The organism is Streptomyces sp. NPDC034085, from assembly GCF_055575555.1.
In genome coordinates this window covers 111,497-169,167 of the sequence record NZ_JBVISL010000014.1, presented here as the reverse complement: position 1 = coordinate 169,167, position 57,671 = coordinate 111,497, and the positions used below count along the sequence as shown (strand labels likewise).

Genomic DNA, 57,671 nt, shown 5'->3' with positions numbered 1-57,671 from the left:
ATGCGGTTCATGATCGCGCCGGTGTCCTCCAGGCCGAGGACGGTGGAGCCGGAGAGCTGGCCGACGGCTCGGCGGATCTCCTCGTCGGTGAGGCCTTCGGAGGCGACGGTGTCGAGCTCCTGGCGGCAGATCCGCAGCACGTCGTGGACCTGGCTGGGCCGGCAGCCGGCGTAGACCCCGAAGAGGCCGGTGTCGGCGAAGCCGGAGGTGTACGAGTACACGCTGTAGGCCAGGCCGCGCTTCTCGCGGACCTCCTGGAAGAGCCGCGAGGACATGCCGCCGCCCAGGGCGGTGTTCAGCACGCCCAGGGCCCAGCGGCGGTCGTCGGTGCGGGACAGGCCGGGCATGCCGAGGACCACGTGGGCCTGCTCGGTCTTGCGGCTGACCAGGTCGACGCGGCCCGCGGTGCGGATCCGCTTGGCGCCGGTGCGCGGGCCGACCGGCTGGGCGTCGGTGTGCCCCAGCGCGCCGGCCTTCTCGAAGGCCGCGCGGACCTGGCGTACGACCTTGTTGTGGTCGACGTTGCCGGCGGCGGCCACGACCAGGCGGGTCGGGTCGTAGTGCTTCTTCCAGAAGCGGCGGATCCGGTCGGCGCCGAGGGCGTTGATGGTGTCGACGGTGCCGAGGACGGGGCGGCCGAGCGGCGAGTCCCCGTACATGGTCTGGGCGAACAGGTCGTGGACCATGTCGCCCGGGTCGTCCTCGGTCATCGCGATCTCTTCGAGGATGACCCCGCGCTCGGCGTCGACGTCCTCCTCGCGGATCAGCGAACCGGTGAGCATGTCGCAGACGACGTCGATGGCCAGCGGCAGGTCGGTGTCGAGGACCCGGGCGTAGTAGCAGGTGTACTCCTTCGCCGTGAAGGCGTTCATCTCGCCGCCGACCGCGTCGATCGCGGAGGAGATGTCGAGGGCGGTGCGCTGCGCGGTGCCCTTGAAGAGGAGGTGCTCCAGGTAGTGGGTGGCGCCGTTGAGAGCGGGCGTCTCGTCGCGCGAGCCCACGTTGGCCCAGATGCCGAAGGTGGCGGAACGGACGGAGGGCAGCGTCTCGGTGACGACGCGCAGTCCGCCGGGCAGGACCGTGCGCCGGACGGTGCCGATGCCGCTGCGGCCCTTGAGGAGTGTTTGGGTACGGGCGACGGCCCGCCCCTCGGAGGAGGGGCGGGCCGTCACACGGGAACTACGCGACGTCACTTGTCGGAGTCGTCCTTGTCAGCCTCAGCGGCCTCTTCACCCTCGATCACGGGGACCAGGGAGAGCTTGCCGCGCTGGTCGATCTCGGCGATCTCGACCTGCACCTTGGCGCCGACCGCGAGCACGTCCTCGACGTTCTCCACGCGCTTGCCGCCGGCGAGCTTGCGGATCTGCGAGATGTGCAGCAGGCCGTCCTTGCCGGGCATGAGGGAGACGAAGGCACCGAAGGTGGTGGTCTTGACGACCGTGCCCAGGTACCGCTCGCCGACCTCCGGCATGGTCGGGTTGGCGATCGCGTTGATCGTGGCGCGGGCGGCCTCGGCGGCCGGGCCGTCGGCGGCACCGATGTAGATGGTGCCGTCGTCCTCGATCGTGATCTCGGCGCCGGTGTCCTCCTGGATCTGGTTGATCATCTTGCCCTTGGGGCCGATGACCTCTCCGATCTTGTCCACGGGGATCTTGACGGTGATGATCCGCGGGGCGTTCGGGGACATCTCGTCCGGCGTGTCGATCGCTTCCATCATCACGTCGAGGATGTGGAGGCGGGCGTCGCGGGCCTGGGTCAGGGCCGCGGCCAGGACGGAGGCCGGGATGCCGTCCAGCTTGGTGTCGAGCTGGAGGGCGGTGACGAACTCCTTGGTGCCGGCGACCTTGAAGTCCATGTCGCCGAAGGCGTCCTCCGCACCGAGGATGTCGGTGAGGGCGACGTAGTGGGTCTTGCCGTCGATCTCCTGGGAGATCAGGCCCATGGCGATGCCGGCGACCGGGGCCTTGAGGGGCACACCGGCGTTCAGCAGCGACATGGTGGAGGCGCAGACCGAGCCCATGGACGTCGAGCCGTTGGAGCCGAGGGCCTCGGACACCTGGCGGATCGCGTAGGGGAACTCCTCGCGCGTCGGCAGGACCGGCACGATCGCGCGCTCGGCGAGCGCGCCGTGGCCGATCTCGCGGCGCTTGGGGGAGCCCACGCGGCCGGTCTCGCCGACGGAGTACGGCGGGAAGTTGTAGTTGTGCATGTAGCGCTTGCGGGTCACCGGGGAGAGGGTGTCCAGCTGCTGCTCCATGCGGAGCATGTTGAGGGTGGTGACGCCCAGGATCTGGGTCTCGCCACGCTCGAAGAGCGCCGAGCCGTGCACGCGCGGGATGGCCTCGACCTCGGCGGCGAGGGTACGGATGTCCGTGAGCCCGCGGCCGTCGATGCGGACCTTGTCCTTGATGACGCGCTCGCGCACCAGGGCCTTGGTCAGGCTGCGGTAGGCGGCGGAGATCTCCTTCTCGCGGCCCTCGAAGGCCGGGAGGAGCTTCTCGGCGGCGATCTCCTTGACGCGGTCCAGCTCGGCCTCGCGGTCCTGCTTGCCCGCGATGGTCAGCGCCTGGGTGAGCTCGCCCTTGACGGCGGCCGCGAGGGCCTCGTACACGTCGTCCTGGTAGTCCAGGAAGACCGGGAACTCGCCCTCGGGCTTGGCGGCCTTCGCGGCCAGGTCGGCCTGGGCCTTGCAGAGGACCTTGATGAACGGCTTCGCGGCGTCGAGACCCGCGGCGACGACCTCCTCGGTCGGCGCCTCGGCGCCGCCCTTGACGAGGGCGATGGTCTTCTCGGTGGCCTCGGCCTCGACCATCATGATCGCGACGTCGCCGTCCTCCAGGGCGCGGCCCGCGACGACCATGTCGAAGACGGCGTCCTCGAGCTCGGTGTGCGTCGGGAAGGCCACCCACTGGCCGCGGATCAGCGCGACGCGGACGCCGCCGATCGGGCCGGAGAAGGGCAGGCCGGCCAGCTGGGTGGACGCGGACGCGGCGTTGATCGCGATGACGTCGTACAGGTGGTCGGGGTTGAGCGCCATGATCGTGGCGACGACCTGGATCTCGTTGCGCAGGCCCTTCTTGAAGGACGGGCGCAGCGGGCGGTCGATCAGGCGGCAGGTGAGGATCGCGTCCTCGGAGGGGCGGCCCTCGCGGCGGAAGAAGGAGCCGGGGATCTTGCCGGCCGCGTACTGGCGCTCCTCGACGTCCACCGTCAGGGGGAAGAAGTCGAGCTGGTCCTTGGGCTTCTTCGACGCGGTGGTCGCGGAGAGCACCATCGTGTCGTCGTCCAGGTAGGCAACGGCGGAGCCGGCGGCCTGGCGGGCCAGACGGCCCGTCTCGAAGCGGATGGTGCGGGTGCCGAAGGAACCGTTGTCAATGACGGCCTCGGCGTAGTGGGTCTCGTTCTCCACTAGCGATATCTCCATTTTCGTCGTCTCCGTCCGTCACCCGTGTGGTGGCGGACGGTTGCGGAGAAGCGCTCCTGGCGTGCGGGCCGGTCTTCGATCGAAGCACCCGGTTCTGAGCCCCGTCGCGGGGCTTTCCGGATGCCACTACCGAGGACCGGCGGCGTAGGGAGGGCGCTCCTCCTCTTCAGTTGTGCGCTGTGTCCCAGACTACAAAGCGTCCGGTACGTCGCGCACGTACAGCAAAGGGAGCGGCCCCATCGGTGTGGGAACCGCTCCCTTCACAGCGTCTTTACTTGGCGCCGGCCGCACCGCGACGGATGCCGAGGCGCTCGACCAGCGTACGGAAGCGCTGGATGTCCTTCTTGGCCAGGTACTGCAGCAGGCGGCGGCGCTGGCCGACCAGGATCAGCAGACCACGACGGGAGTGGTGGTCGTGCTTGTGGGTCTTGAGGTGCTCGGTCAGGTCCGAGATGCGGCGGGACAGCATCGCGACCTGGACCTCGGGGGAGCCGGTGTCGCCCTCCTTGGCACCAAACTCTGCGATGAGCTGCTTCTTCGTTGCGGCGTCGAGCGGCACGCGTACTCCTCGTAATAGGTCTTCGTTGCCACCGAGTGCCCCAGGTCGAATTCTCTGGGGAGCTTCCGTTACTCGGGAGGCGGGGTCCGCTGGGCGCAGTCTCCAGAGGTCTCCGGGGACGCGTACACAAACGGCCGTCACACAGCGTACCAGGCTGTCGGGTCGGGCCGTCTCAGCTGGTGAGAGAGCGGGCGCGGCCGTAGACGTCCAGCACGGCGAGGGCCAGCGGGACCAGGCTGAGCAGTACTGCGGCCTCGGTGAGGTCGAGCAGCCTTCCCCAGAAGGGTGACAGGCCCTTGCGGGGGATGACAAGCGCAATTCCGACGAGGAGGGCGGCTCCGGCGGCGACGGCAGCCGAGAGCCACACCGTGCGCAGGTCCAGGCCGCCGCGGTCGTGGTAGCGGGTGAGCTCGAACACGAGAGCGGCGGGCGGGTGCAGCGCCAGGCCCAGGATCAGCAGCCCCACGGCGGCCAGGCCCGCGGCCAGGGCGCACACCACCTGGGAGGTGTAGCGGAAGAGGCGGGCCCGCAGCAGCATCGCCAGCCCCGCGGCGAGGGCCAGCAGCCGGGCCCAGGTGCTGCCGGAGAAGCCGAGGACGGCGGCGGACGCGACGGTGACGGCGGCGCAGCCTCCGACCAGGCCGAGGAGCATCTCGTGGCCCCGCCGGGCCTGGGCGGCGATGGTCTCGGCGTCGAGCGGTGCCGCCTGCTGGTCGGCGCCGCCCTGGTCGGCGTACGGATCGGCGTCGTGGCGGTCGGGGGCCTCGTAGTCGGGCGCGGCGCTCTGCGGGGCGGCGTACCCGATGGGCAGCCGGGCGAAGCGGGCGGACAGGCCGGGCAGGAAGGCGACGAGCCCGATCGCGGCGGGGGCGCACACGGCGGCGGTGGCCGTGGCGGAGGCGTCGGCGGCGATGGCGCCGAAGGTGGCCAGGGTCCCGGTGGCGGCGAGGAAGGTGGCGGCGACGAAGGGGGCGTCCCCGTGCGGGGTGAGCGCGACCAGCGCGACGGAGGCGACCAGGACGCAGGCGCAGCCGAGCAGGAACTGCAGGCGCCCCGGTCCCTGGCCGGCGCCGGCGGCGACGATGCCCGAGCCGGCGATCAGCAGGTGCGGCAGCGCGCCGAGGCCGAGGGCGACGGCGGAGCCCCGGTCGCGGTAGACGCGGGCGCGGACCCCGGCGGCGGCGGTGAGCAGCAGGCCGACGGCCCCGGCGATGACGCCGGGGAGGCCGTGCATGTCGTGGCGGACCGGGTCGGCGTACCAGAGGACGAAGCCGAGCAGGACGAGCAGCAGGGCGGCGCCGGCCAGGCCCGCCCCGCGGAGCATGTCGTCGCTCCAGCGGTGGCGGTCGCGCACGACGGCCGAGGCGACGGCGTCGGAGACGTCGTCGAAGACGGCGGGCGGCAGGGACTCGGCGAAGGGGCGCAGGCTGAGCACCTCGCCGTCGAGGACCTGCTGGGCGGCGAGGGTGCGGGCGCCGTCGAGGACGGCGCCGGAGCGGCGGACGAGGTGGAAGCCGGTGGGGGCTCCGACGGGCTGGGTCTGGCCGGTGAGGCGCAGCAGTTCGGGGTAGACGTCGGCGACGGCGATGTCCTCGGGGAGGGCGACGTCGATGCGGCTGTCGGGGGCCACGACGGTGACCCTGCAGAAACCGGTCGCCTCGGCCGTACTCACCTGTGTGACCCCCCTGGTTGGCGCCGCCCCGCCGCGGCGGCGGCCGATTCGCGGATGCGCATGATGCGGGCGTCACCCTACCCGGCGGCTGCCCGGGCGCCGGCAAGTAGGATCACCGTCGCGCCGGGCGCGGGGTGCGGGAGTGCCCCTCCGGGCCCGGGAGTTGGGGGCGCCGGCCGCGTCGTCCCGTCCGTTTTCGAGGGATTGATGCTCCGGTGAGCCAGATCGTCGTCAAGCGCCCGCCCCGGTCGCTGCCGCCCGAAGTCCCCTCCGAGGACCTGAGGCTGGAGGCGCCGCCGGAACTCCCCCGGGGGCAGCAGGAGGGCATGCTGATGCAGCTCCTGCCGATGCTGGGCATGGGTTCGTCGGTCGTCTTCTTCTTCATGCCGGGCACGGCCCCGTTCATGCGGGTCATGGGCGTGCTGATGCTGGCGTCCACGGTGGGCATGGTCATCGCGCAGCTGGTGCGCTACCGGCGCGGTACGCAGGGGCAAATGGCCGACGTGCGGCGCGACTACCTCAAGTACCTCGCGCAGACGCGCCGTCAGGTGCGCCGCACCGCGCGGGCGCAGCGTGACGCGCAGCTGTACCTGCACCCCGCGCCGGACCAGTTGTGGTCGGTGGTGGCGGAGGGCTCGCGCCTGTGGGAGCGGCGGGTCGGCGACGCGGACTTCGGGCAGGCCCGGCTGGGGCTGGGCGCGCAGCGGCTCGCGACCGCGCTGGTGGCTCCGGACACGGCCCCGGTGGACGAGCTGGAGCCGCTGACGGCGGGCGCGATGCAGCGCTTCCTGAAGGTGCACTCCTCGCTGGACGGGCTGCCGGTGGCGGTGTCGTTGCGGGCGTTCTACCACGTGACGGTCTCGGGGGAGGCGGAGTCGGCGCGCGGTGCGGCGCGGGCGATGGTGGCGCAGCTGGTGACGCTGCACTCCCCCGAGGACCTGGTGGTGGCGGTGGTGGCCGCGCGGGGGGCGGTGCCGTCGTGGGACTGGGTGAAGTGGCTGCCGCACGTGCAGGTGCCGGGGCAGGTCGACGGGGCCGGTACGAAGCGGCTGTTCGGCGACGACCTGGGTGAGCTGGAGGGGCTGCTGGGGTCCCGGCTGGAGGGGCGGCCGCGGTTCAGCCGCGAGGTGTCGCCGGTGCTGGACCAGCCGCACCTGGTGGTGGTCCTCGACGGGGGCCTGGTGCCGCCCGACTCGGTGTTCGCGGCGGCCGAGGGGTTGCAGGGCGTGACCATCGTGGAGGTGGTCGCGGGCGAGCTGGACGAGCGGCGCGGCGGTCTGTCGGTCGTGGTGCGGCCGGGCCGGCTGCGGCTGGAGTCGGGGGCGGGGGTCGCGTACGAGGGCGTGCCGGACACGCTGTCGCTGCCCGCGGCGGAGGCCCTGGCCCGGCAGCTGGCGCCGCTGCGCACCGGCGGCGGGGACGATGACGAGCCGCTGCTGGCGAACCTGGACTTCACGGACCTGCTGAACCTGGGCGACGCGGCCTCGGTGGACGTCTCCCGCACGTGGCGGCCGCGTTCGGCCGGTGAGCGGCTGCGCGTGCCGATCGGTGTGGGCGAGGACGGCGCGCCGGTGATGCTGGACCTGAAGGAGGCCGCGCAGGAGGGGATGGGCCCGCACGGGCTGTGCGTGGGCGCGACCGGTTCGGGCAAGTCGGAGCTGCTGCGCACGCTGGTGCTGGGGCTGGCGGTGACGCACACCTCGGAGACGCTGAACTTCGTCCTCGCGGACTTCAAGGGCGGTGCCACCTTCACCGGCATGGGGCAGATGCCGCACGTCGCAGCCGTGATCACCAACCTGGCGGACGACCTGACGCTGGTCGACCGGATGGGCGACTCGATCCGCGGCGAGCTCCAGCGCCGTCAGGAGCTGCTGCGCTCGGCGGGCAACTACGCGAACGTCCACGACTACGAGAAGGCCCGTGCGGCCGGCGCCCCGCTGGAGCCGCTGGCCTCCCTGGTGCTGGTCATCGACGAGTTCAGCGAGCTGCTGACCGCGAAGCCCGACTTCATCGACATGTTCATCCAGATCGGCCGCATCGGGCGCTCGCTGGGCGTGCACCTGCTGCTGGCCTCCCAGCGGCTGGAGGAGGGCAAGCTACGCGGGCTGGACACGTACCTCTCCTACCGGATCGGTCTGCGGACGTTCTCGGCGGCGGAGTCGCGGACGGCGATCGGCGTGCCGGACGCGTACCACCTGCCGTCGGTGCCCGGTTCGGGCTATCTGAAGTTCGGCACGGACGAGATGACCCGGTTCAAGGCGGCGTACGTCTCGGGCGCCTACCGCTCGGGCGGGCAGGACCTGTCGGTGGGGCCGTTCCCGGTGGAGCGGCGGCCCGCGCTGTTCACGGCGGCTCCGGTCCCGGTGGTGTACGCGGCTCCGGACCCGGCCCACCCGGCGGAGGAGCGGTCGGAGCGGACGGACGACGCGCTCGCGGACACGGTGCTCGACGTGATCGTCGGGCGGCTGGAGGGGCAGGGGGTGCCGGCGCACCAGGTGTGGCTGCCGCCGCTGGACCAGGCCCCGTCCCTGGACCAGCTGCTGCCGGCGCTGGCGCCGTCGGCGGAGCGGGGGCTGCACGCGGAGGGGTACACGCGGCCGGGCGGGCTCGTGGTGCCGCTCGGCCTGATCGACAAGCCCTTCGAGCAGCGGCGCGAGGTGCTGTACCGGGACTTCTCCGGGGCGGCGGGCCACATGATGGTCGTCGGCGGTCCGCAGTCGGGCAAGTCGACGCTGATGCGGACGCTGATCTCCTCGTTCGCGCTGACGCACACCCCGCGCGAGGTGCAGTTTTACGGGCTGGACTTCGGCGGCGGCGCGCTGTCCTCGGTGGCGGAGCTGCCGCACGTGGGCGGGATCGCCTCCCGGCTGGATCCGGAGCGGGTGCGGCGCACGGTCGCGGAGGTGGCGGGGATCCTGGCCCGCCGCGAGGAGTTCTTCCGGGCCGAGGGCATCGATTCCATCGGCACCTACCGGCGCCGGCGGGCGGCGGGCGAGCTGCCCGGCGAGGCGTGGGGCGACGTGTTCCTGGTCGTCGACGGCTGGGGCGGGTTCCGCGGCGAGTACGAGGGCCTGGAGCCGGTGGTGACGGACATCGCGGCCCGGGGACTGGGCTACGGCATCCACGTGGTGATCACGGCGGCCCGGTACATGGAGGTGCGGGCGGCCCTGAAGGACCAGCTGCTGAGCCGGCTGGAGCTGCGGCTCGGCGACGTCATGGACTCCGAGTTCGACCGCCGGGTCGCGGCGAACGTGCCCACGGGGATGCCGGGGCGCGGGCAGGTGCCGGAGAAGCTGCACTTCCTGGGGGCGCTGCCGCGGATCGACGGCTGGCACGAGGCGGAGAGCCTCTCGCAGGCCACCGGGGACTTCGTGGCGGCCGTGCGGGCGGGCTGGGCCGGTCCCTCGGCTCCCGGGGTGCGGCTGCTGCCGCGGCTGCTGCACGCGGACCAGCTGCCCAAGGGCGGGGAGTTCCCCGAGCGGGGGATCGCCATCGGGATCGACGAGACGGCCCTGGAGCCGGTCTTCGTCGACTTCGAGAGCGACCCCTTCTTCCTGGTGTTCGGCGAGAGCGAGTCGGGCAAGACGAACCTGCTGCGGCTGATCGCCCGGCAGATCGCCCAGCGCTACCGGCCCGACCAGGCGAAGCTGGTGGTCGGCGACTACCGGCGGGGGCTGCTGGGGGCGCTGCCGGAGGAGTACCTGCTGGAGTACGCGCCGATGGCGAGCTCCCTGCAGATGCACATGGAGGCGCTCGTCGGGGTGTTCTCGCGCAGGCAGCCGCCGACGGACGTCACCCCGCAGCAGCTGCGGGACCGCAGCTGGTGGTCGGGGCCGGACGTCTTCATCGTGATCGACGACTACGACCTGGTCGCCACGAGCCAGGGCAACCCGCTGGCGCAGCTGGTGGAGTTCCTGCCCTTCGCCCGGGACACCGGGGTCCGCTTCGTCATCGCCCGCAGTTCGGCGGGTGCCTCGCGGGCGATGTACGAGCCCTTCATGCAGCGGATCAAGGAGCTGGGCGCGCAGGGCGTGGTGCTGTCGGGCGACCCCTCCGAGGGCGATCTGCTGGGCACCGTCCGCTCCCGTCCGATGCCGCCGGGCCGCGGCTACCACGTCTCGCGCCGGCGCGGCACCTCGCTGGTGCAGCTGGGCCGCATGCCGCGGCCGTAGGGAGTGCGCGGGCGGGGTCGCGCGGCCATCGGGGGAAAGGGGTCCCCCGGCGGCCGCGTTCCCCCGATAATCGGCAGCGAAGACCGAGCAGGACCGCACGACCGACGGGAAGGGCCGCGCATGGGCACCCAGCAGGAGAAGGACGAGCTGTACGCGCTCGACATCAGCGACGTCGAGTGGCAGGGGCCTCCCGGGACCAGCCCGGACGAGGAGCGGGTCGAGATCGCCAAGCTGCCCGAGGGCGCGGTGGCGATGCGGTCCTCACTGGACCGCGACACGGTGCTGCGCTACACGGCGGCCGAGTGGGAGGCCTTCGTCCTCGGGGCACGGGACGGCGAGTTCGACCTCACCTGAGCGGGCCGGCGGCACGGCATGCGAAGGGGGCGCGCCCTGGCCGGGCGCGCCCCCTTCGCATGCCGTGCGTACGCAGCGCCGTACGGGCTCAGAAGGCCTCGGTGAACAGGCGGGAGGCCTTCACGTCGGTGGCGCGGTAGTCGCCCTTGCCGCGCTCGATGAGCTGGGCGACGGACTCCAGCTGCTTCTGCATGTGGTCCGCGCGGCCGTGGTACTTCCTCTGGAGGTCGAGGTAGGCGATGTGAGCCTCGCCGTCCCAGGTGTCGGTGACGACCTTCACGGCCGCCTCCATCTCCTCCAGGTCCTTGAGGATGTTCCTGGAGACGACGCGGATGCGGTCCGCCATCTGCTGGACGCTCTCGTACCGTACCCGGGTGTGGCCGTCTTCGTTGCCTGCCATGTCCTTCTCCTTCGGGCTGGGGTGTGCTGGGGCGGGGCGGGCGTCAGAGGCTCTCGAGGCCCGAGCGGACGCCGCCGGTTCCCGCCGCGGCACCGGCACCGGCGTTGATCGTCTTGAACGCCGCGCGGACGTCCTCGTCCTGCGCGTTGGTCAGGTTCTTCGTCTGCGCGACGGCGTCGTGCAGGACGGTGAGCAGCCGGCGGATCTCGTCGTGGTCGAGGTTGAGGTCCGACTGGGCCTTCTGGAAGCCGCCGGCGCCCACACCGGTCCAGCCCGCGTGCGCGGTGGCGAGGATGTCGGCCAGCTCACGGGCCTGGGCGGTCACGGCGTTGGCCGTCTCGGAGATCTTGTTGGCCGCCTTGACGACCGGATCGTCCGCAAGTCCGAAATTGTTCGTCATCCGAAGCTCCTCACTTCTCAATTCCCCGGCAGAACCGGCGGATTGCATGGCGGAGCGGATGCCGGGGGCGCGAACTCGCGCCACACGCACCGGACTTCCCCCTCCGCTTCACACGGATCGCCGATCACAGTCGTGAAGCCTGCGGTCACTCTAGTCAGTTCGGCCGACCCGCCCAACACCGGCCGCCCGGTTCCGCGGCCGGACCGTGCCGTTCACTGCAAACGGCCGCGGCGGGCGCGCGCGTCGCGCACGACGGTGGCGGTCCCCGCGATGACGGCGATGAGGACGCCCGCGATCCCGAGGGCGTAGGTGCCGAGCCGCTCCTGCCGCTCCCGTGCGGTCTCCGACAGCTGGAGGGCGGCCGCCCGGGGCGCGGCCGCCGGGGGCGGCCCCGGGTCCGGGACGGGGGGCCGGGGGGTGCCGGCGTCCTGGGTGACGGCCCGCACCGGGTCCACGACGCCCCAGCCGACGTAGTCGTCGCGGCCGTTGACCGAACGCTCGGCGGTGTTCTGGATCTGCCAGACCACCTCCTGCGGGGTCCACTGCGGGTGCTCGGCGCGCAGCAGGGCCGCGACCCCGGCGACGTAGGGGGCGGAGAAGCTGGTGCCGTTGTCGACGCACTGGCCGAAGCCGGGGACGGTGGAGACCATGTCGACGCCGGGGGCGGCGACCCCGATGAAGTCGCCGGGCTGGGAGAAGGCCGCCCGTTCGTTGTTGCGGTCGGAGGAGGCCACGGCGAGGACCCCGGGGAAGGCCGCCGGGTAGGTCTTTCGCTTCTGGCCGCTCAGCCCGTCGTTGCCCGCCGAGGCGATGACCACGGCGTTGGCGGCCAGGGCCCGCTGGACGGCCTTGGCCAGCTCGGAGTCCGCGGTCAGCGGGGCGTCGGTGTCCTGGGAGACGTTGATGACCTGGGCGCCCTTGGCGACGGCGTGGTCGATGGCCTGGGCGAGGGTGGCCGCGTTGCCGTTGCCCTGACCGTCGTTCTGCCGGATGGGGATGACGGTGGCCTCGGGGGCGAGGCCGACGAAGCCGGTGCCCTGCTGGGGCCGGGCCGCGATCAGTCCGGCGACCTTGGTGCCGTGCCCGGCGGTGTCGTTGGTGCCGTCGCCGCCCTTGGGGTCGAGGAAGTCCCGGCCCGCGCCCGTGTCGAGGGCGCCGGCGAGCTGCGGGTTGGCGCGGTCCACGCCGGTGTCGATGACCGCGACCCGGACCCCTTGGCCCCTGGTCCGCGCCCACAGGGCGTCGAGCATGACCCGCTGGAGGGCCCAGGGCCGGTCGGCGATCTGCTTCTTCATGGGGAAGGTGCACTCGCCCGCCCCGTCCAGGGCGAGGGCGTACGGGAACTGCGGTGCGGGCGCCGTGCCGCCGAGGGCCGTCAGGGCGAAGGCGGTGGCCGCCACGGCGGCGCGGGAGAGCTGCGACATGGCCGGTGTCCTCACGAACCCTGGGGCTGACGGGCCGAGTTGGTGTCCAGCCGGGGTCCCTTGGACAGGAACTCCGACCAGGCGATCGGCACCATGGCGGGGACGACGTTGCCGTAGCCGAGCCGCACCTGGGCCTGGCTGGGCTCGGGCCGGCCGTCGCCCGCGCCCGGCGCCTGCGGGGCCGCCCCGATGCCCGACCGCGCGGCGTCGCTGTCGCCGTTGGCCTGGACGGCGTACCGCAGGCCGGTGTCGGTGACCAGGAACAGGGCGCCGCCCGCCGAGGTCTGCCGGCCCTGCACCTGGGTGTAGAGCAGGCCCGTGCCGGGGGTGACGTACGAGCTGGTGCCGCTGGCGGTGATGTCGACGGGGAAACCGGTGCCGGCCCAGGTGCTCAGCGTCTGGTTGCCCTGGCCGTCGACGGAACGCAGGACGTTGCACACGGTGTCGCGCCGTTCGCCGCCCTGCACGGCGCCGGGCGTGTCCGCGACCCGGTTGACCTGGCTGGCGCGCCGGCGGGGCCACTTGGCGTCGTCCTTGAAGGGGGCGCCCGGGTTCAGGGACTGCAGGTCGGTCTCGCGGGCCTTGCCGTGCATGTTGAGGCTGTCGGTCGCGGGCGAGGAGATCAGCAGCCACGCCACGAACTCGGAGACCTGTGCGACGCGGTCGGGCAGGACGACGTAGTGCTGGGTGCCGGAGCCGGTCTGCGCGGTCAGCACCATGCCGACCTTGGCGTCGGCGCCGCCCAGGCCCGGGACGGCGGCGTCCGCGCCGGGCGTGCCGGGCAGCTGCGGGAAGGCCAGGTCGTCGCCGGAGTTGAGGGTGGCCAGCCACTCCCCGGTCACCGGCTGCGGCGTCGCGCCGGTGCCGACCAGGGCCGTGGTGAGGGTCCCGGAGTCGGGCCGGCCGTCGGGGAACCTGTACTTGGTGCCGGCCGCGTCGACCAGGTAGCGCTCCTTGGCGCCGCCGGTGTTCTGCACGTACAGCACCTGGGTGCCGGTCGTGCGGTGGCCGTCGTCCAGCAGGCCCGCCTCGCGGTCGGCGAGGACGAAGGCGGCGGTCTGCACGCCGCGGTTGTTGCCGCCGGGCCGCTGGCAGACGGCCCAGCGCTTGGCCCTGCCGGCCTCCGCCGCGGCGGGGAGCCGGTCGGGGGCGTAGGGGATGCCGATGATGGGGCCGCGCGGCGGCTTGCCCGCGTCCAGCACCTTGTCCTCGACCTGGACGACCTTGGACGTGCGCGGGTCGAGCAGCAGCCGCGCCGACGCCAGGTTGAGCACGGGGTGCAGGCGGGTCTGGTCCTTGCCGTTCACCTTGGTGGTCAGCACCACGTACCGGGTCGTCGACTGCTTGCCGACGATGACCATCGCGCCGGGCTTGTCCCACCCCTTGGGCGCCTGCGGTTTGAACATGCCCCAGGCGCCGAAGCCCGCGACCACCAGCGCGCCGATCACCACACCGGGCAGGACCGCGCGCAGCGGGCGGGGAGCGCCCTCTTCAGTACCCGTGGCGGAGGGCTGGAGGAACGCGGCCACGGTGCGCCGCTTCGCAAAGGTGTACGCGTTGAGCTCATCACGTCGGGATGCCATGACCGCCTGCTTCTCCCCGCACGGCCCGGTCGGTGGGGCCGCTCACCGGGCCTTGGTTGTCGGACCGGGGACCTACTATGCCTCTTGACGGAGGGTCGGCAGGGGGCGGGTAGGCTGGGGCGGCCGCTCAGCGCCGTCCAGGCCGGGGTGTTCAGGGCTGGTTGGGGTGGATTGGGAAGGTTCCCGGGGGCGGGCGGCGGCTGCCGCGCCGTGCCGGAACCCGTCGGATCCGCCCCCGGGATGGGGAGGTGCGCGAGTGAGTGCCAGCGTGACGGAGCCGCGGACTGCCGCGGCCGCACCCGCGCGCGGCGGGGTCACGCCGCATCCGCGACCGAGCCCTGGCCGCTTCGGACCGTTCCGATTGCAACAGCTCGTCCTCCTCCAGCTGGCGGCCGCCGCGCTGCTCGTGGCCTGGGTGGTGGAACCGCTGCTGCTGGTGCCCGCCGGCGTCCTGGCGGCGGCCCTGGCGCTGCTCGCCCTCGTACGCCGCCACCAGCGTTCCCTGCCCGAATGGATCGGCGGCGCGCTCGCACTGCGCGCCCGGCGGCGCAGGGCCGCCTCCTTCACGGTGCCCGCCGGGACCGAGCCCGGGCTGGCGCCGCTGGTCGAGGCCGATCCGGCGCTGCGGACCTCGACCTTCGGCGACCGCGAGCGGCGCCCGGTGGGGCTGGTCGGCGACGGGACCTTCCTGACGGCCGTGGTGCAGGTGGACACGGACGCCACCGCACTGCGGCCCGACCGCACGGAGCGGCCGCTGCCGCTGTCCCTGATCCGGGACGTCCTCGACGTGGACGGGATCCGGCTGGAGTCGGCGCAGCTGGTCCAGCACACGCAGCCCGCGCCCGCTCCGCACCTGCCGGCCCGGTCGATGGCGACGCTCAACTACGCCCCGCTCCAGGCCCGCACGGGCACCCCGGCGGTCCGGCTGACGTGGATCGCGCTCAAGCTCGACCCGGAGCTGTGCCCCGAGGCGGTCGCCGCGCGCGGCGGCGGCCTGGCGGGGGCGCAGCGCTGCGTGGTGCGGGCGGCCGACCAGCTGGCGAGCCGGCTGACCGGGGCCGGGTTCCGGGCCACCGTGCTGACGGAGCAGGAGCTGACGGGCGCGCTGGCGACCTCCTCGTGCGCGAACCCGATGGCGATCACGCAGGCGGGCCGTTCGGCGAGTACCGGCCGGCGCACCGAGGAGACCCCGAGGACCTGGCGCTGCGACGACCGGCGCCACACCACGTACTGGATAGGCCGCTGGCCGCAGCTGGGCGGGGCCGGGGCGGCCCTGCCCCAGTTCGTGGCGCTGCTCACCTCGCTGCCGGCGCTGGCCACGAACTTCAGCCTCACGATGGCCCCGGCCGCGCGCCAGGGCGTGACGCTGACCGGACACGTACGGGTCACCGGGCGCAGCGACGAGGAGCTGGTGGCGGCCCGGCGGGAACTGGAACGGACGGCGCGGGGCGTGAAGACCGGGCTGGTACGGCTCGACCGGGAACAGGTGCCGGGGCTGCTGGCCTCGCTGCCGCTGGGAGGGGCGCGATGAGCGGCAGGATACGGGGCGGGGTGCGGGGCGGTTTCGGGCTGATCGGCCCCCGCCGGGAGCGGCACGTGGTCCCGGCGGCGGATCTGGACGCGCTGGCGCTGCCCGTCGGGGACGACGGGGTCGTCATCGGCGTGGACGCCGAGGGGCGGCCGGCGGTGCTCGGCGTCAACCGGCCGACCCCGTACGAGGTCACGCTGATCGGCGGCCTGTGGACGGCCCAGGTGCTGGCCCTGCGCACGGCCGCGACGGGGGCCCGGGTCGCGGTGGAGACCGGGCGGGCGTCCGTGTGGGCCGGGCTGGCCCGGGCGGCCGGCGGCGGGCAGCAGTGCGTGACCCTGCACGAGGTGGGCCGGGTCCCGCCGCAGGGCGCCTCGGCGGGCAGCCCGGTGCTGGTGGTCCGGGACTGCGGGATGCGGCCGCCGCGCGGACGGGTGGTGGCGGGGCCCTGGCAGTCGGTGCTGACCCTGCTGCCGTACCTGAGCCCGGCCGCGCCCCGGCTGCTGGCGAACTCGGCGCTGGCCGGGGTGCAGCGGGTGTCCCCGGACGAGGCGGAGCGGATCGGCGCGCTGATGCGGCTGCCGAGGGCTGCGGTGGAGTCGCTGCCGACCCTGGGGGACGGGGTGACGCTGTGGTGCACGCCGCGGGACCGGAAGTTCGTGATGACCCAGGGCACGGAAACGGAGACCGGGCTGCTGGGGGCGGCGCGGCGCATCGACTGAGGCACCGGTGCGCGGTGACGGTTGCTCAGGGCGGGAGCGGCCTGTAGGCAGGAGTACGGGGGCGCGACCTCGGGGGCTTTCGGTCGCCGGGCGCGATTAGGCTGAGCGCGGGCGCGGCGTCGAGTTGGGCGCCCGACCGGTGTTCGACAGACCAGGAGGACCAGTGAGCGGCGATCGGAACGAGAGGCGCGGCGGGACGTGGGACGTCCCGACGGACGATCAGTCCGACGCGGAGCCCGATGTGACGGGCGAGTTCACCATCGACTACACCCCGCCGGCCTGGTACACCCAGGGCTCGTCCGCGCCGGCCGCGCCGGTGGCGGGGGTGCCCGGGCTGCCGGAAGGCGGCGGCTTCGAACCGCACCGCCCGGCGGACGTGGTCTCGCCGCCGACGATGCGGATCGCTCCGGCGTCGCCGCGCCCGGCCGCGCCGTCCCCCTCCTCCGACGCCCCGTCCGCCGTCCCGGCGCAGGCGGGCGCCCCCGCGGCACCGGCGTCCGGGGGCCAGGAAGCCGGGGGCCCGGGCCAGGCGTCCGGAGCGGCGGCACCGTTCCCGGCTGCGGCCGGAGCGGCGGCTGCGGCCGGCGAGGCGGGGTCCGCGGCACCGGTGCCCGGCCAGCGGGAGGCGGGCGCCGGCGAGGCGTCCCAGGGGCCGGCGCCGCTCCCGGCGCTGCCCGCGAGCACCCCCGCGGCCTTCCCGGCGGCGCCCGCGCAGACCGGGCCGGCGGCCCCGTTCGCGGTGCCCGCCGTGGCCCCCATCGCCGCACCCGCCCCCTTCGCCGAGACCGAGGAAGCGTCCCCCGGCCCCGACGCCCCCGCGCAGGCCGGGCCGGCCGCCCCATTCCCGGTGCCCGCCGTGGCCCCCATCGCCGCACCCGCCCCCTTCGCCGAGACCGAGGGAACATCCCCCGGCCCCGACGCGCCCGCGCAGGCGGAGCCGGCCGCCCCGTTCCCGGTGCCCGCCGTGGCCCCCGCCGCCGAGGCCGAGGGAGCGTCCTCCGGCCCCGCCGGGCAGGACGAGCCGGCTCCCGCTCCGGTGGACGCCGTACCGCCGGCGTTCTCGGCGGCCGCCGAGGAGGCGCCGCCTGCCGCCACGCGGACGCCCACCCCGGCCGGGGGAACTCCGGTCGGGGGACCCGGGGGTGAACTGCCGCCGCTGCCGCCCGCGTTCGGCGCCCCGGGCGCACCCCAGGGCTACGGCTTCCCGCCGCCCGCCCAGGAGCCGCAGCAGCAGCCGCAGCCGGGGTACCCGGCACCGCAGCCCCCGCAGGGATACGGGTTCCCGCCCGCCCCGGAACCGCAGCAGGCCCAGACCCAGGCACCGCAGCCCCCGCAGGGCTACGGCTTCCCGCCCGCGCCCCCGCAGCAGCAGGCCCAGGCACCGCAGCCCCCTCAGGGCTACGCGTTCCCGCCTCAGCAGGCGCAGCAGCACGCACCGCAGGGCTACCCGCCCCCGCAGCCGCAGGCACCCGCGCAGGGGCCGTACCCGCAGCAGCCCCACCCCGGCCAGGGCCCCGGCGCCCCCCTCGGCTACACCGCCGCCGTGGAGCTGTCCTCCGACCGCCTCATCCGCGCCAAGCAGAAGCCGAAGCCCACCCGTTCCGGCTTCCGCTTCGGCGGCAAGGCGGCCGAGGCCGACCGCCAGCGCAAGCTGGAGCTCATCCGCACGCCGGTGATGTCCTGTTACCGGATCGCGGTCATCAGCCTCAAGGGTGGCGTCGGCAAGACCACGACCACCACCGCCCTCGGCGCCACCCTCGCCACCGAGCGCCAGGACAAGATCCTGGCCATCGACGCGAACCCCGACGCCGGCACCCTCGGCCGCCGCGTCCGCCGCGAGACCGGCGCGACGATCCGGGACCTGGTCCAGGCGATCCCGTACCTGCACTCGTACATGGACATCCGGCGGTTCACCTCGCAGGCCCCCTCCGGCCTGGAGATCATCGCCAACGACGTGGACCCGGCGGTCTCCACGACCTTCAACGACGAGGACTACCGCCGCGTCATAGAGACGCTCGGCCGCCAGTACCCGATCATCCTGACCGACTCGGGCACCGGGCTCCTGTACTCCGCCATGCGCGGGGTCCTGGACCTGGCCGACCAGCTGATCATCATCTCCACCCCGTCCGTGGACGGCGCGAGCAGCGCGAGCACCACGCTCGACTGGCTCTCCGCCCACGGCTACGCCGATCTCGTCTCGCGCTCGATCACCGTCATCTCCGGGGTGCGCGAGACCGCCAAGATGATCAAGGTCGAGGACATCGTGCAGCACTTCGAGACCCGCTGCCGCGGGGTCGTCGTGGTGCCGTTCGACGAGCACCTCGCGGCCGGTGCCGAGGTGGACCTCGACCTGATGCGGCCCAAGACCCGGGAGGCGTACTTCAACCTGTCCGCCCTGGTCGCCGAGGACTTCGTACGCGCCCAGCAGCAGGCCGCGCAGGTCCACTGGGGCGCGCCCCAGATGCCCCCGCAGCCGCAGCACCCCCAGCAGCCGCCGCAGGGACAGCCCCAGGGCCCGTACGGGCAGCAGCCCCAGGCCGCCCAGCCCCAGGCCGCCCAGCCGCCGTACGGGCAGCAGCCCTACCCGCAGCCGGGCCAGCCCTGGCAGCAGCCCCCGGCCCTCCAGCCGCCGCAGTACCCCGGCGAATCCCCGCGCGACCCGCGCCTCGGCTGACGGACTGACGGCCTGACGGGCCGGCACACGGCAGGCACGGGGAAGGGCCCGTACCGTCCCAGGACGGTACGGGCCCTTCCCCCGTCGAACGCGGCGGAGCGGCGCGGCGGTCAGCGCCGCGCGGCGTCGAAGGAGTCCGTGAGGACCCGCGCCCGCTTCACGTCGTCCGCGATGGCCTCCAGCAGCCCGTCGAGCGACTCGAACCTCGCCATCCCCCGCACGTACGCGAGGAAGTCGACGCACACCTGCTTCCCGTACAGGTCCAGGCCGACGCGGTCGATCGCGTACGCCTCCACGGTGCGCTCGGTGGCATCGAACTGCACGTTCGTACCGACCGAGATCGCCGCCGGCATCCGCTCGCCGTCGGCCGTCAGCCAGCCCGCGTAGACCCCGTCGGCCGGGATCGCGGTGTGCGGCGGCGTCTCGACGTTGGCCGTCGGGTAGCCGAGCTCGCGCCCGCGCTGCGCACCGCGCACCACGACGCCCTCGACCCGGTGCGGACGGCCCAGGATCTCGGCGGCGCCCTCCATGTCCCCCTCGGCGACCAGCCGGCGCGCCAGGGTCGAGGAGAACGGCACGCCGCCGCCCGCCTCGCCGCGCTCCACCAGGTCCACCACGTCCACCTCGTAGTCGTAGGTGGAGCCCAGCTCGCGCAGGAAGTCGACGTTCCCGGCGGCCCGGTGGCCGAAACGGAAGTTCGGGCCCTCGATGACGGCGCGCGCGTGCAGCTTGTCGACCAGCACCTTGACGATGAAGTCGGCCGGGGACAGCTGCGAGAACTCCGCCGTGAAGGGCAGGATCAGCAGCGCGTCGACGCCGAGACCGGCCATCAGTTCGGCACGGCGGTCGTAGGGGGCCAGGATCGGCGGGTGGCTGCCGGGCCGCACGACCTCGCTCGGGTGCGGGCTGAAGGTGACGACGACCGCCGGGACGCCCAGCTCGTGGGCCTTCGCCACGGCCCGGCCGATGATCAGCTGGTGTCCCCGGTGCACGCCGTCGTAGGAGCCGATGGTGACGACGCTGCGTCCCCAGTCCTGGGGGATGTCCTCCAAGCCACGCCAGCGCTGCACTGTGACCGCTCCTCGCCCGAACCCGTGTGGTCCCTGTACCGGATTGCCGATTGCAGGTCTAAGACTGCCATGCCGTCGGCCGGGGCCCCGCATCGGCTCTGGCCGGAATCGTTCCCCGCCTCACGTAATGTCCGGCGCGGCTCTACGAAGAGTCTCCACGGTACGCCGGGCGCCCGGCCCGAGCAGCGCCGCCGCCTCCGTCGCCGCGTCCGTCAGCCAGCGGGACACCAGCGCCCCGAACACCGGATCGGCCCGGGCCAGCTCCACCGTGCGGTGCTCGAACACCGCCGGGCCGCCCGGTGCCCGCAGCAGCTGCCGCCCGGTGCGCCGCAGCAGCTCGCGGGTACGGACCTCCGGGCGCCGGCCGCTCCCGGCCGCCAGCCCCGCCAGGAACGCGCCGAGCACCGCCGGATCGGCCTCCTCGCGCAGCAGGACGTCGGCCAGTTCGGCGCGCAGCGGGTACGAGGACTCCGCTCCGGGCGCGGCCAGTACGCCGGCCACCGCGGCCCGTACGGGCGGCGGGGCGGTCCGCAGCAGGCCCAGGACCAGCGGGCGCAGCACCGGCCCGGCCGCCGGCCCCTGGTCCAGGCGCCGGTCGACGAAGGCGGCGGCGTGCGGGGCGTCCTCGGGGTGGCGGGCGAGGTGGTCCCGTACGAGGTCGCCGGCGCGGCGGGCCAGGCCCGGGGTGGTGAGCGCGGCCAGGGCGCGGATCACCTCGCCGTCGCTCCGCTCCCGCAGCGCCTCGAACACGGCGTCCGGCTCGGGCAGTACGGGCAGCGCCGCGACCAGCGCGCGGGCGGGGAGCCGGGAGCCGCCGGCGGGGGCGCGGAAGCAGGCGAGGGCGTCGGGCAGGTAGCGGGCCCGGGCCTGGGGGTCGCGCAGCAGCACCGCGAGGGCGCTGCCGTGCAGGGCGGCGTCGCCGGGCCGGTCGAGGAGGGCCTCGGCGGCGCGGCGCAGCAGCTCCCGGTCGGCGGCGGCCCGCACGTGCGGGGCGGTGGCGAGACCGTACGCGGCGGCGGCCACCCGGCGCTCGGGCCGCTCGTCGCGGGCCCAGCGGTCGACTGCCCTGGACAGCGCGGACGGCTCGTCCTCCGCGAGGACGGCGAGCAGTTCGTCGGCTCGGGGGTGCGCGGCGCCGACGAGGGCCTCGGTGAGGTCGTCCGGCGCGAGGCCGCGGTGGGTGTGGAGCAGCGCCTGCGCCGCGGTGGCCACGGTGGCTCCGGGGCGGCCGCGCAGCCTGCGTTCGTCGGTGAACCAGGCGCAGAGCAGGGGCAACACCAGCTGCGGGGCGCGGGCCAGCCGGCGGGCGGCGGCCTCCAGGTAGCGGTGGTCGCAGGGCAGCAGTCGGCGCAGCAGGTCGAGGCGGTCGGACTCGGCCAGCCGGAGCCGGTTCCAGAACCAGCCGCCGAACTCGCCCGGGGCGGCCCGCGCCACGTGCTCGGCGAGGGAGCGCAGGACGGGCAGGTGGGGGGTGGCGTCGGGAGCGCCGAGCAGGACCCCGCGCACCAGCCGCGAGGCCCACCAGACCCGGTCGGCGTGCGCGCCGGCCGGGGCGGACTGGGGGGAAGCGCCCGGCGGGGCCCCTCGGGCCAAGGCGTTCAGGGTGGCCACCAGGGCGGCCAGGGTCTCGTGGAGTTCGGTGGCAGGCAGCCTGCGCAGGGCTTCCACGACGGGTCCGATGCGGTGCCGGGGTACGGGCGGGCCGGATGCGGCGGGGCCGCGGTGCACGAGGTCGTCGAGGGCGCCCGGTACGTCGAGGTGGCCGCCCTGGAGCCAGTCTGAGAGCTCCTCGTGCGCGAAGCGGTAGCCGGGGCCCGCCGGGACCAGCAGGCCCTCGGTGAGGACGGCGGAGGCCCAGCCGGTGCGCCAGGGGAACAGCTCCTCGAAGGCGGCCCGGTCCAGCTGGCCCTGCCCGGGGCCCAGGCACCGCCGGGCGGCCTCGTGCACCCGCCCGGCCACCCGCGCCGCCAGCCGCCGCACCCCGGGGCCGTGCACCGCGGCCCCGGGCCCGCGCCCGGCGCCGGCGGCCGCGATGCGGACGGCGATGCGCAGGGCCACCAGGTCCAGGTGCGCCGCGAAGACCTCGTCACGGCCCGGGCGGCCCTCCGTCACCTCGGCCGCGCGGATCCCCGCGAGCAGGCGCAGGGTGAGCGGGTGCCGCGCGTCGGCCTTGTGCACCGCGTCGTCCGGGATGCCCAGGCGGGCCCGGACGGTCCGCGCCTCCTCGGGGGTCAGGTCCCCGACGGGCAGCGCGGGCGGCATCCGCCGGGCGGCGCGGGCCGGGGTGTGCAGCAGCTCCGGCGGGTACAGGCCGCCGGCCCGCTCCCAGTACTCGGGCCGGGCGGCGACCACCAGCCGGGCCCCGGTGCGGCGCAGCCAGCCGGCGGTGGCCTCGGTCCACGGCTCCAGGCGGTGGGCGAGCTGCGGCGGCATCTCCTCGGGGGCGTCCAGCACCACCAGCAGCGCCCGTCCGGCGGCGTCCGCGAGCCGTGCCACGCGCTCACCGGTCCCGTCCGCCGCGTCCGCCACCCCCGACGGCGCACACCCGGGCGGGACGGCCCCCGTCCGGCCGGCACCCGCCGCGCCCCCGGGCCCCCCGACCGGTCCGGCGGCAGCACCCCCGACCCGCTCGGCACCAACGCCCCCGACCCGGCAGGCCCCAGAACCGCCGGCCCGGTCTCCCGGACCCGCCGCCCGACCGGCACCGGGATCCCCGGCCCGACGGGCAGCCCGGTCGGCGCCCGAGCCCGAAGCCCGCTCGGCGCCCGTGCCCGCGCCCGCGCCCGCGGTGATGATCCGGGCCGCCGCTGCCAGGGCCCGGGTCACGGCGTCGGCCAGGGAGGTGTCGCCGCCGCGCAGGTCGGCCCCGCGCAGCCAGAGCGTCGGCGCGGGGCGGGGTCCGCGCGCCCGGTCGGCGGCCAGGGCGGCGAGGGCGGTGGTGCGCCCGGTGCCGGGTTCCCCGATCAGCCCGAGCACGAGGCCCGCGCCCGCGGTGAAGTCGGCCAGGCCGGCGGCGAGCGCGGGGCGCGGTACGGGTTCCGGCACGGGCTCGGCGGCGGCGGCCGGGGGGAACGCGGAGCCGACGGTGGTGGCGGTCAGCTCCAGGGCTCCGGCCAGGTTGAGGTCGGCGCCGTATCCCGGCACCGTGGCGCAGTTGCGCTCCAGCAGCGCGGCGAGGGGGCCGTCGGGTGCTTGCGCGGCGGCCGCGCGCAGGGCCACGGCGAAGCTGCCGGAGCGGTGTTCCGCTGCGAGAGCAGGGCCCAGTACCGCGAGCACCGCTCCGGTCCCCGCGTCGAGGACCGGCCCCCCGCAGGCCTCGCCGCCGAGCCGCAGCGCGTCCCGGCCGTCCGTGCCGATGGCCAGCTCGACGGTGGCGGGCAGTGCGTGGAAGCAGCCGGTCGCGGTGTAGGCGACCTCCGCTCCCGCCCCGAGCACCCGCGCCTGTCGCCAGCCCCGCGCGGGCAGGCGTACGTACGTCCCCGGAGGGATCACCTCGCGCATCGCCACGGGCAGCGGCCGCACACCGAGTCCGTCGCTGCGTACGAGGGCCAGCCCGAGCTCCGGCAGGGCGGTCACGTCGTCGGCGCCGGCCAGCCAGGTGCGCTCCCCCGGTGCGCGCAGCACCACCCGCGCCAGTCCGTCGACGGCCTCGTGGCTGGTGACCACCGTGCCGCGGTCGTCGGCCACGAAGCCGCTCCCGCGCACCCGCCCGGCCACGTCCCGGATCACCACCAGTTCCGCACCGCCCGCCAAGGCACCGCCCGCGAAGGCACCGCCCGCCAAGGCGCCCCCAGCGAAGGCCCCGCCCCCGGAATCACCGCCCGCGAACGCACCGGAGCCGGCGCCCCTCGTCCCGCCCGTGACCTCGTCCGTCATCACCGCACCACTCCCCCGCCACGGGACCCGTGTGCACGACGGTAGGCAAGTGAAGATCAGCGCGAAAAGCACGGAGGCGAAAGCGCCCCCCAACGCTCCCCGCATTCACTCCGAGCGCCTGCTCGGACGGGTGAATCCGGGGCTCCGCGTGGATAAAGACCTATCCGAGGGGGGTCGTGGAGCGGTGAGCAGCAGTCCGTGTGCGCTCACCGCTCCACGTCAAAGGCAGGGCCCGCTCAGACGAAGACCGCGAGGGACTTCGCCTTGCCGCCCTTGCTCTCCACGAGCCCGAGCAGCTGCCCCTGGGGCCCGTACACGGCGACGGTCCGGCCGTCCCGGTACTCGTCGGGCATCTCGATCCGCACGCCGTTGGCGAGCAGCGAGGCCCGCCGGGCGTCCAGGTCCCACCGCGCGAAGGCGGCGGCGGCCGCCTCGCCGATCGGCATGACGGTCAGCTCCTCCTGGAGCTGGTCCAGCGTGCGCGCCTTGTCCAGCTTGTACGGGCCGACCCGGGTGCGCCGCAGCGCCGTGAGGTGGCCGCCCACGCCGAGGTCGGCGCCCAGGTCGCGGGCGAGGGCGCGGATGTACGTACCGCTGGAGCAGACGACGGAGACGACGAGGTCGACGACCTTGGTGCCGTCCTCGGCCTCGCCTTCGCGCATGTCGTACACCTGGAACGACGAGATGGTCACCGGCCGGGCCGGGATCTCGAAGTCCTCGCCGTCGCGGGCGCGCTTGTAGGAGCGCACCCCCTTGATCTTGATGGCGCTGACCTTGGACGGCACCTGCATGATCTCGCCGGTCAGCTTGGCGATCCCCGCGTCCACGGCGTCCCGGGTGACCCCGGAGGCGTCCGCGGAGGAGGTGATCTCGCCCTCGGCGTCGTCCGTCAGGGTGTTCTGGCCCAGGCGGATCGTGCCGACGTACTCCTTCTCGGTCAGCGCGAGGTGGCCGAGGAGCTTGGTGGCCTTCTCGACGCCGAGGACGAGGACGCCCGTCGCCATCGGGTCGAGGGTGCCGGCGTGGCCGACGCGGCGGGTCTTGGCGATCCCCCGCATCTTGGCGACCACGTCGTGCGAAGTGAAGCCGGACGGCTTGTCGACGATGACGAGCCCTCCCGCAGCCTCCGGCCGGGAGGGGCCCCCAGGAGTCTTCCCTGCGTTGCTGCTCATTCCGCGGCTGCGTCCTCGTCGTCCTCGTCCTCGCCCGGCTTCTTGTACGGGTCGGCCTCGCCGGCGTACTGCGCGCCAGAGGACACCTCCCGCACCTGGGCGTCGGAGGCCCGCGCCTTGTTGAGGAGGTCCTCGATGGTCTTGGCGTTCTCCGGGAGGGCGTCCGCGACGAAGGTCAGGGTGGGCGTGAACTTGGTTCCCGCCGCCCGGCCGACCGCGGAGCGCAGTACGCCCTTGGCGCTCTCCAGGCCCGCTGCCGCGCTGGCCCGGTCCTCGTCGTCGCCGTACACCGTGTAGAAGACCGTGGCCTCCCGCAGGTCGCCGGTGACCCTGGTGTCCGTGATGGTCACGTGCGTACCGAGGCGGGGGTCCTTGACGCCGCGCTGCAGCTTCTCGGCCACCACCTCCCGGATGAGGTCCGCCAGCTTCTTCGCCCGCGCATTGTCGGCCACTGGTCCGTCTCCTTCTTCCTTGCAGACAAGCAATCAGTCTTCATCACCGTGGTACCGCCGTCTCACGGACAGCAGCTCCACTTCCGGACGCGCCGCGACCAGCCGCTCACAGCGGTCGAGTACGTCCGACACGAACCCCGCGTCCCCGCTCACCAGGGCGACCCCTATACGGGCCCTGCGGTGCAGGTCCTGGTCGCCCACCTCGGCCGCGCTCACGGCGAACTTGCGCTGGAGCTCGGCGACGATGGGCCGGACGACGGAGCGTTTCTCCTTCAGCGAATGGACGTCGCCGAGGAGCAGATCGAAGGACAGAGTCCCCACGTACATGCAGTTCCGGATATCCCGCCGGTGCGGGTTCGGTGGCCTGCCGGCCGACGCTCGGCAGGGTCACCAGAACCGTACACGCAACGGCCGGGGCCGATCGACGGATATTCCGCCGACCGGCCCCGGTGCTACGACACGGTGTTACGACACGTGCGTTCCGCCGTGCGCTTACGCGCGGGGCTTCTCGCGCATCTCGTACGTCGCGATGACGTCGTCGATCTTGATGTCGTTGAAGGAGCCGAGGTTGATACCGCCCTCGAAGCCTTCGCGGATCTCGGTGACGTCGTCCTTGAAGCGGCGCAGACCGGAGATGGTGAGGTTCTCGGCGATGACCTTGCCATCGCGCAGGAGCCGCGCCTTGGTGTTGCGCTTGACCTCGCCCGAGCGGACCAGGACACCGGCGATGTTGCCCAGCTTGGACGAGCGGAAGATCTCGCGGATCTCCGCCGTACCGAGCTCGACCTCTTCGTACTCCGGCTTGAGCAGACCCTTCAGGGCCGCCTCGATCTCCTCGATGGCCTGGTAGATCACCGAGTAGTACCGGACGTCGACGCCCTCGCGGTCCGCCATCTGCGCGGCACGGCCGGCCGCACGGACGTTGTAACCGATGACGATGGCGTCGGAGCCCATCGCCAGCGAGATGTCGGACTCGGTGACCGCACCCACACCGCGGTGCAGGACGCGGATGTCGACCTCTTCACCGACGTCGAGCTGGAGCAGCGAGGACTCGAGAGCCTCGACCGCACCGGACGCGTCGCCCTTGATGATGAGGTTGAGTTCCTGGACCAGACCGGCCTTGAGGACCGAGTCGAGGTCTTCCAGGGACACCCGGCGGACGCGCTTGGCGAAGTTGGCGTTGCGCTCGCGCGCAGCACGCTTCTCGGCGATCTGACGGGCCGTACGGTCCTCGTCCACGACGAGGAAGTTGTCGCCGGCGCCGGGGACGTTGGTGAGACCCAGGACCAGGACGGGGGTCGACGGACCCGCTTCCTCGACGTTGTTGCCCTTGTCGTCGAGCATGGCGCGCACGCGGCCGTAGGCGTCGCCCACGACCATCGTGTCGCCGACGCGGAGGGTACCGCGCTGGACGAGGACGGTGGCGACGGCACCGCGGCCGCGGTCGAGGTGGGACTCGATCGCAATACCCTGAGCGTCCTGCTCCGGGTTGGCCCGCAGGTCGAGGGAGGCGTCGGCGGTGAGGACGACGGCCTCGAGCAGGGAGTCGATGTGCAGACCCTGCTTGGCGGAGATGTCGACGAACATCGTGTCGCCGCCGTACTCCTCGGCGACCAGACCGAACTCGGTGAGCTGACCGCGCACCTTGACCGGGTCGGCACCCTCGACGTCGATCTTGTTGACCGCGACGACGATCGGGACGCCGGCGGCCTTGGCGTGGTTGAGCGCCTCGATCGTCTGCGGCATGACGCCGTCGTTGGCCGCGACCACGAGGATCGCGATGTCGGTCGACTTGGCACCACGGGCACGCATGGCGGTGAACGCCTCGTGACCCGGGGTGTCGATGAAGGTGATCTTGCGCTCTTCACCGTTGACCTCGGTACCGACCTGGTACGCACCGATGTGCTGCGTGATGCCGCCGGCCTCGCCCGCGACGACGTTCGTCTTGCGGATGGCGTCGAGCAGTCGGGTCTTACCGTGGTCGACGTGACCCATGACGGTCACGACCGGCGGACGCGGCAGCAGGAACTCCTCGCCGCCCTCGTCCTCGCCGAACTCGATGTCGAAGCCCTCGAGGAGCTCGCGGTCCTCCTCCTCCGGGCTGACGATCTGAACGGTGTAGTTCATCTCGCCGGCGAGGAGCTGGAGGGTCTCGTCGGACACGGACTGGGTGGCCGTGACCATCTCGCCGAGGTTCATCATCACGGCGACGAGCGACGCCGGGTTGGCGTTGATCTTCTCCGCGAAGTCGGTGAGGGAGGCACCGCGCGACAGGCGCACGGTCTCGCCGCCACCGCGCGGCAGCATCACGCCGCCGACCGACGGGGCCTGCATGGCCTCGTACTCCTGGCGACGCTGGCGCTTGGACTTGCGGCCGCGACGCGCCGGACCGCCGGGACGGCCGAAGGCGCCCTGCGTGCCACCACGGGCACCGGGACCACCGGGACGCCCGCCGAAGCCGGGACGACCGCCGCCGCCGGCACCGGCCGGACCGCCGCCGAAGCCGCCGCCACCCGGACGCGGGCCGCCGAAGCCGCCACCGGCCGGACGCGAGCCCGGACCGGCCGGACGACCGGCGAAGCCGCCGCCGCCGGGACGACCGGCGCCACCGGGACGCGGGCCACCGGCACCGGGACCACGGCCACCGGGGCCGCCGCCGGGACGGGGACCGGGACCACCGGCAGCGGGACGCTGCGGCATCATGCCCGGGTTCGGACGGTTACCGCCGGGAGCACCGCCGGGACGCGGAGCGCCGCCCTGCGGACGCGGCATGCCGCCCGGGGTGGGACGGGCGCCGCCGGGACCCTGCGGGCGCGGGGCGCCGCCGGGGCCGGCCTGCGGACGCGGGGCACCCTGGCCGCCGGCGCCGGGGGCACCGGGACGCGGAGCGCCGGCCGGACGGGGCGCCTGCGGGCGCGCCATGCCGGTCGAGCCGCCGGAGGTGAAGGGGTTGTTGCCCGGACGGGGACCGGCCGGACGGGAGCCCTGCGGACGCGGGGCCTGTGCGCCGCCGGGCCGCGGGGCCTGGGCGCCGGGGGTGGCGCCGGCCGGACGCGGGGCGCCGGGACGGGCACCCTGACCCGGGCCGGCCGGGCGCTGCTGCGCCGGACGGGGGCCGGGGGCCGCGGCGGGACGCGCCGGGGCCGCCGGAGGCGCGGAGAACTCGGTCGCCACGGGAGCCGCCGGAGCGGGCTTCGGGGCGGGAGCCTTGGGACCGGGACGCGGGCCGGGAGCGGCCGGAGTCACCGGGGCGGGTGCCGCGGGAGCCTCGGCAGCGGCCGGCTTGGGGGCCGGTGCGCCGGGCTTGGGGGCGGCAGGACGTGCCGCGGCGGCCGGGGAGGGCGCCGCGGGCTTGGCGGGCGCGGCCTTGCGGGGCGCGCCGGGCTTCGCAGCGGACTTGCCGGCGTTGCCGCCGGGCCCCTGCAGTGCGTCAGTCAACTTGCGTACAACCGGCGCCTCGATCGTCGAGGACGCCGAACGGACGAATTCACCGAGTTCTTGGAGCTTGGCCATGACGACCTTGCTCTCTACCCCGAACTCCTTGGCGAGTTCGTATACCCGGACCTTAGCCACATCGCTCCTTTTAGGTCCGGGTTACGCCGGACCGTCGCTACTTCATGGGCGTACTCATCGCGTACTCATCGAGTGCTCATCGCAATCTCGACCTACTTCCAACTCGCGAGGTACCTGACCGCACGGGGTGTCCGTGCCGTACTTCTTTCTTACGGGGTCGCCTCGGCCGGTACGGCCAGGGCAGTGCGCAGTCCCTCCGTGTCGAGCGCTCCGGCGGACCTGAGGGCCCGGGGGAACGCCCGGCGGCGGACCGCCTGGTCGAGGCAGACCACGGCGGGGTGCACGTAGGCACCCCGGCCGGGCAGCGTACCGCGGTGATCCGGGACGCATGCGTCCCCGACCGCCACGATGCGCAGCAGATCGCTCTTGGCCGCTCGCTCCCGGCACCCCACACAGGTGCGTTCGGGGCATGCGCGGGCTTGCGTCCGGCCAGACACGCCTAAGTCTACCTCCCCGTACCGACCTCACCCCTTCAGGGGAAAAATCGAACGGATGTCGTTGTGGTCTCGTACGGCGCTCCGGCGTGCCGGAGTACCTGTCTACCGGCCGGAAACCCCCGGCCGGTACTGGTTTATTCCCGGTCGGGCGCCCGGCACACCGGTCCGTCAGGCGCGGGCGTCCGCGTCCTCGGGTGCCTCGGTGTCCGGCCGGATGTCGATGCGCCAGCCGGTGAGCCGGGCGGCGAGGCGGGCGTTCTGGCCCTCCTTGCCGATCGCCAGCGACAGCTGGTAGTCGGGCACGGTCACCCGCGCGGAGCGGGTGTCCCAGTCGACGACCTCGACCTTGCTCACCCGCGCGGGGGACAGGGCGTTCGCCACCATCTCCGCCGGATCGTCCGACCAGTCGACGATGTCGATCTTCTCGCCGTGCAGCTCGGCCATCACGTTGCGCACGCGGGCGCCCATCGGGCCGATGCAGGCGCCCTTCGGGTTGAGACCGGAGCGGGTGGACCGGACGGCGATCTTGGTGCGGTGGCCGGCCTCACGGGCGATCGCGGAGATCTCGACGCTTCCGTCGGCGATCTCCGGGACCTCCAGGGCGAACAGCTTCTTCACCAGGTTGGGGTGGGTCCGCGACAGGGTCACGGACGGACCGCGGACACCCTTCGCCACCCGGACGACGTACGTCTTCAGGCGGAGCCCGTGCGTGTACTCCTCGCCGGGGACCTGCTCCTGCACCGGCAGGATGGCCTCCAGCTTGCCGATGTCGACGAGGACGTTCTTGGGGTCCTTGCCCTGCTGGACGACGCCGGTGATGACATCGCCCTCGCGGCCGGCGAACTCGCCGAAGGTCAGGTCGTCCTCGGCGTCGCGCAGACGCTGGAGGATCACCTGCTTGGCGGTCGTCGCGGCGATCCGTCCGAAGTCCGACGGCGTGTCGTCGAACTCCTTGGGCTCCTGCCCCTCCTCGAGGTCCCTCGGGTCCTCCGTCGCCCACACGACCACGTGACCGTTGGTACGGTCGAGCTCGACGCGGGCGCGCCGGAAGCTGCCCTCCGTGCGGTGGTACGCGATGAGGAGGGCCGACTCGATCGCCTCGACGAGCAGGTCGAAGGAGATCTCCTTCTCCCGGACCAGACCCCGCAGGGCACTCATGTCGATGTCCACGGCTACGCCTCCTCTTCCTTCTTGTCCTTGCGGCTGAACTCGATCTCGACCCGCGCCTTGGCGATGTCGGTGAAAGCAATACGACGGGCGGTCGCCTTGCGGCCCTTCACACCCGGAACTTCGAGGTCCATGCCCTCGTCGTCGACGCCGAGGATGCGGGCGACCAGTTCGCCGGCATCCTTTCCACCTTCGGCGGACAGCTGGAACTTCACGAGGCGGCCGATCGCCCGAACGTAGTGACGGTGCTCGCTGAGCGGGCGGTCCGCGCCGGGGGAGCTGACTTCGAGGTTGTACTCGTCCTCGCCCATCGCGTCGGACTCGTCGAGCCGGTCGGAGATCTCACGGCTCAGCTCGGCGCACTCGTCCAGGTCGACACCCTCATCGGAATCCACGATGATGCGCAGCATCCGCCGCTTGCCCGCCTTGGAAAGCTCGATGTCCTCGAGGTCCAGGCCCTTGGCGGCGACGAGCGGCTCCAGCAGTCCGCGCAGCCTGTCGCTCTGGGTCGTGCTCATCCGGGTGACTCCTCGGCCGCGTGTGCTGTTGTGGTTTTCCGTCGTGTCAGGTCAAAGGGTATCCGGTCGCGGAGGGTGTTGCCGTCCGCGCTCCGGACGGGACCCCCGGGTACCGTGATCACACCCTGCCCCGTCATCACCCCCGAGGACGCCGCCGTGCCCTGGACCACGCCCTTGAGGCCCTCGCCCTCACGAAGGAGCCTGCTCGTCGGAACCGCCGGTGCGGCCGGGGCCGTACTGCTCACCGGGTGCACCGGTGGCGGCGACGCCCCCGGCGCCGGCAGCGGGATTCCCCTCGAACGGCGGATGCGGGAAGGCGCCGTTCGTGACAGCGAGCGACTGCTGGAACGTTACGACACCACCGCGGCCGCCCATCCGGCCCTCGCCGGGCGCCTCGCACCGCTGCGCGCCGCCGTCGCCGAGCACACCGCGGCCCTGGCCTTCGCGGACCCCGCCGCCCGCGAGCCGTCCTCGAGGACTGCGCCGCCCTCCCCGGCCGCCCCGGGGGCCGCGGCGCCCGCGCCCGGCCCGCCGGCCGCGAGCCGCGAGGCCGTACCGCCGCAGCCCGCCGAGGCACTGAGCGCGCTCGCGGACGCGGAGCGGAGCCTGTCGGAGGCCCGGACCATCGCCCTGGCCGCCGCCCCGGGGGAACTCGCCCGGCTGCTGGCCTCGGTGGCGGCCTGCGGGGCCGTCCACGCCTACCTGCTGACCTCGACCCCGGGAGCCGCCTCGTGAAGCCCTCGCCCTCCCCCGCCGGCGGCGCCCTGCGGGCCGCCCAGGCCGCGCTGGCCGCCGAGCACGCGGCGGCGTACGGGTACGGGGTGATCGGCGCGCGCGTCGCACCCGCCCGGGCGGCGGAGGCACGGGAGGCGTACGGCGGCCACCTGGCCCGCCGCGACCGGCTGACCCGGACCGTGCGGGAGCTGGGCGGCGCGCCGCAGGCCGCGGAGGCGGCGTACGCGCTGCCCTTCGAGCTGCGCACCCCCGACGACACCGAGCGGCTGGCCGCCGAGATCGAGGACCGGGTGGCGGGCGCGTACTCCGACCTGGTGCGGTCGGCGGACGGCCAGTTGCGCCGCGAGGCGGCTGACGCGCTGAGCGCCGCAGCCGTGCGCGCGGCACGGTGGCGCGGTACCGGCGTAGCCTTCCCTGGGCTCACGGAACGCTCGGAGCAGGCCCGTACCAGCTGAAAGGGACCACGCACGCATGGCTTTCGAACCGCCGCAGCGGCTCGTACGGGCACTCGGCGAACTGCCGCCGGCCGAGCGGGACACGGAGTGGCTGGGGCGTCTGCCCGAGCTCGCCGAGGAGGCTCTGAAGCGGCGGGACGTCGCGGCCCAGCGGGTCCAGGCCCCGGGCGGGCGCAGCAGTCTGCTGCTGCTCGTCCGCTACCCCGACGGCACCCCGGCCGCCCTGAAGCTGGCGCCGCCGACGGCCCGGCCCGACCGGGAGCTGGCCGCGCTCGCCCACTGGGGCGGTTTCGGAGCCGTACGGGTCCTGGACACGCGCCACCACGAGGAGGACGGCGCGCTGCTGCTGGAACGGCTGCACCCGGACGTGTCGCTGCGTTCGCTGCCGGAGGCCAAGGCCCTGCTGGAGGCCTGCGGCACGCTGCGCCGGCTGTGGGTGCGGCCGGCCGAGGGGCACCCGTTCGAGACGGTGGCCGAGCGCACGGCCGCCCAGTGCGAGGCGCTGCGGTCGGCGCCGCCGGAGGCGCGGGCGCTCGCGGACACGGCGGTGGCGCTGCGGGAGGAGCTGACCGGCCCGCCCGGCGAGGAGCTGCTGCTGCACGGGAACTTCCGGCAGGGCAAGGTGCTGGCGGGCGAGCGGGCGCCGTGGCTGACCGTGGGGCCCGACCCGCTGGTGGGCGAGCGGGCCTACGACCTGGCCCGGCTGGTGCGGGACCGGCTCGAGGACCAGGTGGCCGCCTCGGCGGGGGCGTCCGGGGCGCGGCGGCGGGTGAACAAGCTCGCCGACTCCCTGGAGGTGGACCGGGACCGGCTGCGGGGCTGGACGGTCTTCCGGGCGGTGGAGTCGGGCTGCCGGGCGCTGGCGGCGGGACGCCGGCGGGACGCGGAGCTGCTGCTGGAGTTCGCGGCCTGGTTGTAGGGCGGGCCGGCGGGCATACCGTGAATAGGTAGGTATGTCCGGCAGGGGGCCGTCATGGTCGAGGAACTGCTGACAGCGGGAATCGCCGCCGCCACGGGCGTCGCGGTGTACCTGGGCGCGGCCGCCCGGGTGGTGAAGCAGTACGAGCGGGGCGTGGTCTTCCGCCTCGGCCGGCTGCGGGAAGGGGTGCGGCCGCCCGGGTTCACCGTGATCGTTCCGGTCGTGGACCGGTTGCGGAAGGTGAACCTCCAGATCGTGACGCTGCCGGTGCCGGCACAGGAGGGCATCACGCGGGACAACGTCACGGTGCGGGTGGACGCGGTGGTCTACTTCAAGGTGGTCGACCCGGCGAGCGCGATCGTCGCGGTCGAGGACTACCGGTTCGCGGTCTCCCAGATGGCGCAGACCTCGCTGCGGTCGATCATCGGCAAGAGCGACCTGGACGACCTGCTGTCGAACCGCGAGAAGCTCAACCAGGGGCTGGAGCTGATGATCGACAGCCCGGCGATGGGCTGGGGCGTGCAGATCGACCGGGTGGAGATCAAGGACGTGTCGCTGCCCGAGACGATGAAGCGCTCGATGGCACGGCAGGCGGAGGCGGACCGGGAGCGGCGCGCGCGGGTGATCAACGCGGACGCGGAGCTCCAGGCCTCGCACAAGCTGGCGGAAGCCGCGGCGGTGATGTCGGACCAGCCGGCGGCGCTCCAGCTGCGGCTGCTGCAGACGGTGATCGCGGTGGCGGCGGAGAAGAACTCGACGCTGGTGCTGCCGTTCCCGGTGGAACTGCTGCGCTTCCTGGAGCGCGCGGCCCCCGTCCCTCCGGCGGCCCAGGACCCGGCCGAAGCCGCCCCGGCCACTCCCCCGGCCCAGAGCCCCGCCGAGGCCACCCCTGTCGCTCCCCCGGCCCAGAGCCCCGCGGAGGCCGCCATCGCCCCGCCCCGGGCCACGACCCCCGGGCCGCCGGCGACGCCTTCCTGACGCGCCGTGTCGGCCGACGGGGGCTGCCGCTGCGCGGGGCCGCCCCCGCACGGGCGCGCTGCGCGCCCGTCGCCTCACGCGCCGGCTGAACCGGAGAACGGGGTCCGGGGGCGGAGCCCCCGGGGAACGGGCGAAGGGCGGGGAGGGGCCCGCCCGCGCAGCGGCAGCCGCCACCACGGCTACGCCAGCCGGGCGAGGGCCTCCTGGAGGGGGAGTTCCTCGCGGGTGCCCGCGGCGCGGTCCTGGAGCTCGACCACGCCCTCGGCGGAGCGCCTCCCCGCCACCAGGATCCACGGCACGCCGATCAGCTCCGCGTCGGTGAGCTTGACCCCCGGCGACAGCCCGGCGCGGTCGTCCAGCAGCACCCGCCGCCCGGCCGCGGCCAGGGCGGCCGCCGCCTCCTCCGCCAGCGCGAGCGGCCCGGCCTTGCCCGCCGCCACCACGTGGACGTCGGCCGGCGCCACCGACGCGGGCCAGCGCAGGCCCCGCTCGTCGGCCGTCTGCTCGGCCAGCGCCGCCACCGCCCGGGAGACGCCGATGCCGTACGAGCCCATGGTGACCCGGACCGGCTTGCCCTCCTTGCCGAGCACGTCCAGCCCGAACGCGTCGGCGTACTTGCGGCCCAGCTGGAAGATGTGCCCGATCTCGATGGCCCGGTCCAGCTTCAGCCCCGCACCGCAGGACGGGCAGGGGTCGCCCGGCTCGACGACGACCACGTCCAGGTAGCGGTCCACCTCGAAGTCCCGGCCGCACACCACGTTGCGGGCGTGGGTGTCGGGCTTGTTGGCCCCCGTCACCCAGGCGGTTCCGGGTGCGACGCGGGGGTCGGCGAGGTAGCGGACCTTGTCCAGGCCCTGCGGGCCCACGTAGCCGCGTACGAGGTCCGGCCGGTCCGCGAAGTCCTCGGCCGTCACCAGCTCCACCACGGCCGGGGCCAGGTGCTCGCCGAGCTTGCCGAGGTCCACCTCCCGGTCCCCGGGCACGCCGACGGCGGTGATCTCGCCGTCCACCTTGACCAGGAGGTTCTTCAGGGTCGCGGACGCCGGCACGCCGAGGCGCGCGGCCAGGGTCTCGATCGTGGGGGTGTCCGGGGTGGGGATCTCCTCCAGCGGCCCGTGGCCGGGCGCCTCCACCGGGGCCGGCGCGAAGGTCACCGCCTCGGTGTTCGCCGCGTAGTCGCAGGAGGGGCAGTCCACGAAGGTGTCCTCACCGGCCGCGGCCGGGGCGAGGAACTCCTCCGACGCCGAGCCGCCCATCGCGCCGGACACGGCGGACACGATGCGGTGGTCCAGGCCGAGCCGCTGGAAGATCCGTACGTAGGCCTCGCGGTGGAGCCGGTAGGACTCCTCCAGCCCCTCCTGCGACACGTCGAAGGAGTAGGAGTCCTTCATCTGGAACTCGCGGCCGCGCAGCACCCCGGACCGGGGCCGGGCCTCGTCGCGGTACTTCGTCTGGATCTGGTACAGCATGACCGGCAGGTCCTTGTAGGACGTGCACTGGTCCTTCACCACGAGGGTGAAGATCTCCTCGTGGGTGGGGCCGAGCAGGTAGTCGGCGCCCTTGCGGTCCTTCAGCCGGAACAGCAGGTCGCCGTACTCCGACCAGCGGCCGCTGACCTCGTACGGCTCCTTCGGCAGCAGCGCCGGCAGCAGCACCTCCTGGGCGCCGATCGCGTCCATCTCCTCGCGGACGATGCGCGAGACGTTGTCCAGGACCTTCTTGCCGAGCGGCAGCCAGGTCCACACCCCGGCGGAGCTGCGCCGGACGTAGCCGGCCCGGACGAGGAGGCGGTGGCTCAGGGTCTCCGCGTCGGCCGGGTCCTCGCGGAGGGTCTTGGCCATGAGGCGGGACATGCGCTGCACGTGTTGCGTAGACATGACGGGAGGCTACCGGGGGGCGTACGGGCAGCGGAAACCGTTTCAGGGCGTGTGCGGGGGCCTGAGCAGCGGCAGCGGGGCTCCCATGACCGCGTACGGCAGGCTCGCGCTCGGGAAGTGCACCTTGCGGGCCAGGTCCCGGTAGCCGAGGGCGGCGTAGAGCCCGCGGGCCGGGCTGTCGGTGTCGATGGCGGAGAGGATCGAGCGGGGCTCGGCGGCGCCGTCGGTGATCCGGGTGATGAGGGCGCGGCCGACGCCGCGGCCCTGGAAGCCGGGGTGGACGTGCAGCTCGGTGATGACGAAGGAGCCGTCGAGCCAGTGCTCGGTGCCGCCGGCCCGCAGGTAGGGCTCGACGATGGTGGACCACCAGTGGCCGCGGTCGTTGGGCATGCCGTACACGAAGCCGGCCAGGGCCCCGTCGGCGGTGAACGCGCCGAGCGCCCGGGCGCCCGGGCAGGTCATGTGGCGCTGGACGATGTAGCGCCGGATGCCGACCTCCTCCTCGCTGAGGCCGAAGGCGACGGCCTGGACGCGCAGGGCTTCGTCCACCCGGCCGGCGAGGTCGAGGTGCCCGATGCGGAGGCCGGCGGGCCGTGCGGGGTCGTCGCCCGGGGAAGGAGGCAGCATGCGGCGACCTTACTTCGGGGTAGGGGCGCTCCGGTACGGCTTCCGGTACGAAACCGGCCGCCCCCGGCCGTACGCCGCGGCAGGGCCCGTACGCACGTCAGAACAGGACGCTCATGAACGCGCCGACCTCGCGGAAGCCGACCCTGCGGTAGGCGGCGCGGGCGGCGGTGTTGAAGTCGTTGACGTAGAGGCTGACCACGGGGGCCACGTCGCGCAGGGCGTGCTCCACGACGGCGGCCATACCGGTCTCGGAGTGCCCGCGGCCGCGGAACTCCGGCGCCACCCACACGCCCTGGATCTGGCAGGCGGCGGCGGTGGCGGCTCCGATCTCGGCCTTGAAGACGACCTTGCCGTTCTCGACGCGGGCGAAGGAGCGGCCGCTGCCGACGAGCTCGGCGACCCGGGCCTGGTAGAGCAGGCCGCCGTCCCCGGCCATGGGCGAGATGCCGACCTCCTCGGTGAACATGGCCACGCAGGCGGGCATGATCAGGTCCATCTCGTCCTTGCGGATCCGGCGGACCAGCGGGTCGGGGGCGATCTCGGCGGAGGGCTGCTCGGTGACCATGAGCGGCTGGCGGGCGCGAACGTCGCGGGCCGGTCCCCAGCTGGGCTCCAGGAGCTGCCACAGCAGCCGGGTGGCCTCGGCGGGGCCGACGATGGAGGAGCAGCGGCGGCCGGTGCGCCGGGCGCGGTCGGCGAAGGCGCGTACGGCGTCGGGGCCGGCGCAGACGGGGACCAGGTTGGCTCCCGCGTAGCACAGGGAGCGGAGCTCGCCGCCGGCGTACCAGCCCCACATCTCTCCGCCCAGGCGCCACGGATCGAGTCCGGCGACCTGGACCCGGGAGGTGACGAAGGCGTTCTCGACCGGCTCACGTCCGAGGATGTCGAGCGCGGCGTCGAGATCACTGGGCTCAAGGACCCTGGTCGTGGTCTGCGTCAACACCGGTGCCTCACCATGCAAGTCTGCTGATCTCCGCACTGTACCCGCCGCGACCTGCGCACGCCCGGTCCCCCAGGTCACGAAAGAGGACCGGCCCCGCCCGCGAGCTGCGGGAACGGGGCCGGGAAGGCGTCGGCGGGGGCCGGGAGGCCGGGGTCAGACGCCGATGGCGACGCTGGGCTCGCCGGAGGCGACGCCGTCCTTCTCCATCTGCTCGGCGATCTTCAGCGCCTCGTCGATGAGGGTCTCCACGATCTTGGACTCGGGGACGGTCTTGATGACCTCGCCCTTGACGAAGATCTGGCCCTTGCCGTTGCCGGAGGCGACGCCGAGGTCGGCCTCGCGCGCCTCGCCGGGGCCGTTGACGACGCAGCCCATGACGGCGACGCGCAGCGGGACGGTCATGCCCTCCAGGCCGGCCGTGACCTCCTCGGCCAGCTTGTAGACGTCGACCTGGGCGCGGCCGCAGGAGGGGCAGGAGACGATCTCGAGGCGGCGCGGCTTGAGGTTCAGCGACTCCAGGATCTGGTTGCCGACCTTGACCTCCTCGACCGGCGGCGCGGAGAGGGAGACGCGGATGGTGTCGCCGATGCCCTCGGAGAGCAGCGCGCCGAAGGCGACGGCGGACTTGATGGTGCCCTGGAAGGCGGGGCCGGCCTCGGTCACGCCGAGGTGCAGCGGGTAGTCGCACTGGGCGGCGAGCTGGCGGTAGGCGTTGACCATGACGACCGGGTCGTTGTGCTTGACCGAGATCTTGATGTCGCCGAAGCCGTGCTCCTCGAAGAGGGAGGCCTCCCACAGCGCGGACTCGACGAGCGCCTCGGGGGTGGCCTTGCCGTACTTCTTCAGCAGCCGTGCGTCGAGGGAGCCCGCGTTGACGCCGATGCGGATCGGGGTGCCCGCGTCCTTGGCGGCGTGGGCGATCTCCTTGACCTTGTCGTCGAACTGCTTGATGTTGCCCGGGTTGACGCGGACGGCGGCGCAGCCGGCGTCGATCGCGGCGAAGACGTACTTGGGCTGGAAGTGGATGTCGGCGATGACCGGGATCTGCGACTTCTTCGCGATGACGGCGAGCGCGTCGGCGTCGTCCTGCGTCGGGCAGGCGACGCGGACGATCTGGCAGCCGGAGGCGGTCAGCTCGGCGATCTGCTGGAGGGTGGCGCCGATGTCGGAGGTGCGGGTCGTCGTCATCGACTGCACCGAGATCGGCGCGTCGCCGCCGACGGCCACGGAACCGACCTGGATCTTGCGGCTGACCCTGCGGTCGGCAAGCTTCGTCGGCACGGACGGCATTCCGAGAGAGATGGCAGTCATCTGCTGTGCTACCCCAAGGTGTGGATCGAGGTCCCGAGATCGGCGGGCTCCAGCCTTCGAGATTACGCCAAGCAGCGCGCGCCCCTTGCATCCGAGGGGGTCACGCCACCCGAACGCGGAGAGCCGGGCACGTCACCGTGCCCGGCTCCCGCGGCGCCGGGGTGTCGCCCGTACGCCTAGGTGATCTTGATCGGGTTGACCACGTCGGCCACGAGCACCAGCAGGGTGAAGCAGACGAAGACGCCGGCGACCACGTACGCGGCGGGCATCAGCTTCGCCACGTCGAAGGGGCCGGGGTCGGCCCGCCGGAAGACCTTCGCCACGGTGCGGCGCAGGGACTCCCACAGGGCGCCGGCGATGTGGCCGCCGTCCAGGGGCAGCAGGGGCAGCATGTTGAACAGGAACAGCGAGAGGTTGAACATGCCCAGCACGTTGAGCAGGATCGACATCTTCTGCTCGCTCGGCAGGTCCAGGGCGGCGATGTCCCCGCTGATCCGGGCCGCTCCGACGATGCCCATCGGGGAGTCGGGTTCGCGCTCGGCGCCGCCGAAGGCCGCGTTCCACAGGGCGGGGATCTTGGCGGGGAGCTTGAGCAGCCCCTCGACGCTGCTGTCGACGATCTCGCCCACGTGGTCGACGGACTCGCCGAAGGACAGGGCGGCGATCTCGTTCTTCGGGCTGAAGCCGAGCCAGCCTGCGGTCACGTACCGGCCCTTGACGTAGCCGCCGTGGCCGTCGGTCTTGGCGACCTGGTTCGCGATCAGGGTGACCGGCACGTCCAGCTGCCGCCCGTCGCGCACGACGGTGACGGTGGCGGGGCCGACGGTGTCGCGGATGCGCTTCTGCAGGGTGGCCCAGTCGGCGACCTTCCTGCCGTTGAAGGCGACGATCCGGTCGTCCGCCCGCAGGCCGGCCTGCTTCGCCGGGGCGACCGGGTCGCCGTCCTTGCAGATCTCGCGCTTCTCGCTCTGCTGGATGACGCAGGGCGAGACGGTCGCGATCTGGGTGGTGGTCCGGTTGACGCCGAAGGTCATCCAGACGCCGAAGAAGATCGCGAGGGCGAGCACCAGGTTCATGAAGGGGCCCGCGAACATCACGATCACGCGCTTCCAGGGCTTGCGCGTGTAGAACAGGCGCGTCTCGTCGCCGGGCTGGAGCTCCTCGTAGGCCGCCGAGCGGGCGTCCTCGATCATCGACCGGAAGGGCGAGGTGGAGCGGGCGGTGACCTTGCCGTCCTCGCCGGGCGGGAACATCCCGATCATGCGGATGTAGCCGCCCATCGGGATGGCCTTGATCCCGTACTCGGTCTCGCCCCTCTTGCGGGACCAGACGGTCCTGCCGAAGCCGACCATGTACTGGGGCACGCGGATGCCGAAGAGCTTGGCCGTGGAGAGGTGGCCGAGCTCGTGCCAGGCGATGGAGAAGAGCAGTCCGACGACGAAGACGAGTACGCCGATCAGGGTCAGCAGCAGGGTCATGCGCGCGCCTCCACGGCGGCCCGCGCCGCCATCTCCCGTGCCCGGGCCCTGGCCCAGGTCTCCGCTTCCAGGACGTCCGCCACCGTCAGAGAAGTTCCCGACGCGGGGGTTCCGTGCTCGTCGACCACTGCGGAGACGGTATCCATGATTGCCGTGAACGGCATCCGGCCGGCCAGGAAGGCCTCCACGCACTCCTCGTTGGCCGCATTGAACACGGCGGGGGCGGTTCCGCCCAGGGTGCCGACGTGCCGGGCGAGGCCGACCGCGGGGAAGGCCTCGGTGTCCAGCGGGAAGAACTCCCAGGTGGAGGCCTTGGTCCAGTCGAAGGCGCGGGAGGCGTCCGGGACCCGCTGGGGCCAGCCGAGACCGATCGCGATGGGGCCGCGCATGTCCGGCGGGGTGGCCTGGGCGAGGGTGGAACCGTCCGTGAACTCGACCATCGAGTGCACGTAGGACTGGGGGTGGACCACGACCTCGATGCGGTCGAAGGGGATGTCGTAGAGCAGGTGCGCCTCGATGACCTCCAGTCCCTTGTTGACCAGGGTCGCCGAGTTGACGGTGATGACCGGGCCCATGGCCCAGGTGGGGTGCGCCAGGGCGTCCTCGACGGTGACGGAGGCCAGCTCGGCGCGGGTGCGGCCGCGGAAGGGGCCGCCGGACGCGGTGACCACGAGCTTGCGCACGTCGGCGCGGGTGCCGGCGGCGAGGGCCTGGAAGAGGGCCGCGTGCTCGGAGTCCACGGGGATGATCTGGCCGGGCTTCGCGAGGGCCTTGACCAGGGGGCCGCCGACGATCAGCGACTCCTTGTTGGCCAGGGCCAGGGTGCGGCCGGCCCGCAGCGCCGCGAGGGTGGGGGCGAGGCCGATGGAGCCGGTGATGCCGTTCAGGACGGTGTGGCAGTCCGAGGCGGCGAGTTCGGCCGCCGCGTCGGGCCCGGCCAGGATCTCGGGCAGCGGCTCGCCGGCGCCGTACTGCTCGCCCAGCGCCTCCTTCAGGGCCGGTACGGCGTCCTCGCGGGCGACGGCCACGGCCCTGACCCCGAGCCGCCGGGCCTGTTCGGCCAGCAGGGCGACCCGGCCGCCCGCGGCGGACAGCGCGGTCACCCGGAACCGGTCCGGGTTGCGCAGGGCGAGGTCGATGGCCTGGGTGCCGATGGACCCGGTCGACCCGAGGATGACGATGTCCCGGCGGCCGGCCGCGGCGTCGAAGAGGAGGTGCGGGTCGGCGAGGGGGGCTGGACTGTCGCTCATGCCCCCCATTGTTGCCGCAACTCAGGGACGCTTGGACACGGAGTCCCCGTCCGTGACGCGGGCCAGGAGTTCGGGCAGGGTTCCGGCGAAGTCGGGGAGCGCCCGGGCGGCGCGCCACCAGGCCCCGGGGGCGTCCCCGAGGGCGGCGTCGAAGAGCCGGTCGGCCTCGGCGCGGGCGGCGAGTACGGCGGCGGGGCGGTCGTGGCGGTCGGGGTGGCCTATGTCCCCGAGCCACTGGTCCTCGTCGAGCGCCCAGCAGGCGGGGACCTTGTGCCGGACCACGTCGGCGCCGGTCAGCAGGGACCGGTCCAGGCAGTCGCGGACCCAGCGGACGTCCTCGGCGGCCGTCTCCATGGGTACGGCGAGGCTCACCAGCGCCAGCTCGCGCTCCCAGGCGCCGGCCGGCTCGCCCGGGGACGGGTCCGGGGCGAGGTGGCGTACGGCGCGGGCCAGCGCCGGGTCGTGGCGCACGTCGCCGGGCGCGGGCGGAGTGCCCGCGGCCAGGGCCGCCGCCAGGTCGGGCAGGGTGCCGCGGAAGGCGGGGGCGCGGCGCCCCAGTTCGGCCCACAGCCGGGGGTCGTCGCCGAGCGCGGGACGCAGGGCGCGGTGCACGGCCGACTGCATCTCGGCCTGTTCGGGCAGGGTCCAGCGCAGGCCGTGCGTGACGGGCAGGTGCCCGAGCAGCAGGGTCCGGGCCGCGGGGGCCACGTAGGTGACGAGCTCGTCGCAGGTGAGCAGGCCCATCCGGACGGCGCGCACGGCGGGGCGGTACCAGTGGCGCCCGTACGTGTCCCCCGTGCGCGCGTCGAGCAGCGCGCGGCACGCCTGCCGGGGCAGCCCGCCGGCCAGCAGCAGCGCCTCGACCGCGCCGGCCGGCAGCGGGGCGCGGGCGTGGGCGCGCAGCAGCGGCTCGGGGTCCCGGAGGTCGAGCAGGTGCGGCATGCGGAGCAGGGTGAGCGGGACCCGGGGGCGGCGGCCGTGCCGGCGCAGCAGCCGGACCAGCTCCTCGGGGGTCAGGGGGCCGGGGCCGGTCTCGGCGAGCAGCGCGGGCGAGGGCCCCGGCCGGGCGGCGTACCGCGCGGGGCCGGGCAGGCCGGGCAGCGGGCGGCCGACGACGTGCGGGTTGCGGGCGATGTAGTGCCGGTCGGTGTCGGTGCCGTGGCGCAGCAGCAGGGTGACGGCCGCGGCGGGCAGCCACTGGTCCCGGCAGAGGTACATGCGGGTGGGCCCGTCGAGCCGGTCGATCAGGTCGGCCACCACGTGGTGCGGTGCGTGGCGCAGCAGGTGCGCCACGCACCAGGCCAGCCGTCGGCAGGCCCGGTCCTCCTCGGCCGTCGCCATCGTCCTCGTCCGCCTCGCGTTTCGTGCCGGTACCGGTGCTCGCTCGTACGTCCGTACGTCCGCACGCCGTACGGACGTACGGACGTACGCGTACTCCATCCTCGTACATCCGTCCGATCTGCTGCCGATGATGGCAGGTCAGCGCAGGGGGCGGTGCACGTTTTCCCGGGTGGAGGGGCCGGGGGCGGCGTCCGCGATCCACGGGCCGTCGCCCGAGGGGTCGAGCACGCCCTCCTCCAGCCAGGTGTAGGTGCCGCCGAGGACCCCTTCGACGACCTTGCGGTCGAGGTCGTCGGTGTTGGACCACAGGCGTCCGAAGAGCTCTTCGACGCGCAGCCGGGACTGCCGGCAGAAGGCGTCGGCGAGCTGGTAGGCCTCGCGGCCGTGGTCGCCGCTCTCGCGCAGGTGCTCGGCGCGCACGCAGGCCGCGCTCATCGCGAAGAGCTCGGCGCCGATGTCCACGATCCGCCCGAGGAAGCCCTGCTTGGTCTCCATCCGGCCCTGCCAGCGGGACATCGCGTAGAAGGTCGAGCGGGCGAGCTTGCGGGCGCCGCGCTCGACGTAGCGCAGGTGGGTGGCGAGGTCGGGGTGGCCGGCCGGGTGGAACTCCCGGTAGGCGCCGGGCACCTGGCCGGGGCCGGCGGCGAGCTTGGGCAGCCAGCGCGCGTAGAAGCCGGCCGCGCGGGCGCCCGCCTTCGCCTTGTCGCCGAGGTCCTTCTCGGGGTCGATGAGGTCGCCGGCGACCGAGAGGTGGGCGTCGACGGCCTCGCGTGCGATCAGCAGGTGCATGATCTCGGTCGAACCCTCGAAGATCCGGTTGATGCGCAGGTCGCGCAGCAGCTGCTCGGCGGGCACGGCACGCTCGCCGCGCGCGGCCAGGGACTCGGCGGTCTCGAAGCCGCGGCCGCCGCGGATCTGGACCAGCTCGTCGGCCATCAGCCAGGCCATCTCGGAGCCGTAGAGCTTGGCGAGGGCGGCTTCGATGCGGATGTCGTTGCGGTCCTCGTCGGCCATCTGGGAGGCGAGGTCCACCACCGCCTCCAGGGCGAACGTGGTGGCCGCGATGAAGGAGATCTTGGCCCCGACGGCCTCGTGCCGGGCGACGGGACGGCCCCACTGCTCGCGTGCACCGGACCATTCCCGGGCGATCTTCAGGCACCACTTGCCGGCGCCGACGCACATGGCGGGCAGGGACAGCCTGCCGGTGTTGAGGGTGGTCAGCGCGATCTTCAGCCCGGCCCCCTCGGCGCCGATCCGCTGGGCCGCGGGCACCCGGACCCGGTGGAAGCGGGTGACGCCGTTCTCCAGGCCGCGTAGGCCCATGAAGGCGTTGCGGTGCTCGACGGTGATCCCCGGCGAGTCCGCCTCGACGACGAACGCGGTGATCCCGCCGCGGTGGTTCTCGCTCCGGGGGACCCTGGCCATGACCACGAGCAGGTCGGCCACCACCCCGTTGGTGGTCCACAGCTTCACCCCGTCGAGGACGTACGTGTCCTCGTCCTCCGGGTCGGGCACGGCGGTGGTCGCCAGGCGCGCCGGGTCGGAGCCCACGTCGGGCTCGGTGAGCAGGAAGGCGCTGATCGCGGTGGTGGCGCAGCGGGGCAGGTAGGTGTCCTTCTGCTCCTTCGTGCCGAACATCTTCAGCGGCTGCGGCACACCGATCGACTGGTGGGCGGAGAGCAGCGCCCCGATGGCGGGGCTGACGGAACCGACGAGGGCGAGCGCCTTGTTGTAGTACACCTGGGTGAGGCCGAGGCCCCCGTACTCGGTGCCGATCTTCATGCCGAGGGCGCCGAGCTGCTTGAGCCCGCGCACCGTCTCGTCGGGGATCCGCGCCTCGCGCTCGATGCGCGGACCGTCGATCTCGTTCTCGCAGAACTCCCGCAGCCGGGCCAGGAAGGCCTCGCCCCGCCGGACGTCCTCGGCGGCGGGGGCGGGATGGGGATGGATCAGGTCGAGCCGGAAGCGTCCGAGGAAGAGCTCCTTGGCGAAGCTGGGCTTGCGCCAGTCCTGCTCGCGGGCCGCTTCCGCGACCTGGCGCGCCTCGCGCTCGGTCACCTTGGGCTGTACGGGCCGTGTTGCCGACATCCGGGTACTCACCTCGCCGCATCGGGGGGACCTACCGATCGGTGCTACCTGTCAGTCGTACCCCTTCCCGGCGCCCGGGAAAATACGGGCGCCTGCAAAAGGGGGACGGCACAAAAGGGGGACGGCCGGAGCCCCCGCACAGTAGGCTCCGGCCGTCGGTCTGTGACCGTACGAGTCGGTCAGATGTCGAGGCCCGTGAGGACCAGGACGCGCTCGTACGTGTAGTCGTCCATCGCGTAGCGGACGCCCTCGCGGCCCACGCCGGACTGCTTGACACCGCCGTACGGCATCTGGTCGGCCCGGTACGAGGGGGCGTCGCCGATGATCACACCGCCGACCTCGAGCTCGCGGTGGGCGCGGAAGGCGACCTGGACGTCGCGGGTGAAGACGCCGGTCTGCAGGCCGAACTTCGAATCGTTGACGGCGGCGAACGCCTCGTCGGTGTTCTCGACCTTGGTCAGGGTCAGGACCGGGCCGAAGACCTCCTCGGTGGCGAGCTTCACGCCGGCCGGGACGTCCGCGAGGACGGTGGGCTCGACCGTGGCGCCGTCGCGCTTGCCGCCCGTGAGCAGCTTGGCACCGGCGGAGACCGCCTCGTCCACCCAGGACTCGACGCGCTTGGCGGCGTCCTCGGAGACGAGCGGGCCGACGTCGGTGGCGTCGTCGGCGGGGTCGCCGGTGACCTGGGCCCGGACCTTCTCGACGACCTTCTCGAGGAGCCGGTCGTAGACGGAGGCGTCGGCGATCACGCGCTGCACCGAGATGCAGGACTGGCCGGCCTGGTAGTTCGAGAAGGTCGCGATACGGGTCGCGGCCCACTCGAGGTCGGCGTCGGAGGACCAGTCGGCGAGGACGACGGCTGCGGCGTTGCCGCCGAGCTCCAGGGTGCAGTGCTTGTGGGGCACCGACTGCTGGATGGCGTAGCCGACGGTGTCGGAGCCGGTGAAGGAGATGACCGGCAGGCGGTCGTCCTTCACGAGGGCCGGCATCTTGTCGTTGGCGACGGGCAGCACGGACCAGGAGCCGGCCGGCAGGTCGGTCTCGGCGAGGAGCTCGCCGAGGATGAGGCCGGACAGCGGGGTGGCCGGGGCCGGCTTCAGGATGATCGGCGCGCCGACGGCGATGGCGGGGGCCACCTTGTGGGCGCACAGGTTCAGCGGGAAGTTGAACGGCGCGATGCCGAGGACCGGGCCCTTGACGAAGCGGCGGGTCAGGGCCAGGCGGCCGACGCCGCCGGCGTCGGTGTCGAGGCGCTGGGCCTCTCCGCCGTTGAAGCGGCGGGCCTCTTCGGCGGCGAAACGGAACACGGACACCGCACGGCCGACCTCACCGCGCGCCCACTTGACCGGCTTGCCGTTCTCGGCGGAGATCAGCTGGGCGATCTCCTCGGTGCGCTCGGCGAGCCGCTTGGACACGTGGTCCAGGGCGGCGGCCCGCACGTGGGCGGGGGTCGCGGAGAACTCCGCCGTCACGGCGTACGCCGCGGCCACGGCCTCTTCGACCTGGGCGTCGGTGGGCACGCTGACGGTGCCGACCAGCCGTCCGTCCCACGGGTTGTGGACGTCGAAGCTGTCCTCGCCGGTGGCCTGGCGGCCGGCGAGCCAGAAGGCGTGGGTGGAAGTCATGCGAATCCCGGCCCTTCGGTGTGTGCTGGGGGCACCTCCCAGCGGTAGCTGGGGGCGGGTCGTTGTCTCCACCACGGTAGGACTCCGCCGGGCCTTCGGTGTTTATCCGGCATGGAGCACCTCCCGCCGCCCCTGCGCCGCTTTGGCACTGTGCCTTTCCCGACGCGCCCCTCGCACGGCTCGGCCGCGCGCGGCCGTCCCGGCTCCCCGCCGCCGCGCCGGCCTCGGTCCGACGGCCTGCCGGCTGGGCGCCGGATGCCTGGCCGGGGTCGGGGCCGTCCGCGGATGGCGTACCGCTACGGGCAGCCATGCGCCCCTCGCGCCGGGCGGCCGCCCGCGGCCGGGCCGGTCGAGCGGCGCGTCGGGAAGGGGAGCGGCGCGTCAGGAGGCGGCCGGGCTGGCCTTCAGGGCGAGCCACAGTTCCATGCGGACGTCCGGGTCGTCGAGGGAGCGGCCGAGGATCTCCTCCACCCGCTTCATGCGGTAGCGCAGGGTGTGGCGGTGTACGCCGAGGTCGGCTGCGGCCGCGTCCCACTGGCCGTGGCGGGAGAGCCACGCCTGGAGGGAGGCCACCAGGTCGCCCCGGCCCGTCGCGTCGTGCTCCCGCAGGGCCCGCAGCGTGCCGTCCGCGAAGGCGCGTACCGCGTCGTCGGCGAGCAGCGGCAGCACCGATCCCGCCGCGAGGTCCTCGTGCTCGACCAGCGCCCGCCCCCGGCGCCGGGCCACGGCGAGGGTCTGGTCGGCCTGCTTGAAGGCGGCCGCGACCCCCGCCGGGCCGGCCGGCGCCGACAGGCCGACCACCAGCTCGTCGGGCTCCGGCCCCACCGTCTCCCGACCGCGCCGGGACTCCAGGGCCTCCGCGTGGTCCGCGCACGCCTGTACCGCCGCGCCCCCGTCGGCGGCCAGCACCACCAGCCGGCCGGGCTCCGGGACCACCAGCAGCGCCTCCCCGGCCCGGGCCGCCGCCGACTCCACCGCGTCGGCCAGCAGCGCCAGCCCCTCCGGCTGGGCCGTCCCCGGCAGCGCCGGCTCCGCGACGATGATGCGGAACGGTGCCTCCAGCAGGGCCCCGTACAGGTCTCCGGCCACGGCCCGCGCGTGCTCCGGCTCCCCTTCCAGCAGCATCCGCAGCACGGCCGCCCCCAGCCGGGACTCCGCGTCGTGCAGGGACCGGGAGCGCTCGGTGGTCAGGGTCAGCAGCGCGACGGCGGAGTGCACCGCGTACCGCTCGGCGGTGCCCAGCGGGGCCCCCGTCCCCACGGCGAGCGCGCCCCGGGCCCGCCGGCCGGTGCCGAGGGACTGGAGCTCGACCCGGTCCTCGGCGCCGCCCACCACCGCGCTCGCCGGCGCCGGCCGCTCCCGCAGCCGCTCCACGTCGGGGGTGAGCCGGGCGGCCCGGCGGGCGGCCCAGTCGGGGGCGGCCGCGACGACGGCGCCCGAGGTGTCGTACAGCGCGGCCCAGCCGTGCACGTGGGCCGCCAGCTTCGCCAGCAGCTCACCGGGGCCGTCGGAGGAGAGCGCGGCCCGGGTCAGCTCCCGCTGCGCCTCGAACCCGGCGGTCACGGCCCGGTACTGGTCGGCGGCCAGCGCGGCGGAGACGGCCTTGCTGATGGCGAGGAACGGGGTGCGCCGGGGCACCTCCAGCAGCGGCAGGTCCTCCTCGCGGGCGGCCTGGAGCAGCGCCTCGGGGACGGCCTCGTAGTTGACCCCGACGGCGAAGCCGATGCCGACGACGCCGGCGGCGGCGAGGCGGCGGACGTAGCGCCGCATCTCCTCGGGGTCGTCGGCGTCCAGCTTCATCGCGGTGACGAGCAGCAGCTCGCCGCCCTCCATGTACGGCACGGGGTCGGCGAGCTCGCTGACGTGCGCCCAGCGCACGGGGGTGTCGAGACGGCTCTCCCCGGCCCGGACGGTGAGCTTCAGCGCCGAGTGCTGGACGAGCGAGGCGAGGGTGAGCGGCATCGGGTTCCAGACGGGGAGGGAGGGGAGGGGGCCGGGCGGTTTTCGCCACGGCGTATGAACGGCCCTTTTCGATTCTGCCACCCCGTACGGGTCCTCTCAGCCGCTGCTCACCCGGTGCCCGAGAGCCGCAGCAGCAGCGGAGCGGCTCGTTCCCCCCGCACGGAGGTGAGCGAGAGCACCGCGCACCCGGGCGGCACGGCGTGCGCGAGCTCGGACGCGGACCAGCGTTCGCGCTCCACCTGGCGGACGGTGACCGCGTCGGTGGTCACGGCCTTGCCGGTCACCAGCTTGCGGAAGGCGTGGACGGCCCGGGTCAGCGGCTGGTCGGCGAAGACCGTCCGGTGGGTGACGTCCCGGGTCTCGACCCACTCGGTGCCCCAGGCCTCGGCGAAGCGCTGCCCGTCCCAGGTGGTGACCCCCGAGAAGGCCATCCGGCAGCCGACCGCACCGAGCAGCGGAGTCCGCAGCCCTTCCGGTACGTCGTCCAGGGTGCGCAGGGTCAGCAGGACCCCGGCGTTCGCCGAGCGCAGCCGCTGCACCCCCCGGACGGTCTCCGGGGTCAGGGTGTGCGAGGCGTCGTCGAGGGCGAGGAAGGCGAACAGCGAGCGGTCGGCGCGGGCGGCGGCGGAGGCGTTGAACTGGGCGAGGAGGAGCCGGGCCAGCATCCGGGAGGCGTCGGCGTGCCCGCGTTCGGGGAGGTCGACGCGGACCCGGACCGGGTGTTCGAGGGCGCGCAGCGAGAAGGGCCGCCCCCGCCGCTCGGAGCCGGGGCCGGCGGCGGCGCCGAAGGCCCCGGTGGCGGAGGCCCCGACGTCGAAGAACGCGGCGAAGGCCGGCCGGTCGAGCAGGGCGGCCCGGTCGGCGAGGGCCGGGCCGGGGTCCCCGGGGGCCCCCTGCTGGCGCAGCCGCGCGTCGAGCTCGCGGAGCATGGCCTGGCGCCCGGTGCCCTCCAGGGCCTGGCGGAGCGCGGTGAGGGCGGAGGGCACCCCGTCGAGCAGCTCGCGCAGTTCGGGGACGGCGGGGAAGCGGCCGTACGCCTCGCGGAAGGGGCCGATCAGCTGGGCGAGTGCGGTCGCGGCGCGGCGTACGTCGATGCCGGGGACGTCTCCGACGAAGGCCTCGGCGAGCAGGCCGGCGGCTTCGTCGGGGTCGGCGGTGCCGCCGTAGAGGTCGAGGTCGTGGACGGAGGCGGGGTCGCCGATGCGCACCACGATGTCGTAGGCGCCGTCGGGGCCCAGCCGGGAGCCGGCCGCGCCGACGGCGACGACGGCGGCCTGCCCGGCCAGCGCCTGGAGCGCGAGCGATTCGACGACGGGCCGCACCAGGCGGGCGGTCTTGCCGGTGCCGGACGGGCCGACGGCCAGCAGGGAGGTGCCGAGCACCCCGGGGTCGAGGGCGAGCCCGGTGCCGCGGCGGGCGCGGGGGTTGCGCTCGCCGTCCTCGACGGTGCCGAGCAGCACCTGGCGGGCCAGCAGGTCGTGGCGGGCGGCGCGCACCGGCAGGTCGCGGTCGCCCGAGGGGTGGACGCAGGCGGCGGCGCCCTTGTCCCTCACGGCGGCGTCGAAGGCCCGCAGCCGGGCGGGATCGGCCCGGACGGAGTCCCAGGCCCGCCGGATCCGCGCATAGTCGACATCGTTCATCCGCCCGGCCCCGGCCTCTCCGGCGAGCCGAGCGGCCACCTCCCCCAGCCCGGCGTCCCGAAGTTCGGGCCATCCGGCCGGGTCGGCGCCGGCGGGCGCCGGCGCGGGGACGGTCCGGGTGCCGCCGTCGGGGACGGGCTTGCGGGCCAGCCGGGCGAAGAGGACAGGGGCCGGCGCCAGGGCCACCCCGTACACGAGGTAGGTGACGAGCTGCTGTGTTCCCCGGCTCATCTGCGCCAGGGGCAGGTGGCCGCCGAGCAGGTCGATGAGCGGCACGGTCCGGGTCCAGATGATCACCGCCACGAACAGGGCCACCGCCGCCGCGCCCGCCAACCGGGCACGGGGACCCCGGGCGGCGACGAGCCGTTCGAAGGCCGTGCCCCAGGAGCCGAGGCGGCTGAACCACCACACCAGCGCCCCGGTGACGAGCAGCATGTACGCCTGGAGGGCGGCGACGCCCGGCCCGTCCTTGGGCGCCCCGCCCAGTTCCCACCAGTCGTGCGGGGTGAGGAGCTTGACTGGCAGGTCGGTGTACGGGATGTAGTTGTCGGTGATCAGGGACCACAGCAGGACGCAGGCCAGGAAGGAGATGACCGCGCCGCTCAGCAGCGACCGGTCGGTGGCGGGATCCTCCTCGCCCCCGGCGCGCGGGACGTGCCCGAAGCGCCAGACGCCCGGTTCGGCCTGCGGGCGCGGGGTGCGCAGCCAGTCCGTGAAGGGGGCGCCGGAGGCCGGTGCATGCTGTGGTTTCGGCGGGGCCCCGAGGGGTGGCGGGGGGCCCGCCGGCCGGGGGACGTGACCCCGGCGGGTCGACTGTCCGTCGTGCGTGCCCTCGGTGTCCATGTACCCCTGCCCCCTGCCCGTTCCCAACGCGCCGCGGCGCTCAATCTAGTGCCCGGTCAGGCCGTTCGGGCCGCACCCCGCGGTGATCGCCGGGACGGTGCCGGATCCTTCCTATGGCCGCCGCGGACAAGGACACGCGGGTACCACTCCCGAACGGAGCATGCTTTCCCCCCGCCGCCGGGCCTAGCCTGCGGACAAAGACACAAGTGCGTCCGAAAACACCCCCCAGGAGCCCTCTATGACCGCTGTCCCGCAGGAGCGCCGCATCGTCACCGCGATCCCCGGCCCCAAGTCGCAGGAGCTGCAGGCCCGCCGCCTCGAGACGGTGGCCGGCGGCGTGGGCTCCGTGCTCCCCGTCTTCACGGCGCGCGCGGGCGGCGGCATCATCGAGGACGTCGACGGCAACCGTCTGATCGACTTCGGCTCCGGCATCGCCGTGACCTCGGTCGGCGCCTCCGCCGAGGCCGTCGTGCGCCGCGCCTCCGCGCAGCTCGCCGACTTCACCCACACCTGCTTCATGGTCACCCCCTACGAGGGCTACGTCGAGGTCTGCGAGGCGCTCGCCGAGCTGACCCCGGGTGACCACGCCAAGAAGTCGGCCCTGTTCAACTCGGGCGCCGAGGCCGTCGAGAACGCCGTCAAGATCGCCCGTTCGTACACCAAGCGCCAGGCCGTCGTCGTCTTCGACCACGGCTACCACGGCCGTACGAACCTGACGATGGCGCTGACCGCGAAGAACATGCCGTACAAGCAGGGCTTCGGCCCGTTCGCCCCCGAGGTCTACCGCGTCCCGGTCGCCTACGGCTACCGCTGGCCCACCGGCGCCGAGAACTGCGGCCCCGAGGCCGCCGCCCAGGCGATCGACAACATCGTCAAGCAGATCGGCGCCGAGAACGTCGCCGCGATCATCATCGAGCCGGTGCTCGGCGAGGGCGGCTTCATCGAGCCGGCCAAGGGCTTCCTCCCGGCGATCGTGAAGTTCGCCAACGACAACGGCATCGTCTTCGTCGCCGACGAGATCCAGTCCGGCTTCTGCCGCACCGGCCAGTGGTTCGCGTGCGAGGACGAGGGCATCGTCCCGGACCTGATCACCACCGCCAAGGGCATCGCGGGCGGTCTGCCCCTCGCCGCCGTGACCGGCCGCGCCGAGATCATGGACGCCGCCCACGCGGGCGGCCTGGGCGGCACCTACGGCGGCAACCCGGTGGCGTGCGCCGGTGCGCTCGGCTCCATCGAGACCATGAAGGAGCTCGACCTCAACGCCGCGGCGAAGAAGATCGAGTCCGTCATGAAGACCCGCCTGACGGCCATGCAGGAGAAGTACGAGATCATCGGCGACATCCGCGGCCGCGGCGCCATGATCGCGATCGAGCTCGTCAAGGACCCGGTCTCCAAGACCCCGTTCCCGGAGGCGGCCGGCGCGCTGGCCAAGGCCTGCCACGCCGAGGGCCTGCTCGTCCTCACCTGCGGCACCTACGGCAACGTGCTCCGCTTCCTCCCGCCGATCGTCATCGGCGAGGACCTCCTGAACGAGGGCCTGGACATCATCGAGGCGGCCTTCGCGGGCATCTGACCGAACGTCCAGTTCGAAGGACTGGAACGCACGGACGCAGCGCGCGCCTCGTACCACCGGTAACGGGCGGGCGCTGTGAAGAAGCTGTGGGGGGCCGATGGCGGGAGCGCGTTCCCGCTGTCGGTCCCCCTTTCGCTGGCGTACGGTTTCTGCAGATGAGTGAGACAGACCGTTCCCGGGAGACCGGGGGCGATACCGGTACCGGGCTTCCCCAGCGCCGTACTGGTCATGCGTTCGCGCACGCTCCTCTCAGATCGGACGGCCGTCCGCCCCAAACCCCCCGGGGCGTACGGCAACCCGGTCCGGGCGGCCGTCCCGGAACCATCCCCCCTGTTCCGGGACGGCCGGCCATCCTCCCCGCGGCCCTGTTCCTGTGCGCCGCCCTCTTCGCCTTGATCACCTGGCAGGTCCTGGTGTCGGGCCCGCTCCTGGCCACCGACCACGCGGTCAGCCGCGCCCTGGTGCGCACCGTCCCCGACGCCGTCACCGAGCGCCTCGCGGACCTCGGCAACGTCCCGGTCGCCGTGCCCGTCCTCGTGCTGGCCATGGCGTACGCCGTCCGGCGCGGCCGGCGCCTCGCGGCGCTCGCGGCCGGCCTGGCGATGGCCGTCGTCCCGGCGCTGATCGTCCCCCTCAAGGCGTGGACCGCCCGCCCGGGCCCGCTGGAGCCCTGGGCGGCCGGCTACTACCCCTCGGGGCACACGGCGACGGCCCTGACCGCGTACGTGGGCGCGGCCCTGCTCCTCTCGCCGTACACCCGCCGGGCGTGGCCGATGGCCGCCGCCCTCACGCTGTCGGCGGCGACGGCAGCCGGCCTGGTGCTGCGCGGGTTCCACTGGCCCCTGGACGTGCTGGCCAGCGTCCTGCTGTGCGTGCCGCTCCTGCTGGGGGTCCGCCGGGCGGTCGGGGGCCGGAGCGGGAGCTGAGGCTCCGGCCGGCCCCCGACCGGGTCACGGCGTGCCGTCCCGCTCCGCCAGCGCCCGCTCCGCGGCGGCCTCGTGCAGCGCGAGCTCCAGCGCCGCCGGGTCGGTGAGCGTCCCGCGCCCGTCCGGGACCACCAGCCAGCGGACCCCGCCCGCCGCCCGGCCGGGGTACGGGACCACGACCCAGCTCCCGCGCCCGGCGCCCCGTACGCCCGTGCCGATCCAGCGGGCCGCCGTGCCCGGGGGCACGAAGAAGCCCACGCGGCCGCCGCCGGAGTGGGCGAGCACCGGGCCGGGCGGGCCGGCCAGCAGGTGGAGGACGCCGAGGGCGCCCCGCCCCAGCTCCCCCGGCACGATCAGCACGTCCCAGTCCCGGCCGGCGGGCAGCAGCGCGACCCCGAGGGGGCTGCGCTCCCACTCCCACCGGCAGGCGTCCGGGTCCGGCGCCGTCGAAACCAGCCATTCCACTGCGGTCCTCGCCCCCGGGAGGGTCATCGCCCGGCCTCCGTTCGTCTCGTCGCGGTGAGGGTTCTCACCGGGAGAGAGCGGGGCCGGGCGGTGTTATGACGCGGGTTGCGGGCCCCCGTGGGGGTGAAGCGGCTCGCGGGGTGGGCGCCGGGTGCGCGCCGGGGCGTACGGCCGCTCCGGGCGTGCGGGCCTCAGCTGTCGAAACCCAGCCCGAGCCGGTCCAGCGTCCTGAGCCACAGGTTGCGGTGGCCGCCCCGGGCGTCGGCGCGGGCCAGCGACCACTTGGTGAGGGCGATCCCGGTCCAGGCGAAGGGCTCGGGCGGGAACGGCATGGGCTTGGACCGCACCATCTCCAGCCGGGTGCGCTCGGTGGACAGGCCGTCCAGCAGGTCCAGCATCACCTCGGCGCCGAAGCGGGTGGCGCCCACGCCCAGCCCGGTGTACCCGGCGGCGTAGGCGACCTTCCCGGAGTGCGCGGTGCCGAAGAAGGCCGAGAAGCGGGAGCAGGTGTCGATCGCCCCGCCCCAGGCGTGGCTGAAGCCCACCCCCTCCAGCTGCGGGAAGGCCGTGAAGAAGTGCTCGGCGAGCTTCAGGTAGGTCTCGGGGCGGTGGTCGTACTCCGAGTCGAGCTTCCCGCGGTAGGGGTAGACCGCGTCGTAGCCGCCCCACAGGATCCGGTTGTCCCGGGTGATCCGGAAGTAGTGGAACTGGTTGGCGCTGTCGCCCAGCCCCTGGCGGTTCTTCCAGCCGACCGAGGCCAGCTGCTCCTCGTCCAGGGGCTCGGTCATCAGGGCGTAGTCGTAGACCGGGACGGTGAAGGGGCGGATCCGCTTCACCAGGGACGGGAAGATGTTGGTGCCCAGGGCGACCCGGCGGGCGAGGATCGTGCCGTAGGGGGTCTCCACCGTCATCCCGGCGCCGGCCTGCGCCAGCTTCAGGCCGCGCGTGTTCTCGTAGATCCGCACGCCCTGCTCCAGGCAGGCCCGCTTGAGGCCCCAGGCCAGTTTCGCCGGGTTGAGCATGGCGACGCCCTCGCGGTCCCACAGGCCCGCGAGGAAGGTGGGCGAGTTCACCTCCGCGCGCAGCGCCTCGCCCTCCAGCCACGCGGAACCGTCCCCGAGGCCGAGCCGCTTCGCCTCCTCGTACAGTTCCCGCAGCTCCTCGACCTGGTGCGGCTCGGTGGCCACGTCGATCTCGCCGGTGCGCTCGAAGTCGCAGTCGATGCCGTAGCGGGCGACGGCCTCCTCGATGGCGTCGAGGTTGCGGGCGCCCATCTCCTCCAGCTTCGCCAGCTCGCCGGGCCAGCGGGCGAGGCCGTTGGAGAGGCCGTGGGTGAGGGAGGCCGCGCAGAACCCGCCGTTGCGGCCGGAGGCGGCCCAGCCCGCCTCCTTGCTCTCGATCAGTACGACGTCCCTGCCCGGGTCGCGCTCCTTGGCGAGCAGCGCCGTCCACAGGCCGCTGTAGCCGCCGCCGACGACCAGCAGGTCGCAGCGCTCGTCGGAGGTGAGGGCCGGCTGCGGAGCGGGGCGGCCGGGGTCGTCCAGCCAGTACGAGACCGGCTTCGCTTCGGAAAGGGATTTCGCAACACTACGCATGGCGACTGGGGCCATGGCTTCCAACTCCCTACAGGGGTCTACTTCGGTTGTGCCTTCTTGCGGCGGTTGCCGGCCCACTGGCCGGCGAGGACCACCAGGACCGCGATGACGAACATCGCCGTACCGATGACGTTGATCTGGACGGGCGTACCGCGCTGGGCCGAGCCCCACACGAACATGGGGAAGGTGACGGTGTTGCCCGAGTTGAAGTTGGTGATGATGAAGTCGTCGAAGGAGAGGGCGAAGGACAGCAGCGCCCCCGCCGCGATGCCGGGGGCGGCGATCGGCAGGGTGACCCTCAGGAAGGTCTGCACCGGTCCGGCGTAGAGGTCGCGGGCGGCCTCCTCCAGGCGCGGGTCCATGGACAGGACGCGGGCCTTGACGGCGGCGACGACGAAGCTGAGGCAGAACATCACGTGCGCGATCAGGATCGTCCAGAAGCCCAGCTGGATGCCCATGTTGAGGAAGAGGGCGAGCAGCGAGGCCGCCATCACGATCTCGGGCATGGCCATCGGCAGGAAGATCAGCGAGTTCACCGCGCCGCGCGCCCGGAACCGGTAGCGCACGAGCGCGAAGGCGATGGCGGTGCCGAGGACGGTGGCCCCGAGGGTGGCCCACAGGGCGATCTGGAGGGAGAGGGCGAGGGAGCCGCACAGGTCGGCGACCCCGCAGGGGTCCTTCCAGGCGTCGAGGGAGAACTCCTGCCAGGCGTAGTTGAACCGCCCGGTGGGGTTGTTGAAGGAGAACACCGTCACGACGACGTTCGGCAGGATCATGTACGCGAGCGTGGCGAGGCCCGCGATGACCACGAGATTGCGGCGGAGCCAACGCATCAGACCAGGTCCTCCGTGCCCGCTCGGCGGATGTAGACGGTGACCATGATCAGCACGATGGCCATGAGGATGAAGGACAGCGCGGCCGCTGTCGGGTAGTCGAGGATCCGCAGGTACTGCGACTGGATGACGTTGCCGATCATCCGGGTGTCGGTGGAGCCGAGCAGCTCGGCGTTGACGTAGTCGCCGCTCGCCGGGATGAAGGTGAGCAGGGTCCCGGAGACCACTCCCGGCATCGAGAGCGGGAAGGTGACCTTGCGGAACACGGTGGCGGGGCGGGCGTACAGGTCGCCCGCGGCCTCGTGGAGGCGGGTGTCGATGCGCTCCAGCGAGGTGTAGAGCGGCAGGATCATGAAGGGGAGGAAGTTGTAGGTCAGACCGCAGACCACCGCGAGCGGCGTGGCCAGCACCCGGTCCCCCTCGGTCATGCCGAGCCAGCTGGTGACGTCGAGGAAGCCGACGGCGTCGAGGGCGCCGACCACCGGGCCGCCGTCGGCCAGGATCGTCTTCCAGGCCAGCGTGCGGATCAGGAAGCTGGTGAAGAAGGGGGCGATGACGAGGACCAGCAGGAGGTTGCGCCAGCGCCCGGCCTTGAAGGCGATCAGGTAGGCCAGCGGGTAGCCCAGCAGCAGGCACAGCACGGTCGCGGTGCCGGCGTAGAGCAGGGAGCGCAGGAACTGCGGGAGGTACTCGGTCAGGGCGTCCCAGTAGGTCTGGAAGTGCCAGGTGACCTCGAAGCCCTCTTCGAGGGAGCCGGTCTGGACCGAGGTGGAGGCCTGGTAGACCATCGGCAGCACGAAGAAGACGAGCAGCCAGACGATGCCCGGCAGCAGCAGCCAGTACGGGATCAGGCGCTTCTTCAGCGACGCCCTGTGGACCGGGGGCTCGGCGGGTGCGGGGGCCCCGGGGGGCGCGGCGGTGGCGGTCACGCGCTCTCCTCGACCGTCTCGATGCCCGCCTCTATGTCCTGGGCGGCGTCCAGGCCGAAGGTGTGCTCCGGGTTCCAGTGCAGGACCACCTCGGCGCCGGG

Annotated in this window: 44 protein-coding genes (2 of these 44 running past the window's edge); 11 read left to right on the top strand and 33 right to left on the bottom strand. The window is 73.8% G+C overall.

Going from position 1 to position 57,671, the window contains the following annotated elements:
* The 4 genes from ACZ501_RS32700 to eccD form a co-directional block, all read right to left on the bottom strand.
* Positions 1-1,193, bottom strand: the 5' portion of a protein-coding gene (locus ACZ501_RS32700) for a M16 family metallopeptidase (RefSeq protein ID WP_361606694.1). Its footprint begins 187 nt before the window's first position; the window shows 1,193 of its 1,380 coding nt (coding positions 1-1,193); its start codon is at positions 1,191-1,193; its stop codon lies beyond the left edge, outside the window.
* Complete coding sequence (locus ACZ501_RS32695) at positions 1,190-3,409, bottom strand: polyribonucleotide nucleotidyltransferase (RefSeq protein WP_361606705.1); 2,220 nt, start codon at positions 3,407-3,409, stop codon at positions 1,190-1,192. Before ACZ501_RS32695 ends, ACZ501_RS32700 begins: the two co-directional genes overlap by 4 nt.
* Before the next feature lie 286 nt (positions 3,410-3,695).
* On the bottom strand, positions 3,696-3,983 hold the full coding sequence (rpsO, locus tag ACZ501_RS32690) for a 30S ribosomal protein S15 (RefSeq protein WP_008737721.1): 288 nt from the start codon (positions 3,981-3,983) through the stop codon (positions 3,696-3,698).
* A 172-nt stretch (positions 3,984-4,155) separates the two neighbouring features.
* Positions 4,156-5,655 carry a type VII secretion integral membrane protein EccD gene (gene eccD, locus ACZ501_RS32685; RefSeq protein ID WP_468800225.1) on the bottom strand — a complete coding sequence of 500 codons (1,500 nt, stop codon included), beginning with the start codon at positions 5,653-5,655 and terminating at the stop codon, positions 4,156-4,158.
* A 215-nt stretch (positions 5,656-5,870) separates the two neighbouring features.
* Between eccD and eccCa the strand changes: the two genes are divergently transcribed.
* Both eccCa and ACZ501_RS32675 read left to right on the top strand, forming a co-directional pair.
* Positions 5,871-9,827, top strand: a complete 3,957-nt coding sequence (gene eccCa / locus ACZ501_RS32680; protein ID WP_468800223.1) for a type VII secretion protein EccCa — start codon at positions 5,871-5,873, stop codon at positions 9,825-9,827.
* 120 nt (positions 9,828-9,947) lie between these two features.
* Positions 9,948-10,181, top strand: a complete 234-nt coding sequence (locus ACZ501_RS32675) for a DUF397 domain-containing protein (protein ID WP_007266914.1) — start codon at positions 9,948-9,950, stop codon at positions 10,179-10,181.
* Positions 10,182-10,269: 88 nt separating this feature from the next.
* Here ACZ501_RS32675 and ACZ501_RS32670 read toward each other — a convergent pair whose 3' ends face one another.
* The 4 genes from ACZ501_RS32670 to eccB all read right to left on the bottom strand — a co-directional run bounded on the left by ACZ501_RS32670 (position 10,270) and on the right by eccB (position 13,988).
* Complete coding sequence (locus ACZ501_RS32670; RefSeq protein ID WP_361608763.1) at positions 10,270-10,581, bottom strand: WXG100 family type VII secretion target; 312 nt, start codon at positions 10,579-10,581, stop codon at positions 10,270-10,272.
* A 43-nt stretch (positions 10,582-10,624) separates the two neighbouring features.
* Complete coding sequence (locus ACZ501_RS32665) at positions 10,625-10,981, bottom strand: WXG100 family type VII secretion target (RefSeq protein ID WP_361608765.1); 357 nt, start codon at positions 10,979-10,981, stop codon at positions 10,625-10,627.
* A gap of 212 nt (positions 10,982-11,193) precedes the next feature.
* Positions 11,194-12,405 carry a type VII secretion-associated serine protease mycosin gene (gene mycP, locus ACZ501_RS32660; RefSeq protein WP_361608767.1) on the bottom strand — a complete coding sequence of 404 codons (1,212 nt, stop codon included), beginning with the start codon at positions 12,403-12,405 and terminating at the stop codon, positions 11,194-11,196.
* 11 nt (positions 12,406-12,416) lie between these two features.
* On the bottom strand, positions 12,417-13,988 hold the full coding sequence (eccB, locus tag ACZ501_RS32655) for a type VII secretion protein EccB (RefSeq protein WP_361608769.1): 1,572 nt from the start codon (positions 13,986-13,988) through the stop codon (positions 12,417-12,419).
* Between the two features lie 256 nt (positions 13,989-14,244).
* Here eccB and eccE point away from each other — a divergent pair, with 256 nt between their 5' ends.
* The 3 genes from eccE to ACZ501_RS32640 all read left to right on the top strand — a co-directional run bounded on the left by eccE (position 14,245) and on the right by ACZ501_RS32640 (position 18,912).
* Positions 14,245-15,519, top strand: a complete 1,275-nt coding sequence (eccE, locus tag ACZ501_RS32650) for a type VII secretion protein EccE (protein ID WP_361608771.1) — start codon at positions 14,245-14,247, stop codon at positions 15,517-15,519.
* Positions 15,516-16,238, top strand: a complete 723-nt coding sequence (locus tag ACZ501_RS32645; protein WP_361608773.1) for a hypothetical protein — start codon at positions 15,516-15,518, stop codon at positions 16,236-16,238. Before eccE ends, ACZ501_RS32645 begins: the two co-directional genes overlap by 4 nt.
* A gap of 163 nt (positions 16,239-16,401) precedes the next feature.
* Positions 16,402-18,912: an SCO5717 family growth-regulating ATPase gene (locus tag ACZ501_RS32640; protein ID WP_468800222.1), complete on the top strand. Its 2,511-nt coding sequence runs from the start codon at positions 16,402-16,404 to the stop codon at positions 18,910-18,912.
* 110 nt (positions 18,913-19,022) lie between these two features.
* Here the strand turns inward: ACZ501_RS32640 and ACZ501_RS32635 are convergent, their stop codons facing one another.
* From ACZ501_RS32635 to rimP, 9 genes are all read right to left on the bottom strand, one after another.
* Entirely contained in the window at positions 19,023-19,982 is a 960-nt protein-coding gene (locus ACZ501_RS32635) for a bifunctional riboflavin kinase/FAD synthetase (RefSeq protein WP_361608777.1), read from the bottom strand.
* Between the two features lie 120 nt (positions 19,983-20,102).
* Positions 20,103-23,858, bottom strand: a complete 3,756-nt coding sequence (locus tag ACZ501_RS32630) for a serine protease (protein WP_468800220.1) — start codon at positions 23,856-23,858, stop codon at positions 20,103-20,105.
* A 236-nt stretch (positions 23,859-24,094) separates the two neighbouring features.
* Entirely contained in the window at positions 24,095-25,030 is a 936-nt protein-coding gene (truB, locus tag ACZ501_RS32625) for a tRNA pseudouridine(55) synthase TruB (RefSeq protein WP_361610448.1), read from the bottom strand.
* On the bottom strand, positions 25,027-25,482 hold the full coding sequence (gene rbfA / locus ACZ501_RS32620) for a 30S ribosome-binding factor RbfA (protein ID WP_361610450.1): 456 nt from the start codon (positions 25,480-25,482) through the stop codon (positions 25,027-25,029). Before rbfA ends, truB begins: the two co-directional genes overlap by 4 nt.
* Positions 25,483-25,515: 33 nt before the next feature.
* On the bottom strand, positions 25,516-25,809 hold the full coding sequence (locus ACZ501_RS32615; protein WP_361610452.1) for a DUF503 domain-containing protein: 294 nt from the start codon (positions 25,807-25,809) through the stop codon (positions 25,516-25,518).
* A gap of 165 nt (positions 25,810-25,974) precedes the next feature.
* Positions 25,975-29,055, bottom strand: coding sequence for a translation initiation factor IF-2 (gene infB / locus ACZ501_RS32610; protein WP_468800218.1), 3,081 nt, complete (start codon positions 29,053-29,055; stop codon positions 25,975-25,977).
* A 149-nt stretch (positions 29,056-29,204) separates the two neighbouring features.
* Entirely contained in the window at positions 29,205-29,492 is a 288-nt protein-coding gene (locus tag ACZ501_RS32605) for a YlxR family protein (RefSeq protein ID WP_361597846.1), read from the bottom strand.
* Positions 29,493-29,660: 168 nt separating this feature from the next.
* Complete coding sequence (gene nusA / locus ACZ501_RS32600) at positions 29,661-30,662, bottom strand: transcription termination factor NusA (protein WP_361597849.1); 1,002 nt, start codon at positions 30,660-30,662, stop codon at positions 29,661-29,663.
* 2 nt (positions 30,663-30,664) lie between these two features.
* A complete protein-coding gene (gene rimP / locus ACZ501_RS32595) occupies positions 30,665-31,177 on the bottom strand; it encodes a ribosome maturation factor RimP (protein WP_361597852.1) in 513 nt (170 codons plus the stop codon).
* Between the two features lie 114 nt (positions 31,178-31,291).
* Between rimP and ACZ501_RS32590 the strand changes: the two genes are divergently transcribed.
* Genes ACZ501_RS32590 through ACZ501_RS32575 form a run of 4 tightly spaced genes read left to right on the top strand, consistent with a single transcriptional unit; the run spans position 31,292 to position 34,264 of the window.
* Positions 31,292-31,912, top strand: a complete 621-nt coding sequence (locus ACZ501_RS32590) for a hypothetical protein (protein WP_361597855.1) — start codon at positions 31,292-31,294, stop codon at positions 31,910-31,912.
* Positions 31,909-32,367, top strand: coding sequence for a DUF4439 domain-containing protein (locus ACZ501_RS32585; RefSeq protein WP_361597858.1), 459 nt, complete (start codon positions 31,909-31,911; stop codon positions 32,365-32,367). Before ACZ501_RS32590 ends, ACZ501_RS32585 begins: the two co-directional genes overlap by 4 nt.
* 16 nt (positions 32,368-32,383) lie before the next feature.
* Positions 32,384-33,286 (top strand): aminoglycoside phosphotransferase family protein, encoded by a 903-nt coding sequence (locus ACZ501_RS32580; protein WP_361597861.1) that lies wholly within the window; start codon positions 32,384-32,386, stop codon positions 33,284-33,286.
* Positions 33,287-33,340: 54 nt separating this feature from the next.
* A complete protein-coding gene (locus tag ACZ501_RS32575; RefSeq protein WP_468800216.1) occupies positions 33,341-34,264 on the top strand; it encodes a slipin family protein in 924 nt (307 codons plus the stop codon).
* 179 nt (positions 34,265-34,443) lie between these two features.
* On the opposite strand, the gene ACZ501_RS32570 is transcribed toward ACZ501_RS32575, so the two are convergent.
* The 11 genes from ACZ501_RS32570 to ACZ501_RS32520 form a co-directional block, all read right to left on the bottom strand.
* Positions 34,444-36,141, bottom strand: a complete 1,698-nt coding sequence (locus tag ACZ501_RS32570; RefSeq protein ID WP_468800214.1) for a proline--tRNA ligase — start codon at positions 36,139-36,141, stop codon at positions 34,444-34,446.
* A 42-nt stretch (positions 36,142-36,183) separates the two neighbouring features.
* On the bottom strand, positions 36,184-36,768 hold the full coding sequence (locus tag ACZ501_RS32565) for a GNAT family N-acetyltransferase (protein WP_361597871.1): 585 nt from the start codon (positions 36,766-36,768) through the stop codon (positions 36,184-36,186).
* Positions 36,769-36,865: 97 nt separating this feature from the next.
* Entirely contained in the window at positions 36,866-37,711 is an 846-nt protein-coding gene (locus tag ACZ501_RS32560; protein WP_362459760.1) for a GNAT family N-acetyltransferase, read from the bottom strand.
* Between the two features lie 153 nt (positions 37,712-37,864).
* Positions 37,865-39,022, bottom strand: coding sequence for a flavodoxin-dependent (E)-4-hydroxy-3-methylbut-2-enyl-diphosphate synthase (gene ispG, locus ACZ501_RS32555; protein WP_361597877.1), 1,158 nt, complete (start codon positions 39,020-39,022; stop codon positions 37,865-37,867).
* Positions 39,023-39,198: 176 nt separating this feature from the next.
* On the bottom strand, positions 39,199-40,500 hold the full coding sequence (locus tag ACZ501_RS32550) for a M50 family metallopeptidase (RefSeq protein ID WP_361597880.1): 1,302 nt from the start codon (positions 40,498-40,500) through the stop codon (positions 39,199-39,201).
* On the bottom strand, positions 40,497-41,759 hold the full coding sequence (dxr, locus tag ACZ501_RS32545) for a 1-deoxy-D-xylulose-5-phosphate reductoisomerase (RefSeq protein ID WP_361597883.1): 1,263 nt from the start codon (positions 41,757-41,759) through the stop codon (positions 40,497-40,499). The genes ACZ501_RS32550 and dxr overlap by 4 nt, the downstream gene beginning before the upstream one ends.
* A 12-nt stretch (positions 41,760-41,771) precedes the next feature.
* Complete coding sequence (locus ACZ501_RS32540) at positions 41,772-43,091, bottom strand: hypothetical protein (protein WP_468800212.1); 1,320 nt, start codon at positions 43,089-43,091, stop codon at positions 41,772-41,774.
* 138 nt (positions 43,092-43,229) lie between these two features.
* On the bottom strand, positions 43,230-45,179 hold the full coding sequence (locus tag ACZ501_RS32535; protein WP_468800210.1) for an acyl-CoA dehydrogenase family protein: 1,950 nt from the start codon (positions 45,177-45,179) through the stop codon (positions 43,230-43,232).
* Positions 45,180-45,358: 179 nt separating this feature from the next.
* The gene (locus tag ACZ501_RS32530; protein WP_361597892.1) at positions 45,359-46,804 is read right to left on the bottom strand and encodes an aldehyde dehydrogenase family protein; all 1,446 of its coding nucleotides are present in this window, start codon (positions 46,802-46,804) and stop codon (positions 45,359-45,361) included.
* Between the two features lie 381 nt (positions 46,805-47,185).
* Positions 47,186-48,766 (bottom strand): PucR family transcriptional regulator, encoded by a 1,581-nt coding sequence (locus ACZ501_RS32525; RefSeq protein ID WP_361597895.1) that lies wholly within the window; start codon positions 48,764-48,766, stop codon positions 47,186-47,188.
* A gap of 107 nt (positions 48,767-48,873) precedes the next feature.
* Positions 48,874-51,249: an ATP/GTP-binding protein gene (locus ACZ501_RS32520; protein ID WP_468800208.1), complete on the bottom strand. Its 2,376-nt coding sequence runs from the start codon at positions 51,247-51,249 to the stop codon at positions 48,874-48,876.
* 238 nt (positions 51,250-51,487) lie between these two features.
* On the opposite strand from ACZ501_RS32520, the gene gabT reads away from it, so the two are divergent.
* Both gabT and ACZ501_RS32510 read left to right on the top strand, forming a co-directional pair.
* Positions 51,488-52,822: a 4-aminobutyrate--2-oxoglutarate transaminase gene (gene gabT, locus ACZ501_RS32515; protein WP_361597901.1), complete on the top strand. Its 1,335-nt coding sequence runs from the start codon at positions 51,488-51,490 to the stop codon at positions 52,820-52,822.
* Between the two features lie 155 nt (positions 52,823-52,977).
* Positions 52,978-53,748, top strand: coding sequence for a phosphatase PAP2 family protein (locus ACZ501_RS32510; RefSeq protein WP_468800206.1), 771 nt, complete (start codon positions 52,978-52,980; stop codon positions 53,746-53,748).
* Between the two features lie 24 nt (positions 53,749-53,772).
* Here the strand turns inward: ACZ501_RS32510 and ACZ501_RS32505 are convergent, their stop codons facing one another.
* From ACZ501_RS32505 to ACZ501_RS32485, 5 genes are all read right to left on the bottom strand, one after another.
* Positions 53,773-54,240, bottom strand: coding sequence for a hypothetical protein (locus ACZ501_RS32505; RefSeq protein ID WP_468800204.1), 468 nt, complete (start codon positions 54,238-54,240; stop codon positions 53,773-53,775).
* A gap of 164 nt (positions 54,241-54,404) precedes the next feature.
* On the bottom strand, positions 54,405-55,823 hold the full coding sequence (locus ACZ501_RS32500) for an NAD(P)/FAD-dependent oxidoreductase (RefSeq protein ID WP_361597910.1): 1,419 nt from the start codon (positions 55,821-55,823) through the stop codon (positions 54,405-54,407).
* A 23-nt stretch (positions 55,824-55,846) separates the two neighbouring features.
* Positions 55,847-56,641: an ABC transporter permease gene (locus ACZ501_RS32495; protein ID WP_362455011.1), complete on the bottom strand. Its 795-nt coding sequence runs from the start codon at positions 56,639-56,641 to the stop codon at positions 55,847-55,849.
* The gene (locus ACZ501_RS32490) at positions 56,641-57,570 is read right to left on the bottom strand and encodes an ABC transporter permease (RefSeq protein ID WP_361597916.1); all 930 of its coding nucleotides are present in this window, start codon (positions 57,568-57,570) and stop codon (positions 56,641-56,643) included. Before ACZ501_RS32490 ends, ACZ501_RS32495 begins: the two co-directional genes overlap by 1 nt.
* Positions 57,567-57,671, bottom strand: the 3' portion of a protein-coding gene (locus tag ACZ501_RS32485; RefSeq protein ID WP_361597919.1) for an ABC transporter ATP-binding protein. The gene runs 1,044 nt beyond the window's last position; the window shows 105 of its 1,149 coding nt (coding positions 1,045-1,149); the start codon falls outside the window, past its right edge — the gene reads right to left on this strand; it ends in the stop codon at positions 57,567-57,569. Before ACZ501_RS32485 ends, ACZ501_RS32490 begins: the two co-directional genes overlap by 4 nt.

Excerpts from the sequence above, each read along its gene's own strand:
- ACZ501_RS32675 (WP_007266914.1), top strand. The coding sequence starts at position 9,948 with ATGGGCACCCAGCAGGAGAAGGACGAGCTGTACGCGCTCGACATCAGC.
- ACZ501_RS32670 (WP_361608763.1), bottom strand. The coding sequence starts at position 10,581 with ATGGCAGGCAACGAAGACGGCCACACCCGGGTACGGTACGAGAGCGTC.
- ACZ501_RS32665 (WP_361608765.1), bottom strand. The coding sequence starts at position 10,981 with ATGACGAACAATTTCGGACTTGCGGACGATCCGGTCGTCAAGGCGGCC.
- mycP (WP_361608767.1), bottom strand. The coding sequence starts at position 12,405 with ATGTCGCAGCTCTCCCGCGCCGCCGTGGCGGCCACCGCCTTCGCCCTG.
- eccB (WP_361608769.1), bottom strand. The coding sequence starts at position 13,988 with ATGGCATCCCGACGTGATGAGCTCAACGCGTACACCTTTGCGAAGCGG.
- ACZ501_RS32645 (WP_361608773.1), top strand. The coding sequence starts at position 15,516 with ATGAGCGGCAGGATACGGGGCGGGGTGCGGGGCGGTTTCGGGCTGATC.
- ACZ501_RS32630 (WP_468800220.1), bottom strand. The coding sequence starts at position 23,858 with ATGACGGACGAGGTCACGGGCGGGACGAGGGGCGCCGGCTCCGGTGCG.
- truB (WP_361610448.1), bottom strand. The coding sequence starts at position 25,030 with ATGAGCAGCAACGCAGGGAAGACTCCTGGGGGCCCCTCCCGGCCGGAG.
- ACZ501_RS32615 (WP_361610452.1), bottom strand. The coding sequence starts at position 25,809 with ATGTACGTGGGGACTCTGTCCTTCGATCTGCTCCTCGGCGACGTCCAT.
- rimP (WP_361597852.1), bottom strand. The coding sequence starts at position 31,177 with ATGAGCACGACCCAGAGCGACAGGCTGCGCGGACTGCTGGAGCCGCTC.
- ACZ501_RS32580 (WP_361597861.1), top strand. The coding sequence starts at position 32,384 with ATGGCTTTCGAACCGCCGCAGCGGCTCGTACGGGCACTCGGCGAACTG.
- ACZ501_RS32575 (WP_468800216.1), top strand. The coding sequence starts at position 33,341 with ATGGTCGAGGAACTGCTGACAGCGGGAATCGCCGCCGCCACGGGCGTC.
- ACZ501_RS32570 (WP_468800214.1), bottom strand. The coding sequence starts at position 36,141 with ATGTCTACGCAACACGTGCAGCGCATGTCCCGCCTCATGGCCAAGACC.
- ACZ501_RS32565 (WP_361597871.1), bottom strand. The coding sequence starts at position 36,768 with ATGCTGCCTCCTTCCCCGGGCGACGACCCCGCACGGCCCGCCGGCCTC.
- ispG (WP_361597877.1), bottom strand. The coding sequence starts at position 39,022 with ATGACTGCCATCTCTCTCGGAATGCCGTCCGTGCCGACGAAGCTTGCC.
- ACZ501_RS32550 (WP_361597880.1), bottom strand. The coding sequence starts at position 40,500 with ATGACCCTGCTGCTGACCCTGATCGGCGTACTCGTCTTCGTCGTCGGA.
- dxr (WP_361597883.1), bottom strand. The coding sequence starts at position 41,759 with ATGGGGGGCATGAGCGACAGTCCAGCCCCCCTCGCCGACCCGCACCTC.
- ACZ501_RS32540 (WP_468800212.1), bottom strand. The coding sequence starts at position 43,091 with ATGGCGACGGCCGAGGAGGACCGGGCCTGCCGACGGCTGGCCTGGTGC.
- ACZ501_RS32535 (WP_468800210.1), bottom strand. The coding sequence starts at position 45,179 with ATGTCGGCAACACGGCCCGTACAGCCCAAGGTGACCGAGCGCGAGGCG.
- ACZ501_RS32530 (WP_361597892.1), bottom strand. The coding sequence starts at position 46,804 with ATGACTTCCACCCACGCCTTCTGGCTCGCCGGCCGCCAGGCCACCGGC.
- ACZ501_RS32525 (WP_361597895.1), bottom strand. The coding sequence starts at position 48,766 with ATGCCGCTCACCCTCGCCTCGCTCGTCCAGCACTCGGCGCTGAAGCTC.
- ACZ501_RS32520 (WP_468800208.1), bottom strand. The coding sequence starts at position 51,249 with ATGGACACCGAGGGCACGCACGACGGACAGTCGACCCGCCGGGGTCAC.
- gabT (WP_361597901.1), top strand. The coding sequence starts at position 51,488 with ATGACCGCTGTCCCGCAGGAGCGCCGCATCGTCACCGCGATCCCCGGC.
- ACZ501_RS32510 (WP_468800206.1), top strand. The coding sequence starts at position 52,978 with ATGAGTGAGACAGACCGTTCCCGGGAGACCGGGGGCGATACCGGTACC.
- ACZ501_RS32505 (WP_468800204.1), bottom strand. The coding sequence starts at position 54,240 with ATGACCCTCCCGGGGGCGAGGACCGCAGTGGAATGGCTGGTTTCGACG.
- ACZ501_RS32500 (WP_361597910.1), bottom strand. The coding sequence starts at position 55,823 with ATGGCCCCAGTCGCCATGCGTAGTGTTGCGAAATCCCTTTCCGAAGCG.
- ACZ501_RS32495 (WP_362455011.1), bottom strand. The coding sequence starts at position 56,641 with ATGCGTTGGCTCCGCCGCAATCTCGTGGTCATCGCGGGCCTCGCCACG.